The organism is Parvularcula bermudensis HTCC2503, from assembly GCF_000152825.2.
GTDB classification, from domain to species: Bacteria; Pseudomonadota; Alphaproteobacteria; order Caulobacterales; family Parvularculaceae; genus Parvularcula; species Parvularcula bermudensis.
On the sequence record NC_014414.1, the window covers coordinates 2,331,475 to 2,389,145 of the forward strand.

At 60.3% G+C, this 57,671-nt stretch carries 45 protein-coding genes and 2 pseudogenes (1 of these 47 running past the window's edge); 18 read left to right on the forward strand and 29 right to left on the reverse strand.

Annotated features, from left to right (window positions below):
- The 8 genes in view from PB2503_RS10955 to PB2503_RS10990 are tightly spaced (at most 42 nt apart) and all read left to right on the forward strand, a layout consistent with a single transcriptional unit that may run on beyond the window.
- Positions 1-60 carry the end of an allantoate amidohydrolase gene (locus tag PB2503_RS10955; RefSeq protein ID WP_013301322.1) on the forward strand. The gene continues 1,227 nt to the left of window position 1, outside the view, so the window shows 60 of its 1,287 coding nt (coding positions 1,228-1,287); its start codon lies off the left edge, out of view; the stop codon is at positions 58-60.
- On the forward strand, positions 50-1,267 hold the full coding sequence (locus PB2503_RS10960; RefSeq protein WP_041534991.1) for a pyridoxal-phosphate-dependent aminotransferase family protein: 1,218 nt from the start codon (positions 50-52) through the stop codon (positions 1,265-1,267). Before PB2503_RS10955 ends, PB2503_RS10960 begins: the two co-directional genes overlap by 11 nt.
- Position 1,268: 1 nt before the next feature.
- On the forward strand, positions 1,269-2,168 hold the full coding sequence (puuE, locus tag PB2503_RS10965; RefSeq protein ID WP_013301324.1) for an allantoinase PuuE: 900 nt from the start codon (positions 1,269-1,271) through the stop codon (positions 2,166-2,168).
- On the forward strand, positions 2,158-2,694 hold the full coding sequence (uraD, locus tag PB2503_RS10970; protein WP_013301325.1) for a 2-oxo-4-hydroxy-4-carboxy-5-ureidoimidazoline decarboxylase: 537 nt from the start codon (positions 2,158-2,160) through the stop codon (positions 2,692-2,694). Before puuE ends, uraD begins: the two co-directional genes overlap by 11 nt.
- Complete coding sequence (locus PB2503_RS10975) at positions 2,678-4,108, forward strand: FAD/NAD(P)-binding protein (protein ID WP_013301326.1); 1,431 nt, start codon at positions 2,678-2,680, stop codon at positions 4,106-4,108. Before uraD ends, PB2503_RS10975 begins: the two co-directional genes overlap by 17 nt.
- The gene (uraH, locus tag PB2503_RS10980) at positions 4,105-4,437 is read left to right on the forward strand and encodes a hydroxyisourate hydrolase (RefSeq protein WP_013301327.1); all 333 of its coding nucleotides are present in this window, start codon (positions 4,105-4,107) and stop codon (positions 4,435-4,437) included. Before PB2503_RS10975 ends, uraH begins: the two co-directional genes overlap by 4 nt.
- A gap of 3 nt (positions 4,438-4,440) precedes the next feature.
- Positions 4,441-5,424, forward strand: a complete 984-nt coding sequence (locus tag PB2503_RS14730; protein ID WP_013301328.1) for a cupin domain-containing protein — start codon at positions 4,441-4,443, stop codon at positions 5,422-5,424.
- A gap of 42 nt (positions 5,425-5,466) precedes the next feature.
- Positions 5,467-6,621, forward strand: a complete 1,155-nt coding sequence (locus PB2503_RS10990; protein ID WP_013301329.1) for a purine nucleoside permease — start codon at positions 5,467-5,469, stop codon at positions 6,619-6,621.
- A gap of 178 nt (positions 6,622-6,799) precedes the next feature.
- Here the strand turns inward: PB2503_RS10990 and PB2503_RS10995 are convergent, their stop codons facing one another.
- On the reverse strand, positions 6,800-8,098 hold the full coding sequence (locus PB2503_RS10995) for an NCS2 family permease (protein WP_013301330.1): 1,299 nt from the start codon (positions 8,096-8,098) through the stop codon (positions 6,800-6,802).
- Between the two features lie 148 nt (positions 8,099-8,246).
- Here PB2503_RS10995 and xdhA point away from each other — a divergent pair, with 148 nt between their 5' ends.
- The 4 genes from xdhA to guaD are packed head-to-tail and all read left to right on the forward strand — an operon-like array spanning position 8,247 to position 14,446.
- Positions 8,247-9,758 carry a xanthine dehydrogenase small subunit gene (gene xdhA / locus PB2503_RS11000; protein WP_013301331.1) on the forward strand — a complete coding sequence of 504 codons (1,512 nt, stop codon included), beginning with the start codon at positions 8,247-8,249 and terminating at the stop codon, positions 9,756-9,758.
- A complete protein-coding gene (gene xdhB, locus PB2503_RS11005) occupies positions 9,751-12,117 on the forward strand; it encodes a xanthine dehydrogenase molybdopterin binding subunit (protein ID WP_013301332.1) in 2,367 nt (788 codons plus the stop codon). The genes xdhA and xdhB overlap by 8 nt, the downstream gene beginning before the upstream one ends.
- Entirely contained in the window at positions 12,114-13,157 is a 1,044-nt protein-coding gene (xdhC, locus tag PB2503_RS11010) for a xanthine dehydrogenase accessory protein XdhC (protein ID WP_013301333.1), read from the forward strand. Before xdhB ends, xdhC begins: the two co-directional genes overlap by 4 nt.
- Complete coding sequence (gene guaD / locus PB2503_RS11015) at positions 13,154-14,446, forward strand: guanine deaminase (protein ID WP_041534992.1); 1,293 nt, start codon at positions 13,154-13,156, stop codon at positions 14,444-14,446. Before xdhC ends, guaD begins: the two co-directional genes overlap by 4 nt.
- Here the strand turns inward: guaD and PB2503_RS11020 are convergent, their stop codons facing one another.
- The 4 genes from PB2503_RS11020 to PB2503_RS11035 all read right to left on the reverse strand — a co-directional run bounded on the left by PB2503_RS11020 (position 14,447) and on the right by PB2503_RS11035 (position 21,357).
- A complete protein-coding gene (locus PB2503_RS11020; RefSeq protein WP_013301335.1) occupies positions 14,447-16,000 on the reverse strand; it encodes an amidohydrolase family protein in 1,554 nt (517 codons plus the stop codon).
- 22 nt (positions 16,001-16,022) lie between these two features.
- The gene (locus tag PB2503_RS11025) at positions 16,023-17,375 is read right to left on the reverse strand and encodes an 8-oxoguanine deaminase (RefSeq protein ID WP_202944377.1); all 1,353 of its coding nucleotides are present in this window, start codon (positions 17,373-17,375) and stop codon (positions 16,023-16,025) included.
- 8 nt (positions 17,376-17,383) lie between these two features.
- Positions 17,384-18,712 carry a uracil-xanthine permease family protein gene (locus PB2503_RS11030; RefSeq protein ID WP_013301337.1) on the reverse strand — a complete coding sequence of 443 codons (1,329 nt, stop codon included), beginning with the start codon at positions 18,710-18,712 and terminating at the stop codon, positions 17,384-17,386.
- Between the two features lie 236 nt (positions 18,713-18,948).
- Positions 18,949-21,357 carry a TonB-dependent siderophore receptor gene (locus tag PB2503_RS11035; protein ID WP_013301338.1) on the reverse strand — a complete coding sequence of 803 codons (2,409 nt, stop codon included), beginning with the start codon at positions 21,355-21,357 and terminating at the stop codon, positions 18,949-18,951.
- 301 nt (positions 21,358-21,658) lie between these two features.
- Here PB2503_RS11035 and PB2503_RS11040 point away from each other — a divergent pair, with 301 nt between their 5' ends.
- Together PB2503_RS11040 and PB2503_RS11045 are read left to right on the forward strand one after the other, a co-directional pair.
- Entirely contained in the window at positions 21,659-22,600 is a 942-nt protein-coding gene (locus PB2503_RS11040) for a hypothetical protein (RefSeq protein ID WP_013301339.1), read from the forward strand.
- A 32-nt stretch (positions 22,601-22,632) separates the two neighbouring features.
- Entirely contained in the window at positions 22,633-23,673 is a 1,041-nt protein-coding gene (locus PB2503_RS11045) for a bile acid:sodium symporter family protein (RefSeq protein ID WP_083811069.1), read from the forward strand.
- Between the two features lie 9 nt (positions 23,674-23,682).
- On the opposite strand, the gene PB2503_RS11050 is transcribed toward PB2503_RS11045, so the two are convergent.
- Together PB2503_RS11050 and PB2503_RS11055 are read right to left on the reverse strand one after the other, a co-directional pair.
- Positions 23,683-26,898 carry an efflux RND transporter permease subunit gene (locus tag PB2503_RS11050; protein ID WP_013301341.1) on the reverse strand — a complete coding sequence of 1,072 codons (3,216 nt, stop codon included), beginning with the start codon at positions 26,896-26,898 and terminating at the stop codon, positions 23,683-23,685.
- 13 nt (positions 26,899-26,911) lie between these two features.
- Positions 26,912-28,150 (reverse strand): efflux RND transporter periplasmic adaptor subunit, encoded by a 1,239-nt coding sequence (locus PB2503_RS11055; protein WP_013301342.1) that lies wholly within the window; start codon positions 28,148-28,150, stop codon positions 26,912-26,914.
- 64 nt (positions 28,151-28,214) lie between these two features.
- Here PB2503_RS11055 and PB2503_RS11060 point away from each other — a divergent pair, with 64 nt between their 5' ends.
- A complete protein-coding gene (locus PB2503_RS11060; RefSeq protein WP_013301343.1) occupies positions 28,215-28,925 on the forward strand; it encodes a TetR/AcrR family transcriptional regulator in 711 nt (236 codons plus the stop codon).
- A gap of 256 nt (positions 28,926-29,181) precedes the next feature.
- Here the strand turns inward: PB2503_RS11060 and PB2503_RS11065 are convergent, their stop codons facing one another.
- On the reverse strand, positions 29,182-29,730 hold the full coding sequence (locus PB2503_RS11065) for a hypothetical protein (protein ID WP_148235265.1): 549 nt from the start codon (positions 29,728-29,730) through the stop codon (positions 29,182-29,184).
- A 161-nt stretch (positions 29,731-29,891) separates the two neighbouring features.
- Here PB2503_RS11065 and PB2503_RS11070 point away from each other — a divergent pair, with 161 nt between their 5' ends.
- Positions 29,892-30,332: a YeeE/YedE family protein gene (locus PB2503_RS11070; RefSeq protein WP_013301345.1), complete on the forward strand. Its 441-nt coding sequence runs from the start codon at positions 29,892-29,894 to the stop codon at positions 30,330-30,332.
- A complete protein-coding gene (locus PB2503_RS11075) occupies positions 30,329-30,748 on the forward strand; it encodes a DUF6691 family protein (protein WP_041534995.1) in 420 nt (139 codons plus the stop codon). The genes PB2503_RS11070 and PB2503_RS11075 overlap by 4 nt, the downstream gene beginning before the upstream one ends.
- A gap of 44 nt (positions 30,749-30,792) precedes the next feature.
- Here PB2503_RS11075 and PB2503_RS11080 read toward each other — a convergent pair whose 3' ends face one another.
- From PB2503_RS11080 to PB2503_RS14735, 11 genes and pseudogenes are all read right to left on the reverse strand, one after another.
- Positions 30,793-32,151, reverse strand: coding sequence for an efflux transporter outer membrane subunit (locus PB2503_RS11080; protein ID WP_013301346.1), 1,359 nt, complete (start codon positions 32,149-32,151; stop codon positions 30,793-30,795).
- Positions 32,148-35,252: an efflux RND transporter permease subunit gene (locus PB2503_RS11085; RefSeq protein WP_013301347.1), complete on the reverse strand. Its 3,105-nt coding sequence runs from the start codon at positions 35,250-35,252 to the stop codon at positions 32,148-32,150. Before PB2503_RS11085 ends, PB2503_RS11080 begins: the two co-directional genes overlap by 4 nt.
- Positions 35,252-36,406 carry an efflux RND transporter periplasmic adaptor subunit gene (locus PB2503_RS11090; protein WP_148235266.1) on the reverse strand — a complete coding sequence of 385 codons (1,155 nt, stop codon included), beginning with the start codon at positions 36,404-36,406 and terminating at the stop codon, positions 35,252-35,254. The genes PB2503_RS11085 and PB2503_RS11090 overlap by 1 nt, the downstream gene beginning before the upstream one ends.
- Positions 36,407-36,542: 136 nt before the next feature.
- Positions 36,543-37,016 carry a cyclic pyranopterin monophosphate synthase MoaC gene (moaC, locus tag PB2503_RS11095; RefSeq protein WP_013301349.1) on the reverse strand — a complete coding sequence of 158 codons (474 nt, stop codon included), beginning with the start codon at positions 37,014-37,016 and terminating at the stop codon, positions 36,543-36,545.
- Positions 37,013-37,564 carry a molybdenum cofactor biosynthesis protein B gene (gene moaB, locus PB2503_RS11100; RefSeq protein ID WP_013301350.1) on the reverse strand — a complete coding sequence of 184 codons (552 nt, stop codon included), beginning with the start codon at positions 37,562-37,564 and terminating at the stop codon, positions 37,013-37,015. The genes moaC and moaB overlap by 4 nt, the downstream gene beginning before the upstream one ends.
- Positions 37,565-37,716: 152 nt before the next feature.
- A pseudogene (locus PB2503_RS15180) lies at positions 37,717-37,920 on the reverse strand (hypothetical protein); the annotation flags it as partial.
- Positions 37,910-38,707 (reverse strand): sulfite exporter TauE/SafE family protein, encoded by a 798-nt coding sequence (locus tag PB2503_RS11110; RefSeq protein ID WP_013301352.1) that lies wholly within the window; start codon positions 38,705-38,707, stop codon positions 37,910-37,912. The pseudogene PB2503_RS15180 and the gene PB2503_RS11110, both read right to left, overlap by 11 nt.
- Before the next feature lie 308 nt (positions 38,708-39,015).
- Positions 39,016-43,539, reverse strand: coding sequence for an autotransporter domain-containing protein (locus PB2503_RS11115; RefSeq protein ID WP_013301353.1), 4,524 nt, complete (start codon positions 43,537-43,539; stop codon positions 39,016-39,018).
- A 276-nt stretch (positions 43,540-43,815) separates the two neighbouring features.
- The gene (locus tag PB2503_RS11120; RefSeq protein WP_013301354.1) at positions 43,816-44,454 is read right to left on the reverse strand and encodes a YceI family protein; all 639 of its coding nucleotides are present in this window, start codon (positions 44,452-44,454) and stop codon (positions 43,816-43,818) included.
- 143 nt (positions 44,455-44,597) lie between these two features.
- Positions 44,598-45,779: a S8 family serine peptidase gene (locus PB2503_RS11125; protein ID WP_013301355.1), complete on the reverse strand. Its 1,182-nt coding sequence runs from the start codon at positions 45,777-45,779 to the stop codon at positions 44,598-44,600.
- A 46-nt stretch (positions 45,780-45,825) separates the two neighbouring features.
- Positions 45,826-47,019, reverse strand: coding sequence for an alginate export family protein (locus tag PB2503_RS14735; protein WP_049782008.1), 1,194 nt, complete (start codon positions 47,017-47,019; stop codon positions 45,826-45,828).
- Positions 47,020-47,118: 99 nt separating this feature from the next.
- Between PB2503_RS14735 and PB2503_RS14740 the strand changes: the two genes are divergently transcribed.
- Positions 47,119-47,700 carry an anti-sigma factor gene (locus PB2503_RS14740; RefSeq protein ID WP_013301357.1) on the forward strand — a complete coding sequence of 194 codons (582 nt, stop codon included), beginning with the start codon at positions 47,119-47,121 and terminating at the stop codon, positions 47,698-47,700.
- A gap of 7 nt (positions 47,701-47,707) precedes the next feature.
- On the opposite strand, the gene PB2503_RS11140 is transcribed toward PB2503_RS14740, so the two are convergent.
- The 10 genes and pseudogenes from PB2503_RS11140 to PB2503_RS15190 form a co-directional block, all read right to left on the reverse strand.
- Positions 47,708-48,259: an RNA polymerase sigma factor gene (locus PB2503_RS11140; RefSeq protein WP_013301358.1), complete on the reverse strand. Its 552-nt coding sequence runs from the start codon at positions 48,257-48,259 to the stop codon at positions 47,708-47,710.
- Between the two features lie 1,182 nt (positions 48,260-49,441).
- Entirely contained in the window at positions 49,442-49,828 is a 387-nt protein-coding gene (locus PB2503_RS11145) for a hypothetical protein (RefSeq protein ID WP_013301359.1), read from the reverse strand.
- A gap of 48 nt (positions 49,829-49,876) precedes the next feature.
- A complete protein-coding gene (locus tag PB2503_RS11150; RefSeq protein WP_148235268.1) occupies positions 49,877-50,623 on the reverse strand; it encodes a hypothetical protein in 747 nt (248 codons plus the stop codon).
- A gap of 243 nt (positions 50,624-50,866) precedes the next feature.
- On the reverse strand, positions 50,867-51,793 hold the full coding sequence (locus PB2503_RS11155; RefSeq protein WP_013301361.1) for an SUMF1/EgtB/PvdO family nonheme iron enzyme: 927 nt from the start codon (positions 51,791-51,793) through the stop codon (positions 50,867-50,869).
- Between the two features lie 49 nt (positions 51,794-51,842).
- The gene (locus PB2503_RS11160) at positions 51,843-52,352 is read right to left on the reverse strand and encodes a hypothetical protein (protein ID WP_013301362.1); all 510 of its coding nucleotides are present in this window, start codon (positions 52,350-52,352) and stop codon (positions 51,843-51,845) included.
- 46 nt (positions 52,353-52,398) lie between these two features.
- Positions 52,399-53,232, reverse strand: coding sequence for a type 1 glutamine amidotransferase domain-containing protein (locus PB2503_RS11165; protein WP_013301363.1), 834 nt, complete (start codon positions 53,230-53,232; stop codon positions 52,399-52,401).
- Positions 53,233-53,282: 50 nt separating this feature from the next.
- Complete coding sequence (locus tag PB2503_RS11170) at positions 53,283-55,049, reverse strand: arylsulfatase (protein WP_013301364.1); 1,767 nt, start codon at positions 55,047-55,049, stop codon at positions 53,283-53,285.
- A gap of 56 nt (positions 55,050-55,105) precedes the next feature.
- The gene (locus PB2503_RS11175; protein WP_013301365.1) at positions 55,106-56,080 is read right to left on the reverse strand and encodes a hypothetical protein; all 975 of its coding nucleotides are present in this window, start codon (positions 56,078-56,080) and stop codon (positions 55,106-55,108) included.
- Between the two features lie 168 nt (positions 56,081-56,248).
- Entirely contained in the window at positions 56,249-56,362 is a 114-nt protein-coding gene (locus tag PB2503_RS15185; RefSeq protein ID WP_420798248.1) for an AraC family transcriptional regulator, read from the reverse strand.
- 313 nt (positions 56,363-56,675) lie between these two features.
- A pseudogene (locus tag PB2503_RS15190) lies at positions 56,676-57,329 on the reverse strand (AraC family transcriptional regulator ligand-binding domain-containing protein); the annotation flags it as partial.
- Positions 57,330-57,671 lie beyond the last annotated feature (342 nt).

The window sequence follows — 57,671 nt, forward strand, 5'->3', positions numbered from 1 at the left end:
GCAGCGATTACCGCGCTCGGCCAGCTTCTCTCCGATTTGGAGCATCGCCATGCCGCTTAACAGTCGCGATCTCGACCCCCCCCAAAGGCTGCTCATGGGGCCTGGGCCCGCTAATGCCCACCCCCGCGTGCTGCGGGCGATGGCGGCGGACCTGCTCGGCCAGTTCGACCCCGAATTCACCGCCTATATGGAGGAGGTGATGGCCCTTTATCGGCCGATCTTCGGGACGACGAACCGCTGGACGTTTCTGATCGACGGGACGGCCCGCGCCGCCATCGAAGCCTCTCTCGTCTCGCTGACGCGGCCGGGTGACCGAGTCCTGGTCATCAATTTCGGACGCTTCGGTCTCCTCCTCGAAGAAATCCTCACCCGTATCGGGGCCAAGATCTCAAGGCTCGATATTCCGTGGGGGGAGGTTGCCGCGCACGACCAAATCGCCGCCGCCATCGATGAGGCTGCCCCTCAGGTCGTCGCCACGGTCCATGGCGATACCTCCACCACCACCGCCCAACCGCTGGCAGGGCTTGGCGCTCTTTGCCGGGCGGCCGGGGCCTATTCCTATGTCGATGCCACGGCAACCTTGGGCGGCATGCCGTTCTACACGGATGAATGGGAGCTTGATGTCGTCACCTGCGGCCTGCAAAAATGCCTGGGGGGGCCGGCGGGCTCCGCCCCGATCACCATCTCGGACCGCGCCGCCGAGGCGATCTTCGCGCGCCGTCATATCGAGAAGGGCCTGTCCCAGGGCGAAGCGGGGGGACCGGCCCCCCGAATTCAGTCCAACTATTTCGACCTCGCCATGATCATGGATTACTGGTCCGAAAAGCGGCTGAACCACCACACCGAAGCGACCAGCATGCTCTATGCGGCGCGGGAATGTGCCCGTCTCGCCCTTGAAGAAGGGCTGGAGGCGCGCTGGGCCCGTCACCACCGCGCCGGTAAGGCAATGGTCGCGGGACTTCGGGCCATGGGCCTCACCGTCTACGGCCAGGATGCCTATCGTATGGCGAATGTCACCGGGGTCTTTATCCCCGAACACGTCGACGGTGAAGCAGTTCGTCGCCGTATGCGGACGGAATTTGAAATCGAAATCGGCGGCGCCTTTGGGCCGCTGACCGGAAAGATCTGGCGCATCGGCGCCATGGGCGTGAATGCTCGGACCCACAAGGTCCTGATCACCCTTGGCGCCCTTGAAGCCGTCCTTAGGGCCGAAGGCTTGGCCGTGCCGGCGGGCGCCGCCGTGGATGCCGCAAGGAGCACCTTTTGACATGAGCCCGCCTCTCCGCGATCTCCTTGGCTATGGCGCCGTCCCGCCGGACCCCGACTGGCCCGGTAAGGCGCGAATCGCGGTTCAGATCGTTGTGAATTATGAGGAAGGCGCGGAGCGATCTATCCTCAATGGCGACCCTGAATCAGAGGCCTTCCTTTCCGACATGGTCGGGGCGCGCCCCATAAAAGGCGCCCGCTCCATGGCGATGGAAAGTCTTTATGAATACGGCGCCCGGGCAGGGTTTTGGCGGCTTTATCGGCTATTGTCGGGGCAAGGCTGGCCGGTCACGGTCTTTGGCGTCGCCGAGGCGCTGGCCGCCAACCCCGAGGCGGTCGACGCCATGAAAGCCGCCGATTGGGAGATCGCCAGCCATGGGCTGCGCTGGATCGACTATCAGAACATCCCCGAGGAGACAGAGAAGGATCATATTGCCCGCGCCATCGCTCTCCACACAGAGATCACGGGGGAGCGGCCCTTGGGCTTTTATCAAGGACGGACAAGTCCGCACACAGCCCGTCTTGTGGTGGAGGATGGCGGGTTCCTCTATGATGCTGACAGCTATGCAGACGACCTCCCTTATTACGATACCCGTCACGGGCGGCCCCAATTGGTCGTTCCCTATACCCTCGAAGCGAACGATATGAAGTTCGTCGCCCTCAATGGCTTTCCCGACGGTGACAGCTTTGCCCGCTATTTGATCGACAGCTTTGACACTCTTTATGCTGAAGGAGGGCGAATGATGTCGGTGGGCTTGCATGGACGCATTGCCGGCCGTCCGGCCCGCACAGCAGGGCTGAAGCGTTTTCTCGACCATGTCGGCAGTCACGATCATGTATGGCGCGCCCGGCGCATCGATATCGCCCGCCACTGGCTTGAGAGGCATCCCTATGCCGCTTAAGCCCCTCCCCCTTGATCAGATCAATGAGATGGCAGAAGCCGACTATGTCGCCGCCCTCGGCTTTCTCTTCGAGCACAGCCCTTGGGTCGTTGAGCGATCAGCGGCCCACCGCCCCTTTGCCACCACCGAGGCGATGATGTCGGCCTTCGGCACCGTTCTTGAGACAGCCTCCCGCGAGGAGGTACTGGGGCTTCTCAATGCCCACCCAGACCTTGCAGGAAAAGCAGCGCGCGCCGGCAAACTGACGGCCCATTCCACCAAGGAACAGGCCGCCGCTGGCCTTAATTCCCTCACTGAGGATGAGTATGACCGGTTCCATTACTGGAACCGAGCCTATCACGACAAATACGGCATTCCCTTCATCATCTGCGTTCGTAATCACGATCGCGCCGCCATTCTCGCCGCGATGGAAACCAGATCTCAAAGCCATCGTACCGTGGACGAAGAAGTGTCGACCGCTCTCGATGAAGTTCTCGCCATCGTCCGCCACCGCTTGAAGGAGGTCGTCCATGACCCATCTCGCTGAACTCGAATCCCGTGTTCGAACTGACCTCGAAACGCTGGGTATCCCCGGCGCCCCATGGACAAGACGGCGCCCAGGTATTTACGACGTGGTCATTGTCGGCGGTGGGCAAAGCGGCCTTGGCGCGGGTTTCGGTCTTCTGAAAGAACGCGTGACGAATTTTCTTATCGTCGATGAGAATGAGGAGGGTCAAGAAGGTCCGTGGGCCACCTATGCCCGCATGTTGACCTTGCGGACCCCCAAAACGCTGACATCGATCGACCTTGGCATCCCCTCCCTCACCTTTCGCCAATGGTGGATTGCCCAGCATGGCGAGCCGGGGTGGGAGTCCCTCGACAAAATTCCGCGACTTGAGTGGAACGATTATCTACGATGGTTCCGACAGACCCTGGGCCTGCCGGTGGAGAACGGGACCAAACTCCTGTCCCTTTCCGAAGCGGCAAACGGGGTCTTTTCCCTCGTACTCGACCGCCGGGGACGGAAAGAAATCGTGATGACCCGCAAGGTCGTCCTGGCAACGGGCATCCAGGGCGGCGGCGAATGGCACGTCCCGCGGTTCGTGTCCGACGTTCTGCCTCAAGAGCGATATGCTCATACCTGTAAAGCCATCGATTACAGCCAGTTGGCCGGAAAACGGATCGCCATTCTGGGGGCCGGGGCCTCCTCCTTCGATAATGCCAATGCGGCTCTGACCGCTGGGGTGAAGGAGGCCCACGTCTTTGTCCGCCGACCGAGCTTGCCGCAGGTCAATCCCATCCGCTTCATGGAACGTAGCGGCGTTATCCCCCGCTTTGCTACGCTGAGCGATGAGATGAAATACGAGATCATGGCGTCTTTTTTCGACCGAAGTCAGCCGCCGACCAACGACACCTTCAACCGTGCCGCGGCGTGGGAGGGGTTCCATCTGCATCTCGGCGCCCCCTGGCAGGCGCTCGCCGATACCCCCGACGGGGTGGAGATCACGACCCCCCACGGCGTGACCAAGGCCGATTTCCTCGTGCTCTCCACGGGGCTTGTCACCGACCCCGATCTGCGGCCCGAATTGGGGGCCCTCGCCGACAAGATGGCGCGGTGGGGGGACCGGTTTACCCCGCGCGAGGAGATCAGGAACGCCGTCCTCGACGCCCACCCCTATTTGGGCGGCCATTTCGATGTTTACCCCCGTACCGAAGCGGATGCCAAAGCAGTATACGGCCTGTTTCTTTTCAATTACGGCGCGCTTATCAGTCTTGGCCTTTCCGCCGCCGCCGTCTCCGGCCTTGGATATGCGATCCCCCGCCTAGCCCGCGGGATCGCCGACCAGCTCTTCCAGGATGATCAGGGCCCGTGGCTGCAGGACTATCTTGCCTATAGCGAACCGGAATTCGTGGCCCTCGATGAACGTGCTGTGGCCTCCACAAATGCGAAGGCGTCATGAGCGGTTTGTCCACCCATATTCTCGACCTGACCTGCGGCCAACCGGCAGTGGGGGTCGCTGTATCCCTATTCCGCGAAGAGACCCTTCTTGGGGCGGACAAAACCAATGAGGATGGTCGCTGCCGATCACTTCTGGGAGAGCGGGCCCTGACACAGGGGGCCTATCGGTTAATGTTCTCCGTAGGCGACTATTTCAAGGAAAAGGACCCTGACATCGTCCCCTTTTTCGATACCGTTTCCATCGACTTTGTGGTCAGCGATGTCTCTCGGCACCACCACGTCCCCCTCTTGGTGACGCCCCATGCCTATTCGACCTATAGGGGGAGCTGATCAATGGGTCTTGTTTCTGCCTTTTTCTCAGTATTCGCCTTGATTGGGGCCGGTGGCACCGGGATGACGGGCGATGGGCCGCCGCCCCCCCGTGCCCAAGCGCTGATCGACCATTACGACATGGCCCTCATCCCCCATGAGGGCGCATGGTTCGCCCTCAACCACCGTTCGGACCACGAAACGATCAGCGGTGCCGTCAGGGGGACTGAACGCAGGGCGCTTCACAATTCGATCTATGCCCTGATCACAGCACGAGATTTTTCCGCTCTTCACCGTCTTGATACAGACGAATATTGGACCTATCTCGGCGGGGCACCGGCTGAGATGCTGCTTTTGCACCCTGATGGCCGTGTCGAGCGCCCGATCCTCGGCCCCGACCCCCTTATCGGTCATCACCCCCAGATCCTCGTCCCCCGCGGGACGTGGATGGGCGCCCGTCCGGCGGAAACCATGGCTGAGGGGGGCGGTCAGGGATACACCTTCTTCTCGGCGACGCTCGCCCCGGCCTTCGAGCCCGCCGGATATGAGCCGGGGGATCGTGAGGCCCTCAGCGCTGCTTATCCCGAAGCCGCCGAGATGATCATCGCCCTCACCCGCCCCGAGGCAGGCGAAGAGGCGCCCCCCACCTCCCCGACTTCTGTCTATGGTGAGGGGATCAGTCTCGCCCCGGTGATCGGCCGGACAGGGCCCGTCGCCACTGACGCCCTCAGCGTGACTCGCTTCCGGCTAGAAGCGGGCGCAGCTCTTCCCCTCCTGAAGACGGCCGAGGGAACGGAGGCGTTGATCGTCCTTGACGGCACCGGGATTGCGGAGGTCGGGGAGACCCGGCAGTCCATCGCACCTGGCGATATCGTCTTTATGCCCCCAATCCTCCCCCATCGCGTAGAGGCGGTCACCGATCTGCGCTTTCTCGCCGTCACCGCCCCGGCCTACGATCCGTCGGATATCACGATCCTTGAGGCACCGCCCCCTGGCTCGCCCCGTTGAGCTTTTTCTCTCATACCCTGTCACTATAGCTGGAGACTGATCATGACCCATCCCCATTTCACTAAAGCGCGCCTATTATTGGCGCCCGCCCTCCTCAGCCTCATGGCTGCGTGCGGCGATAATGCGCCGGAACCCATTTCCGAACCCGAGGCGGACGCCGCCTCCTCGATGGTTGTCCTTGCCCAGCCGGACATGGACGAGAGCACGCCCCTGCCCGTCAAAGTGGTCATCGTGACCATGTTTGAAATCGGTGAGGATAGCGGCGATCAGGCCGGGGAGTTCCAATTGTGGAACGAGCGCCTGGACCTCGACACGGTTCTGCCCAATCCCGGCGGCCATCATGCCTATCACTATAATCCCGAAACCCAGATTCTCGGCATGGTCACCGGTATCGGGACCGCCAAATCCACCGCGGCGATTATGGGGCTAGGTCACGATGACCGCTTCGATGTCAGCAAGGCCTATTGGCTCGTGGCAGGGATTGCCGGCATCGACCCCGAAGACGCATCGATCGGATCGGCGGCCTGGGCCACCTATCTGGTGGACGGGGATCTTGCCCACGAAATCGATCCACGTGAGATTCCGGAGGATTGGGAAACCGGCTATTTCGCTCGCTATACAACGGGTCCGAACGATCCCAACCGGCCCGAACCGACCGGGGAATTGTTCATCGCCAACACGGCCCTTCGCGATTGGGCCTTTGAGCTGACAAAGGATATCGAGCTTCCAGACGATCCGCAGATCGCAGAAGAACGGGCCAGTTTTACCGAGCATCCCATGGCGCAAAAACCGCCCTTCGTGCTGAAAGGCGCCCAATTGGCCGCCATGACCTTTTGGCACGGCGAAATGATGAATGATTGGGCCAATGATTGGGTCGCGTATTGGACCGATGGCGAGGGCGATTTCGTGACCTCCGCCATGGAGGATACGGGCACCTTCCAGGCGCTGACCTATCTCGACGGCGCCGGCCTTGTGGATAAGGATCGCGGCATGGTTCTCCGGGCGGGGAGCAATTACACCATGCCGCCCCCCGGCGTAACGGCTGTGGATTATCTCCTCCGGGAGAACGAGGAATATAGCGGCCTGAATGCCGCCCTTGAGTCGCTTTATCTGGTCGGCTCGACGGTCATCGACGAATTGATCGAGAACTGGGATGTCTATGGCGACACGGTCCCCGGCAGCGACGCCGCGGAGTGATCGCACGAGCTGCCTTTGCGTCCTTCCGCCCTCGGAAGGATGCAAGGGAGCCTTAGGTAAGGGAAGACCACAATCGTCTCGAATATAATCAAGCGCGCCGTGGCCCCGTTCGCATAAAGCCAAGGCGATGGCTCAATGAGAAAGAGACGCTTTTCCACCAAGAGTGATCGACACGGCGTTAGGCGGCGTCGATCAACGCGAATTTTACAAGAAACAACAGGGCGAGGATAAGGACGCCGGGCGTGGCCTGGGCAATCCGCCCGGTCAGGAGTTTCAGCACCGCATAGGTGATGAACCCAAGCCCGATCCCCGTGGCGATGGAATACGTCAAAGGCATTGCGACCGCCGTGACCACGGCCGGCACGAAACTCGTCACATCGTCCCAATCGACCTCGGTCAGCCCCCTCACCATGACGCACCCGACAAAGACAAGGGCGGGTCCGGTGGCATAACTCTGAACCGCGCCCGCCAGGGGAGCAAAGAATAAGGCCAGCAGGAAGAGTAGCGCGACGGTCAGGGCTGTCAGACCGGTGCGCCCCCCTGCCCTGACGCCCGCTGCACTCTCCACATAGCTGGTGGTGCTGGACGTCCCAAGAAGGGAGCCGATGAGCGTCGCCGTACTGTCAGCGAAGAGCGCCAATCTCAAACGCGGCAACTTGCCATTCTCGTCGAGCAGTCCCGCACGCTGGGCCACGCCGACAAGCGTTCCCGCCGTGTCAAACAGATCGACGAAAAGAAAGGAGATCACGACACTGACCAACGCTAGATTGAACGCCTGTTGAAGATCAAGGGCGAAGAGGGTCGGCGCAATCGACGGCGGCGGCGCCACCACGCCCGGCACAGGAGAGATGCCCAAGATCACCCCGGCAAGCGTCGTCGCACCAATCCCGAGAATAATGCCGCCAGGGACCTTCAAGGCCTCAAGAACGCCGATGATCAAAAAGCCAAAGGCGGCCAGCCAAAGGGTGGGTTCGGCCAGATTGCCCAAGGTCACAAGGGTGACGGGGTGGTCGGCGATCATTCCCACACTGCTCAGCCCTATGATGATTAAAAACAGTCCCAGACCCGCCGTGATCGCCTGTTTCAGCTCAAGGGGGATCGCGTTGATGATCCACTCGCGTATGGGCAGCAGGGTGAGAGCGATAAAGATGACGCCGGAGAAAAAGACCGCGCCGAGGGCGACCTCCCATGGGATCCCCAGGCCGAGGACAACCCCATAGGTGAAAAAGGCATTGAGCCCCATCCCGGGGGCGAGAGCGATCGGATAATTGGCGAGAACGCCCATAATCGCCGTGCCAATCGCGGCGGCCAGACAGGTCGCAACAAAGACGGCGCCGCTGTCCATGCCCGCTTCGGAGAGGATCAACGGATTGACGACGATAATATAGGCCATGGCCAAAAAGGTCGTTACGCCCGCAATGATTTCGCGACTGACCGTCGTCCCCTGTGCCTCAAGACCAAAAAGCCGCTCGATCATTCTGTCCCAACTCCTCAACCGTCTCTCAGGCTTCCCCGGCTGGCCCCAACTGGCCGTCCTGCCAAGGCGATCTACGCACACGCAAGAGGTTTTGGCAAAAACGGCTGCCCTCTGGCCATAAACGAAAGATTTTGCGTAAGATCGGCTTATGGTCGATCAAAGCGACACTTCCGATGACCGGGTGAGATTCGTCCTCAATGGAGAGGTCAGATCGATCGCGCGCCCGGACCCCACCTCCTCCTTGCTCTCTTGGCTGCGTTATGACGCGCGCCTTACCGGAACGAAGGAAGGATGCGCGGAGGGCGATTGCGGCGCCTGTACGGTTGTCGTGGGAGAGCGGCGACGCGGGAAAATACGCTATCGCGCACTCAATGCGTGTACCCTCTTTTTGCCCATGGTCGATGGACGTGAGGTCATCACGGTCGAGGCGCTCTCCACCGGTGAGCGGCTGCACCCCGTTCAGCAAGCCATGGTCACCTGCCACGGCTCGCAATGCGGCTTTTGTACCCCTGGCTTTGTGATGTCCTTATTCGCCCGATATGAGGGGAAGGACGATTGCATGTCTGGGGATCTCAATGACTGCCTGGCGGGGAATCTCTGCCGCTGCACAGGCTATGGCCCCATTCAGCAGGCGGGAGACATGATGACCTCCCTTCCCGCCGAGGGGCTGAAGATCGACGAGGAGGCCGCGCATCGGCGGCTGGATAGTCTCGCGCGGACCTCCCCCCTTGCCTATCGTTACGACGAACCGGCCACCGCCACGACGAAGCATTTCTTCGCCCCCAAAAGTCTCGCGGCCCTGTTATCCCTGAAAGCGACCTATCCGAACGCGACGCTTGTGGCGGGCGCGACAGATGTCGCCCTATGGGTGAACAAGGACTTCCGTGTGTTGATTGAAATTATTTCGGTCAACGACGTTGAGGAATTGCGGTCGGTGACGGAAGACGATACCGTGCTGACGATTGGCGCCGGTGTAAGGTATACCGATGCCTTAGGGCCGCTGGTCGCGCTCTATCCCGCCTTCGGTCGTTTTCTCAGCCGACTTGGGGCGACACAGGTCCGAAATTCGGGCACGATCGGCGGCAATATTGCCAATGGATCTCCTATCGGGGATAGCCCTCCGGCCCTAATTGCCCTTGGGGCCACCTTGGTCCTCGCCTCCTCGTCGGGGGAGCGGCGGCTGCCCCTTGAGGAATTTTTCCTCGATTACGGCAAGCAAGATCTGCGACCGGACGAAATCGTGAAGGCGATTATCGTGCCGAAGCGGTCTCCTGATCAACTTGTCGCCTTTCGCAAAATTTCCAAACGCTTCGACCAAGACATCAGCGCCGTCTGCGGTGCCTTCTCCCTTCACGTCAGTGAGGGGATTATCCGTTCGGCGCGCGTCGCCTTTGGCGGCATGGCCGCGACACCAAGGCGCGCCCATGGCTGTGAAGCCGCCTTGGCGGGCGCTCGATTGAGCATGGAGGGGATAGCTCCGGCGCTGCGTGCTCTCACAAAGGATTTCACCCCCTTGAGCGATCTGCGCGCCACGGCGGCGTATCGACAGGCGGCCGCCCAGGCCCTGTTGGCTGCGATGATGAGGGAGGTCGATGCCTCAACGGCACCGATCGATCTGTACGACATCCCGCCGATCGCGGTGGAGGCCACCAATGCCTGACCATGGCGAGCCCCAACACCCTGAACAGACCAGAGAGATTAGGGGCGGGGTCCGACAATCCGTCGCCCATGAAAGTGCGGTCCGTCATGTCAGCGGGACCGCGAAATATATCGACGACCTCCCAGAGCCGCCCGGCCTTCTCCATCTCGCCTTTGGTGTATCGACGAAAGCCCATGCGACTATCCTCAATTGCGACCTCTCCGCCGTGCGCAACTATCCAGGCGTGGTTGCGGTATTGACCGCCGATATGATCCCTGGCCGGAACGATATCGGCCCTGTGATTAAGGATGATCCGCTATTTGCGGAGAATGAAGTCGTCTTTCATGGCCAGCCGATTTTCGCTGTCGTGGCGGAAAGTTATGACGGCGCGAGGCGAGCGGCCAGCCGCGCCAAGGTGAGCTATGGCGATCTGCCCGCCTATCTCGACATAAAGGCGGCCAGCCAGCACGGCTCCCTCATCGAAGAGACCCAACATATGGGCGCCCCGGTCGAAGAGGTCCGCCGACATATCGCGGAGGCCCCGCATCGGATAAGGGGAGATCTGACGATTGGCGGGCAGGACCACCTCTACCTCGAAGGACAGATCGCCATGGCGATTCCCGGTGAGGATCGCGAATTGCACGTCTTTTCTTCGACCCAGAACCCCACCGAGGCCCAGCATCTGATTGCTCAGGTTCTCGGTCGCGCCGATCACGACATCGTTGTCGAGACCCGCCGCATGGGCGGTGGGTTTGGGGGCAAGGAAACCCACCCTGCCCTCCCCGCGACCGCCGCGGCCCTCGCCGCCAGTCTGACCGGTCGGCCGGTGAAATGTCGTCTGACCCGGGACGAAGACATGATCATGACGGGTAAGCGTCACGATTTTCAAGCAGCCTATGAGGCAGGTATCGATGACGAGGGCCGCATGATCGGCGCCCATGTCGAGCTATCGTCGAGATGTGGTCATTCTACGGATCTGTCCATGGCCGTTAATGACCGCGCCATGTTTCATGTGGACAACACATATTTCCTAGGCCTCGCGGCGATCACCTCCCATCGGTATCGTACCCACACCGTCTCCAACACCGCCTTTCGCGGGTTTGGCGGCCCCCAGGGCATGCTGGCTGGTGAGCGGATGATGGATCAGATCGCTTTTGAGCTGAATGCTGACCCCTTAGATATTCGCCTCGCCAATCTCTACCGGAAAGGCCGCAATCTGACCCCTTACGGCCAGACGGTGGACGACGGTATCGCGCGTGAGCTGATTGAACGTGTTGCTCTTGAGGCAAACTATCGGGAGAGGCGGGCGGCCATTGACGCGTTCAATCGCGAAAGCCCGGTCCTCAAACGCGGGATTGCTCTTACGCCGGTGAAATTCGGGATCTCCTTCACTTCGACCCACCTTAATCAGGCGGGGGCGCTTGTGCATGTCTATCTCGACGGCAGCGTCCAGGTGAACCACGGCGGCACGGAGATGGGTCAGGGCCTCATGACAAAGGTGGCCCAGGTCGTTGCCGAAGAATTTCAGATCGATCTTGAGCGGATACGCGTGACATCGACCCGTACGGACAAAGTCCCCAACACCTCGGCGACCGCCGCCTCCTCCGGTTCAGACCTCAACGGTATGGCCGCAGCCAATGCGGCCCGCGAAATCAAACATCGGCTGACCGCTTTTGCCGCAGACCGATATGGGGTTTCGCCCGAGGAGATTCATTTCCGCAGCGGCAAGGTCTATGTAGGGAATGTCCCCCTTACCTTTACCGAAATTGTGGCCGCGGCCTATCGCGCGCGCATTTCGCTGTCGCAAACCGGATTTTATCGAACGCCGAAAATCCACTATGACCGGGCGACCCATCGTGGACGGCCGTTCTACTATTATGCCTATGGCGCCGCTGTCAGTGAGGTGGCCATTGATGCGACAACGGGGGAAAGCCGCGTCATGAAGGTCGATATTCTTCACGATGTCGGGCGCTCCCTCAATCCGGCGATCGACCGTGGACAGATCGAAGGGGGATTCATCCAGGGGCTCGGTTGGCTGACAAGTGAGGAACTGGTCTATGATTCAGAGGGGCGTCTGCGCACCCACGCGCCGTCGACCTATAAAATCCCCACTGCGCGGGACCGCCCGGCCGCCTTTACCATCGATATTTGGGAGCGGGGAGAGAACAAGGAAGAGACGATCCACCGGTCAAAAGCCGTGGGCGAACCGCCCTTCATGCTCGCGATCTCTGTCTTCTCTGCGCTCACCCATGCTGTCGCAGCGGTGGGCGAGCATCGGGTCTTTCCCGCGCTTCAAGCCCCCGCCACCCCTGAAGCGATCCTTATGGCGATCGAGGATATCCGGCGGCGGATGGAACCGGGGGCGAAAGGGGTCTCGTGAGTGTCGACTGGCGACACGCGGCCATTTCGGCCCTGACGGAAGGGCACCCCGTCGCCCTGATCCGGCAATGCAGTGTACGGGGATCAACCCCCCGTGAAGCCGGCGCCAAAATGGTCGTGACCGAGACCTCAACGGCGGGAACCATAGGGGGCGGCCAGTTGGAATGGCAGGCGACCGATCAGGCCCGGCGCCTCCTCGCCCAACCGGACCTGACCTATCGTCTCCAGGATTACCCTTTAGGGCCGATTCTTCAGCAATGCTGCGGCGGTTTTGCCCGCCTTCTGATCGAACGCCTCGGGCGCGAAGACCTCAACTGGCTATCCGCCGGAGATAACGGATCGTCTGGGGCCTATATCAAAACCGAGTGGGGGCAAAATACGCGATCGACCATCCCCATCTCCCAAGCAGCCTGGCCGGAGCAGGCCCACGACCGGATCGTCCTTGTCGACAAAAGCGACCGCCCCCTCACCGCCAACGATCCCCTATCCCATGTGGCCGCCGTCTACGAACATCTTTCGCCCCCGCCCCGTCCTGTCGTGATTTTCGGTGCAGGCCATGTCGGTCAACGTCTCGCGCATATCATGTGCCAAACGGACCGTCCCGTCGCAGTGATCGACACGCGCGCCGAGAGCCTTTCCGCCCTCGCGGCTTTGCCCCTCAAGACCTATCTGACGGAGATGCCGGCCGCCGAACGATCCCGATTTCCCCTCAACTCAGACTTCGTCGTGCTCACTCACTCCCACGAACTCGACTATATGATCGTTTTGAACATTCTCAGTTCGCCGGCAACAGGCCTGTGCGGATTGATTGGGAGCCGGACGAAAAATCAGCGTTTCCTTAGACGGCTGAGGCAGGATGGGGTGACGGAGCTGCGGTGTTCTGATCTGACCTGCCCCATCGGGGCGGGTGTGCTTAAGGGGAAAACCCCCGCCGCGATTGCGATCGATATCGCAGCGGGCCTCCTCCAGCGGGATGAAGAAGCCATCGATTCGGGCCTCTCTCTCACCGCTCCCACCACCCAACTCATCGCCGCGGAATGACAGCCCCACCACTTGCTCTCCGGTCCTCCCTCGCCTGGCTACGTGCTGATCCAGCTCATCACCCGGACGCCCTTGTCTATCACGAGGATGGCCTGATCTTTCTATCGGGGGGCCGTATTCAGATGGCCGGGCCCTTCGATCAGTTGGTCGGTCAGCTTCCGAGCCAGATCTCTCCCGAAGAGATAAAGGACGCCCTCGTCATCCCTGGCCTCATTGATCTTCACACACATTTTCCTCAAACGGATATGATAGCATCCTACGGGGAGCAACTTCTCGATTGGCTTGCCAACTATACTTTTCCAACAGAGTTGGCTTTTGCGGATGCAGCACATAGCCGAGAGGTTGCAAGAGCCTTCACTGACGAACTTATCCGGCATGGAACGACCACCGCGTTGGTGTTTGGCACCGTCCATGCCGAGGCCGTCGACCACCTATTCTCTGAGGCCGCTGCGATCAATATGCGGATGATCGCCGGAAAGGTGCTGATGGATCGCAACGCCCCAGAGGGATTATTGGATGGCGCTGATTATGGAGAAGCCGCCTGTCGACACTTGATCGAGAAATGGCACGGATATCAGCGCTTGTCATATGCGCTCACCCCTCGCTTCGCGCCGACATCATCTCCCGACCAACTCGCCATGACGGGGCGGCTTCTTGCCGAAACCCCCTCTCTCTATCTCCAGACCCATATGTCGGAAAACCCCTCGGAAATTGCTTGGGTCACCTCCCTTTTTCCCGAATGCGAGGGCTATCTTGATACCTATGACACCTTCAATTTAGTGGGGTCACGATCCGTCTTTGCCCATTGTATCCACCTTACCGACCGGGAACGGACCCGACTGGCCGACGCAGGCAGTTCCATCGCCTTTTGTCCGACATCAAATCTTTTTCTTGGCAGTGGATTGTTCGATTATGAGAAGTGCAAGCAGGCAAACCTTTCCATCGGTTTGGGGACGGATATAGGGGCGGGGACAAGCTTTTCCCTCCTCAGCACGATGGGCGAAGCCTACAAGGTGGGCCAATTGCGCGGTGCCCCTCTCCCCCCCTGTGAGGCGTTTTATATGGCCACACTCGGCGGCGCCAAAGCCCTTTCGCTTGACCACGCCATTGGCACATTGGCGCCGGGGACGGAGGCGGATCTTGTGGTTCTTGATATGAAAGCGACATCGCTCATCGGCCGTCGCATGGCCAATGCGCCGCGTCTCGAAGACCGTCTCTTCGCGCTCGCCATCCTAGGCGATGACCGCGCCATCGCCCGGACCTATATCGACGGTCGGCGTGTGAAATGATCAATAGGCGTCTTCGAACGCGGCAAAGCGCCGTTCGAGGTCGATCTGCAATCGCGCTTTTTCGCTGTCATCGGCGAAGCGTCGGCAAGCCCGGCTGTCAAAGCGTCCGCGACAGGCCGAAATGAGGCGACCTGCCGCAACATCTTCGAACAGGGGCGCCCCCGGCAGGAAAGACGATTGCAAGCTCTGCCGAGAAAGGGTCTTCAGATCCTCATAGGACAGATCGTATCGCTCAGCCGCCAATTGATACTCTGTCGTCAAATCGTTTCGCAGCACGCCTTCGTCATCCGTCGACAGAACGATGGGGACACCAAACTGCCGATAGGTGGTGATCGGGTGTTGGTCCCCCTTAACCCCTAAAATGACCTCATTACTCGTCAGGTTGATCTCAACCGTTACGCCCTGGTCGGCCATTTGTTGCAATAGCGCGGGCGCATCCGTCTCATAGCCGATACCCACGCCGTGCCCAATTCGGCGCGCCCGCGCCACATCGACCGCCTCACGGATATGATAGGTCATATCCTCAAGCTCGGTCAGCCCTGACCACAGCTCACCGGCATGAAGGGTAAACCCCACTTCGGGATATTTCTCTGCAAAATAAGCGAACATCTTCATATGGAGACGATAATCGCGGAGGGCGATGGCAGCATGTTCCGGTGCCAGAATATTGACACCAACACTCAGAGGGTCCTCCGCCGCAATCATAAAGTGCAGCATTATCTGCGAGAAGACCAATTCCGGCGGGAGCGTCCTGACAGCTGCCCCTAATTGGCGATACGCGACGGCACAGCCGGGTGCGGGCGTGTCGGAGTCGCAGCGCAAAATGGCGTCGGCCTCTGCCGCCATCTCGGCAAGAAGGGCGCGCCCGGACGACACCAATTCGGCCATGCCCCCCGCCATCAACGCCTCTTCATAGGCGGCAAAGTCCGCGTCGGTCTCACCATTAAGTGTTTCGGTGACCCCCATCTGGGCAGGGATGGGAATCCCCAAAGACCATATGGGCTCGACATAGACAATATTCTGAAGGGCCGCCGTTTCTCTGATCCAGGCAAGGCTTTCCCCGCGATAAGCCCGAAAGGCGGGATAGAAACGATCGAAGGTCGAAAAGAAATGGTCCGCCCCGGAATTGTCCCCAGGCTTACCCGAAGGGGCGAAATTCCGCACCGAAAACGACTCAATAGCTGCGCTGCGACAATCTTCGTCCGTTATAAGGACACTGACTCGCACATTTGTCCCCGCCGAGCAGGACGACGCGATCTCCTCGACCTGACTACAGGGAACGAACGCAGGGTCCTCCGCGGCGTAACAGAGCTCCGGGTCCTCAGCCCCATCCGCCGTCCATTCGATCAAGCTCTCTGCATATACCGCTCCAGGCAAATGCGTATGCAGATCGCCACCCTTTGGCATTGCTTGAAGAAACGCTCTCCCTTGCGTGAAGTCGCCCCTTATCTCTTCGAAGAAAGCCGCCGTCGCTTCGGTCGGCCGGGTATCCTCCCCGCAGGACACCACGTTACCCGCCGCCAGTAGCGCGAAAACGCTGAGGAGAATGCGCATTGTCAGCCCCATTTCATCGTCGTTAGGCCAGCGTTTTAAGGCGCTCTGCCAGTCGGTTCAATCTTGCCACGAGGTGCCCCTCATCAGCCATGGTCAGGCGCCCCTCCTCGACGATAAGCCGGCCTTCCACCATGACATGGCTCGGTCGACGTGGCGCACAAAGAATGAGCGCAGCGACAGGGTCCCAGGCCCCCGCGGCGGCAAGTTCGCCTTGCGGCCAAAAGGCAAGATCGGCCCGCATCCCCACCGCCAATTGTCCCGTATCGCATCGCCCCAAGGTCTCGGCGCCGCCGCGGGTGGCAAGACGAAGGGCAGCCCGAGCGGAGAGCGCGTCCGCCCCCTCTTTCGCCCGTTGCATGAGCAAAGCCTGACGCGCCTCGCCGATCAGATCGCCTGAATCGTTTGACGCCGACCCGTCAACTCCAAGCCCCACCCGCGCCCCATGGCGCAGATAGCCCACGATCGGCGCGATACCCGACCCAAGCCGGCCATTTGAGCACGGGCAATGGGCAACACCCGTGCGGGTCCGACCGAACAGAAATTGCTCTTCCTCAGTCAACTGAACGCAGTGCGCGTGCCAGACATCCTCTCCTACCCAGCCAAGATCCTCGGCATAGTGACCAGGGCGGCACCCAAATCGGTCGAGGGAGAAGCGAACGTCTTCTACATTCTCAGCAAGATGGGTGTGCAGCATCACGCCTTTGGCCCGGGCCATCTGTGCCGTTTGTCGCATCAATTCCTGGCTCACCGAAAAGGGCGAGCAGGGAGCCAGGGCAATACGGAGCATACTGCCATCTGAGGGATCGTGATAACGCTCGATCAACCGCTCGCAGTCTTTGAGGATTGCCGCCTCGTCCTCGACGAGATCATCCGGGGGCAGCCCCGCCTTAGACTGACCGATACTCATCGACCCGCGGGTTGCGTGAAATCTCACCCCTATTGTCTGGGCCGCGGCGATTGTATCGTCGAGCTGGATACCGTTGGGATAAAGATAGTGGTGATCACTGGTCAGGGTACACCCGGATAGAACCAGTTCAGCAAGCCCAAGACTGACCGCCGCGTCGACATCTTCGGGCGTCAGACGCCGCCACAGGGGATAGAGTGTCTTCAACCACCCAAATAGCGGCACATCGAGCGCCGCCGGCACGGCCTTGGTGATCGACTGAAACAAATGATGGTGGGTGTTCACAAGACCCGGCGTAACCACACAATCACGGGCCGAGAAGAACGTCAGATTGCCTTCCGTCTTTGGGGGGATGGCCCCCGGGGTGCCGAGATCGGTGATCACCCCGTTCTCGATGAGAATATAGCCTCCCTCCCACTCCCGCTGATCATCATCCATGGTGACAATGACTGCCGGGTCTGTGATCAGCACACGGCCTTTCACTCTTTGTCCTCTAATGGCGGAAGCGCGAGTGACATGACAATAGCGAGAAAAGCGGCCGGCAGAACGCCGGAAGCAAGGAGGATTTGGGCGAGGGAGGGCAGATGTTGCAAGGCATCAGGAACCAATTGGAGACCTAAACCGACCGACAGCGAGGTTGCGAAGATCAGCAGGTTTCGTTGCGACCATGTCACCTCACTTAGCATCGACAAGCCTGCTGCGGCCACCATCCCAAACATGATGACCACACTGCCCCCCAACACCTCAATGGGGATGGTCACGATCGCAGCACCGATCTTTGGGACCAGGCCGCAAAGAACGAGGAAAACCGCCCCGAGGGTTACAACATGGCGGCTCATCACCCCGGTCATCGCCACGAGACCGACATTCTGGCTAAAAGAGGAATTAGGCAGCCCCCCGAATAGCGCGGCGATCAAGGTCCCTGCCCCATCGGCAAAGGTGGCGCCCGTCAGCTCCCGATCCGTGGCGCGCCGACCGGCGCCTGATTGGGTGATGGCCGAGACATCGCCGATGGTTTCGATCCCCGAGACGAGGACAATCAGACAGAAGGAGACGATCGCCGCCGCCGAAAACGAGACGCCGAAGGGCAAAGGCTCCGGCAACAAGAACCATGCGGCATCGCTCACGGCGACCGTGTCGATCCGGCCAAAGACCGCAGCCACCGCGTAGCCGGTAAGAATTCCCAATAGGACCGACGCCGTAGAGAGCAATCCCCGGCCAAAGAATTTGAAGCCAAGGGTCGCCATCATAACGACCAGGGCCAACGCCCAGCTCTCCCCTCGGCCAAAAGCCGCCGTCCCTTGGGACGGGACGCCCCCAGCGGAATATTGGATCCCAACGCGGATCAATGACAGCCCGATCATGAGGACGACCAGTCCCGTGACGAGAGGCGGCAAGGCGAAGCGAATCCTCGGCACGAGGGGGGCAAGGAGCAAATGAAAGATCCCCCCGCATAGCGCCCCGCCATAGAGCGCCGACAAGGAGGATACCCCACCTCCACTGACAAGGGGAATCATGATTGGTAGAAAGGCAAAGCTGGTGCCCTGAACAATCGGCAATCGTGCCCCGATCGGTCCAAGACTGATGGTCTGGAGAAGGGTGGCAACCCCCGCAAAGACCATCGACGCCTGAATCATCACAATGAGGGGCGTTTGGTCGGCCGCGCCAAAGCCAATACCCGCCGCCCCCGCCACGATGACGGCCGGGGTCACATTGCTCACAAACATAGCGAGGATGTGCTGCACCCCGAGCAGAATCGACACGCCAAGGGGCGGAAAATAATCTGGATCGCGATACGATCCAGACATTGCAGCTCCCCGATCAATGTCTTCATCGGTGTTTACTGATTTACGGCCCGAGGACTCTCCGCTGTCGGATGATGAGGGGGAGAGAGTGACGTTCCTATTCAAACGACCCTCCCCTTCTTGCGTTACGCTCGTTGAGGACGGCCACGTCCGTCACCTCCCCCTGCCGCCCCGCAGCCCCGCGGTCCGAGAGTGTGAAGGACCGGGGGGCACTCGGGAGATAGGCGATCGGTCTGCCCTCAGAACTTATAGACAACCGATGCCTGGAAGCTCCGCGGCATTTCCGGAAGAACGATGGTGCTGCCGAAGAGCTCCGTAAAGTTCGCGCGGAAATATTCCTCGTCCGTCAGGTTTTTGACCGTCGCCTGGAACAACCAGTTCTCATACTCATAGGACGCGCTGGCATCGACGAGCGTGTAAGCCGGCAATTCGACCGCTTGGGACTGACCCGAGAATACCTCCTCGACATCGACCACGCTGCCGCTCAAGGACAACCCATTATCAAAAGCGTAAGTCGCGGTGAGAGAGTAGATATTTTCCGGGATCCCGGCGCGACGGGCCGCATCTTCATCCGGAATGGTGAGGAGCCCAATCGGCTGCGCCCCATAGAACAGGGACGGATCGCTGACATTCACCAAGTCTTCCGCTCCGAAGAAACTGAACAATGTCCCCTCTTCCAGACCGGTTAGGTTGACGACCTCGGTCTTGGTATAGGCGCCGGTGATCAGAAGATTATCGGTCGCTGCCCAGCGAAACTCCGCCTCAAGACCTTCGGTCTTGACCGATTGGTTCACCGTGATCGACTGAGCGTTAAAATCGACCCGCTCCTGTTCATAGACCGACAGCGCTGTATACAAACGATCGTCGAAGAAGCTGCCCTTGATCCCGAATTCAAGCAGTTCCGAAGCGCTGAACCATGTACCCGCGGCGAGATTGTCGACAGTAATTTCCGCCCCCTGTCCCGCAACGACCGTCGATTGCTCCGAGGCCGTCACATAGGGCACGACTCCGCCGGGCAGATCGTAGGAAAGGCTGGCCGTCCAGGAGACTCCATCGTCTTCGTCGGACGCCGAGGGAAGGTAATCGCTGCCAATAATCGCCGGGTCGAGCCGGGCGGTGTGGTTGAACGATTCCGCATCGATGTAATCGTAGCGGACCCCCAGAATGACATTCAGACCCATTTCGAAATCAAGGTCGAACAGCCCGGCAAGACCGTAATTGATGTAATCGCCTTCGACATAGGTTGAATAATTCTCGTCCCCCTCCGTCGACAAAAGCCTATCGGACTGAGCGGTATAAGGATTGGGGCTCGACAGATCGGCCCGATGGAAAAATTCGTAGTCGAAATCATCTCCGTGGAGAAAATCGGTATATCTGATCGACGGAGAAATCTGGGTCGTGAATACGCCGAGATCGTTCTCAAACGCTTTTTTGACGATGAGTTTCCCTTCCATCACCCAGGAGTCATGGAATTGGGAGAAGCCATAGTCGTTTTCGTTCTCGTTCTCATACCCTTCGAAGAACAATTGGCTGATCAACTCGAACCCATCATCGTTCTCGTAAATCGAGTCAAAATAGAAGGTGAGGGTTTTATTCTCGAGAAAGTCATCCTCACCGGTCAATACATTGCGACGATCGAGGGTCGTCTCCCCAACATCGGTCAAAGCCAGACCGGGGAGGGAGTTCATCAGACACGCATCGGTCATACCTTCGGGGCCGACCCCGAAACTGGCAACATCCGACGGATCACAAACAAAGTTACCGAACGGATTGAACACACCGGCCGCATCGAATTCCCGGCGCCCCAATTCCCCATCGCCGTTTTGATCCACGGCTTGGGCGGTCCCCGTTACATATGTCCCATTGTCCACCAATTCCTGGGTCAGACGGTTCCAGCCCCCGTTCTGCTGGCCGTAAAAATCGTGGTACATAAACCCGAATTCGACCCGCAGATTATCCGACATATATTTGTCGAACGCCCCCTGCAGGATCGTCTGCTCGGTGAACATGTTGCGGTAATAGCTGCCCGAATCCTCGACTTCAGCATAGAGATGATAGCCGAACTCCTCACCGAGAATGTTACCAGGTCCCGTGAGCGCGGCGCTGAGAACACTCTTGTTCCAGCTCCCCCCCGTATAAGTTATTTCCCCCTCAGGAACGGTCATCAACTCGCCCCCCGCAACCCGCGCGGTCTTGGGCACGAAATTCATATACCCGCCGGTTTTGGACGGACCGTAGATGACAGAAGCGGGGCCCCGGACGATATCGATTCGGTCGGACGCCCCGATAGGCGTTGGATAATTGCCCGGATTGTCGAGGCGACGAACCCCCCGGAAATACACTTCGCCGGGAGTCCCGCGAATATCGAGAGCGCCCCCGATCCCAAAGAATGAGTTGGTGAAGGTCCCCGGCGCTTGGGCAACGAGGCCATAAATATCGGTGATGCCGAAGCGCTCGATCTGCTCGGCACTGATAGTCGACGCCGAGCGCGGCGTTTCCACAAGGTCTTTGTCAAAACCAAAAACCGAGCCCACATCCTCCACCGGCAGCGCCCTCAGGCTCCCTTCGACGACGATCGTGTCGGTGAAAACCTCCGGCTCTTCTTCCTGGGCGAAAGCGCCCCCCTGCAGAGCAAATGCAGACCCCATCAGCGCCACGACCAGAGCGCGCGAGCTCACCAAAGATCGGCTGCCTCTTGAGAGGCCCCTCTGCGATCCCGTATCCGGTTGATTGCATGATGTTGCCGTCATCGAGAGCATAAGTCTTCCCCTTGTCGCCCAGTCACTCATTCGAAGTCATCAATGCGAAAACGCACAGCGAGGGAGGACATTTGATGCCCCCCAGCCCCTCGCAAAACCCGCGTCACATTTGTGACACTACTTTTGCAATTGCGAAATTGTAAACAGGATATTTCTCATATCGGTCGATCTGCGCTAGCTTGTGTCACTGATGACACGTTTTCCTCTCAGCTCTCGCGTTCAGCCGTCACGCCGTGCCCGGCGCCCCACCCCTTGGCGCGCGGCGCTGTCCCTTGCTGTCAGCCTGCTGATATCCGCCGGCGGCCCCCCAGCGATCGCGAAGGAAGAGCCGATCCCTTGCGAAATCAATTTCTCCGCTCTCCCCCATCATGTGCCCGCAAATCAGCTTAGCCTGCAGCAAGAAAGAGCCCTTCACGCCCTGGCGACAAACCCGGCCGAGGCCGAAGCGTTCTTGAAATCCGTCTCCCCCGTGGCGGCGGGGATTTTATCCACTGTCGCCCCTGCTCTTTCGGTCGATATCCGACCGGTCTGGGGCGGATATCGTGGGCATACGGGCCCCTCCCTGGCCGCCCACTTCCCGCCGACCGACAAGGCCAACAGACTGGCCGCGGCCCTCGGCTATGTTTTCTTCCAAGATAGCGTCCTTGTGCAGTGTCCGACCGATGACGCCATCGAGACACCGGCCTATTGGATCGAAGAGGGGGAGGAGAGTGACCTTCTCAATCAAACGACATTGAAATCCCTCTACGGTATGATGATTGGTGAAGCCGACGGCGACCTTCATCTCGGCTTCACGTATTATCCCCAAGCGGATCGCTTTTTGGTGCTCGCCCTATCGGACCGCCCAGACTATGAGCGAGGGGTGGTCACGGCTCTAGATCGGCAATTGCGGCAATTCTCAGAGGGCCGCGCCGATATCACTCTCCTAAAAGGGACAAAGTCCGTCCGATTTCTCGCCAATGATTGGCGGGTTGATCCCAAGGGCAAGCACTACGCCGAGACCTATCTTAGTGACGATCTCGTCGCGCGATTATCGGTCTTTCGGGCCCAATATCTCTCAGCTCTCGACGCCCTTGCCGTCCCCCCCGGCCCCGCATCGAGCCCGCTCGCCAAGGACGACGAGATCCCATAAGGGCTTTGGCAAGCGGGATGGAAAGGCACGTTATGGGTAACGAAAGGCGAACGGATGGAGCGTCCGGCTCTCGCTCCATAAGGGAACGGATACGTATCGATCCCTTTGTCGTGGCGATGGCAGCAACGGCCCTGGCCGGGTTCTTGGTGCCGGGCCCTGGCGCGCCTTCATCACCGCTCAGACTACAGATGGTTACGCAAGTCGGCATTGCCCTGATCTTTTTCGTGCACGGCGCGGCCTTTCCTCGCCAAGTCATCGTCGAGAACGCGCGCCGTTGGCCGGTCCATCTTCTGATCCAAGGGACAACCTTCGTTCTCTTCCCCTTGATCGGACTGGTCTTCTATTATTCGCTCGGGCCTTTTTTATCGGACTCGCTGCGCCTTGGCTTCTTTTTCCTCGCGGCCCTCCCCTCAACGATTTCTTCCGCCGTGGCGATGACCGCAGCGGCGCGCGGAAATGTGCCGGTCGCCGTCTTCAACGCGTCCCTCTCCGGCCTTATTGGGCTGGTCGTCACCCCGGCACTGCTCTCAATGATCGGCTCCTCGGGAACCGGCAGCCTCTCCTATCAGCAGGCCCTCATCGACATTGCCCAGGTCCTGCTCCTGCCCTTTGCGGCGGGACAATTATGCCGCCCCCTGATCGCAGATTTTATTACGCGGCATAAGCCGAAGATCACCCGCCTCGACCGGGGGGTCATTTTGCTGATCGTCTATACTGCCTTCGCGTCGTCTACCGCAGCGGGGGTATGGTCGACGGTTTCCCCGGTTCAATTGGCGGGAACGATTGCCCTCGTTATGATGCTTCTGGCGGTCGCGCTGGTTCTCGTGACCCTCGCGGCGCGGGCTATTGGCCTTTCCCGCCACGACGAGGTGTCAGTCGTCTTTTGCGGCTCGACGAAGAGTCTCGCCAACGGGGCCCCGATGGCTCAAGTCTTGTTCGCCGGAAGCGGGGCAATCGGCCTGATCTTGCTGCCGCTCATGCTCTATCATCAATTACAATTGATCGCCTGCGCCCTCTTGGCCCAGCGCTATGCTGGGCAAGCCGCGAGCGAAGAGGCCAATGAAACGGACTAGCCCTTTGGTCTATTCCGCAGGCTGAGCAATTGTCGGCTCTGTCCCTGGCCCTGTGTCGGCCGAAGCCGTCTCCGAGCGACGCCTTGCCCCGGTAAGACGCCGGATCAGAACATAGAACAGCGGCGCAAAGAATATCCCAAAGATCGTTGACGCGAGAACGCCTCCAACTACCGCGCTGCCGATCGCGGTCCGCGCCGCGGCCCCCGCCCCGCTCGAAAGAGCCAGGGGGACCACCCCAAAGCCGAAAGCTAGCGACGTCATCAGGATCGGCCGCAATCTGACCCGCGCCGCTTCGACCGTGGCCTCGACCAGCGCATATCCCCGCGCCTCGAGATCTTTTGCAAATTCCACGACCAAGATCGCATTTTTCGACGCGAGGCCAATCGTCGTCAGCATACCGACCTGAAAGAAAATGTCGTTGGCCAGCCCCCGCGACCATGTCGCAAGGAGCGCCCCCGCAATCCCCAATGGCATCACCAGCAGGACCGAGACGGGGATCGTCCAGCTTTCATAGAGAGCAGCCAGACAAAGAAAGACGATCAGGATCGACAACGCATAGAGAAGGGGCGTCTGGGATCCAGAAGTTTGCTCTTCGAGAGAAAGCCCCGTCCACTCAAAACCGATGCCCGAGGGCAGGTCACCGATCATCCGCGCCATTTCGGCCATGGCTTCACCGGAACTGATGCCCGGCGCCGCCTGGCCCTGGATATTCATGGCGGAAACACCATTGTAGCGCTGAAGCTGTGGTGAGCCGTAGCTCCACTCCATCTCCGTGAAGGCATTGAGGGGGATCATATCCCCGCTTGCATTTCGAACACGGATCTTTTCGATGTCTTCGGGCATCATACGATAGGGGGCCTCGGCCTGCACATAGACCCGCTTGATCCGCCCACGATCCACGAAATCGTTCACATAGAGGCCCCCGAGAGCCGTTGAGAGCGTTGTATTGACCGTGCCCAGGGAGAGCCCGAGAGCTTGGGCCTTTTGGGCATCGACCTTGATATTGAACTGCGGATTATCTTCAAGACCGTTCGGCCGCACACCAACGACTTTCGGGTTCTGCGCCGCCATGCCCAATAATTGGTTCCGCGCGGCCAGCAAGCCGTCATGTCCGACATTCCCGCGATCCTGAAGATAGAGATTAAAGCCACTGGCATTCCCAAGTGAGCTGATGGGGGGCGGCACGATGGTGAAGGCTTGGCCTTCGACAAACTGGGAGAATGCACCGGACGCGCGACCGGCGACATCATTAGCCGCAAGCCCCTCCGACTTCCGCTCTTCCCAATCCTTCAGCCGCACAAAAGCAAGGCCCTGATTTTGGCCCTGGCCGGCGAAGGAAAAGCCAGAGATGGTGAACAACCCCCGGACAGCCTCCTCCTCATCTTCGAGGAAATAGTCGCGGATCGATCCCATGACGGTCTCGGTTCGGTCGAGGGTCGCAAGCGGCGGTAATTGCGCAAGCACGATTGCCGACCCCTGATCTTCGTTCGGCAGGAACGCCGTCGGTATACGGAGGAACAATATAGCGGCGAGAACCAAAAGGCCGCCATAGATCACAAGCCCCACGACCTGGAACCGGGTGACCAGCGCCTTGACCAGTCGCACATAACGCGTCGTCATTGCGGTAAAGCCGCGATTAAAGCCGTCGGCCGCCGCTGCCACTATTCCTCTGCCCTCGGGCGACGCCCCCGCCCCTTCTGCTTTCGTCGTTTCTTTGTGCGGCTTCGCTTTGAGCAATTTCGCGCAAAGCGCGGGGGAAAGAACAATGGCAACGACCACGGAAAGGATCATCGCCGACACGATCGTGATAGAGAATTGCCGGTAAATGATTCCCGCCGATCCAGGGAAGAAGGCCATCGGCACAAATACGGCCGAGAGAACCGTGGCGATCCCGATCAACGCCCCGGTAATCTGAGTCATCGATTTTCGGGTCGCTTCAGGCGCGGACAAGCCATCTTCCTCGATGACCCGCTCGACGTTCTCGACCACCACAATGGCATCATCCACAAGAAGGCCGATAGCCAACACCATGGCAAACATTGTCAGGGTGTTGATCGAAAATCCGAAGGCAAGAAGGATGGCGAATGTCCCCAGCAGGACGACGGGCACGGCGATCATCGGCACGATGGTCGCGCGGAAACTCTGTAAGAAGACCAACATGACGATGAGCACAAGGCCGATGGCCTCATAAAGGGTCTTCTCCACTTCGTGGATGGATTTTTCGACGAACGGCGTTGAGTCAAAGGGATAGATGATCTCCATCCCTTCGGGCAGGTTTAGCTCGATCAGCTCACCAATCCGCGCTTTGACGGCTTCGGCGGTATCAAGGGCGTTTGCCCCCGCCGCCAGATTGACCCCAAATCCCGAGGCAGGTTTTCCGTTCCAAAGGGCGACGAAATTGTAGCTCTCAGCCCCCAGTTCAACCCGCGCCACATCGCGGAGCCGAACGTCGCCGCCCTCCTGGGTAGTCTTCAGAAAGATATTCTTGAATTCCTCAGGCGTCGACAAAAGAGACTGAAGCGTGATGGTGGCGGTGATCTCTTGACCCGCAAGGCTAGGGGCCCCGCCCAGCTCTCCCGAAGAGACTTGGGTATTCTGTTCTCGGATTGCCGCCACAACATCCCCAGGCGTTAAACCGAAGGCGGAGAGTTGATCGGGGTCAAGCCAGATCCGCATGGCATATTGCGCGCCGAACAATTGAAGATTGCCGACCCCATCGATTCGACTAACCGGATCGACCAGATTGGACCGCAACCAATCGGCAATGTCGGTCTGGTCATATTCCCCCGTCGGCGAGGTCGCCCCGACGATCAGCAGAAAACTGCTATTCGATTTCGTGACGGACACGCCTTGGCGCTGGACCACATCGGGGAGAAGGGGGGTCGCCTGGGACAGTTTGTTCTGCACCTGCACCTGAGCGATATCGGGATCCGTTCCCGGCGAGAAGGTGAGCGTGATGGAACTCGTTCCCGACGAACTCGATGTCGATGAGAAATAGGTGAGACCGTCAAGCCCGGTCATTTGCCGTTCGATCACCTGCGTGACCGAATCTTCAACGGCTCTGGCTGAGGCCCCGGGATAATTGGCATTGATCGACACGCTAGGCGAGGCAATGTCGGGATATTGAGCGACCGGCAGGACCCGGAGGGCCATGACGCCAGCCAGCATGATGATGATAGAAATCACCCACGCCAAGACCGGCCGATCGATGAAAAACGTCCCCATAGGGGCCCCTCCCTTAGTGCGCAGCGGCCCCGGTAGAAGCCCCGGCAGCGGCGCGGGTGCCGGAGTTCCTGTCCGCAGGCGGATTTGTCACCCTGACAGGCGCGCCGGGCTGGACGCGCTGAAAGCCGTCGGTGATCAGCCGGTCCCCCGCCTTGACCCCTTCTGAGAGAATCCATTGACCGTCTTGTGCCTGAACGATCGTGACCGGACGCTGTTCAGCCATGCCCTCTTCATTCACGACAAAGACATAGGGCTCCCCTCGAGGGGTACGCAGGACCGCCTGTTGGGGCACGGCCATCACATCTTCAAGAATAGCGGTGGGAAGGGTCGCCCTGACGAACAGGCCCGGCAATAAGAGCCGGTCAGGATTAGGAACGATCGCGCGCAGAATGACGGTACCCGCCTCTTCATCCACACTGACCTCGGAAAATTCCAGGCGTCCTTTCTCGGAGAGCGGCTGGCCCTCCTTCCCGCTCAACGTCACGGGAACGGCCCCCGAGCCCGAGGACTGAGCCTCCGATTGCAACTGACGACGCCACCTCATGACATCCTCTGCCGAAGCGGTCAGATCGACATAGAGGGGATCGAGCTGGGTGATCGTCGCGAGGGCCGCGCTTTGATTGGCCGTGACCAACGCCCCTTGCGTAACGACCGAACGACCGATCGTGCCGTCGATCGGGGCGCGGACCACGGCCCGCTCGAGATCGATACGCGCGCGCTCAAGGGCCGCCTTCGCCATGGAAACATCGGCGCGGCTCTGGGCGACGGCGGCGTCAGCCTCATCCTTTTGTTGGGTACTAATGGCCTCGATTTCGGCAAGCGAGGCAAAGCGCTTGGCATTCTGCTCCGCCACAAGGGCCGTCGCCCGGCTCCGTTCATACGCGGCGGCCGCACTGGCCACTTCTGCCCGGTACTCACTGCTCTCAATGGCGTAGAGGGGGTCCCCAGCCTTAACATTATCCCCCTCCTCAAACAGGCGATCTTCGATCAATCCCGTCACTTGGGGCCTGATTTCTGAGGTTCGGTAAGCGCGGGTCCGCCCCTGCAAGGTGGAAGTCAAGGTCACGGTTTCCGTCGACAGGACCTCAACCGTCACCGGCACCCCCGCCTGGGCGGGTCCTTGCCTTGCCTCACTCTGGGCTTCAGCCGGCTCACCGCATGCCGTGAGCAGGACGCAAGCAAGCGTCAGGATGATCAGAGGAAAGGCGGCGCGCAGCCCCACATGCGTGCTGGACAGGGAGCGATCACTCACCTGAGCACGTTGCCCCCATCGGGAACGCTGTTCCTCCATTGTCGCCTCGGTCCGGTTGACTAGAATGAACATTCAATCTAAAACATACTACGATAAAGTCAATGAGCTTGCGCCGATCATGTTCGCGTGGGCGGGAGAGGGAATGGCCACGGCGGACACCCTGTTCGAATGTCCACGATCCCGACGGGAAGATATTTTAGAGGCAGCTGCGGCGTGCTTTGTCGAAGAAGGGTTTCACGGCGCCAGTATGGCCCGCATCGCCAAGCGCGCCGATGTCAGCCCGGGGCACATCTATCATTATTTCGAAAGCAAGGATGAGCTGATCCATGAGATCATCCGCACCGAAGAGGCGCGGCATCTCTCTTTCTTCGATGATCTTGCCGATTTGGACGCACCCGAATTGCGGGCGTTCCTGATTGGCCGCGTGAAAGAAGGCGTGACGAAAACGACGCGGCTTTTCCACTCCGTTCTCACCCTCGAAACCCTTGCAGAAGCAAGCCGCAACCCGGACGTTTCAGCCATTGTCCATCGCTACGACACGCAGATCCACCGGCGATTTTCCGCGCTGTTGCGCGACACCCTGGGGTTGAAGGATGCCGACCATCGGGTCGAAGTGCTCCGTACCTTATTCTCAGGACTCGCCATTCGGACCGTGCGGAACCCGAACCTCGACGCCACGGCGCTGACCCCGCAAATTGTGCGCGCCGTTGCCGCGATCTTGACACCGGACCCAGAACAAAACGCCGAGAGCCATATCGATCAATCGGAGTCGTGAAACGACACCCGTCCTTTGTATTCTACAATTTCCCTTGTACGGATCGGTTCCCGCTTCGCTTGAAAAGGCTGTGGGTTTTTGATGGTCGCCTTTTCTTCACGCGAACCGGTGCCCACTTCGCTTGAAAAGGCTGCGGGTCTTTACTGGTCGCCTTTTCTTCACGCGAACCGGTTCCCGCTTCGCTTGAAAAGGCTGCGGGTCTTTACTGGTCGCCTTTTCTTCACGCGAACCGGTACCCACTTCGCTTGAAAAGGCTCTAGGGCAGCGCCAAGAGGATTTCGATGGTCTCGGCAAGGCTTTCGTCCCCCTGCCCCTCAATGACGCGATTGACCCGGCCCGCTGCCCCCTCGGGAAAGGGAGAGGTAAGAAACGTGGACGCCCCTTCCCTCCCGCCAAGTCGAAAATAGGCATGCGGCGCGGTCGCTAACGCCCTCCCCTCACGGACCATGACGCGACCAAATGGTTCCCGACCCTCCGTTATCGCCGCGAAGGCGCGCGGGCTCATAGCCTGACGATCAACAAACAGCCATGTGGCACAGACCAGCCGCCCGCTTTTTTCGAGAGCCAAATAGGCCTGTCGCGCGAATTTTCCCGCCGTGACGTGGCTGGCAACCGGTTGAACCTTGAGCCTATCGCCAAAAGCAGCCTCAAGGGTCGACGTCATGGTTGCGCGATGGTCGAGAAGCCGCCTTTCCGCTGGCGACAACTCCTCTGCCGCCACCCAATGATGGGGCAAGCGCGCCAAAACAGCGTCGGCACGCCCAGGGCCCAGACAGGCGGACACGGGAGGGGAAGACAAACTCATAATGATCATATCGGTCGTTCGGCTGGGAAAGTCACCGCTCCAAACCGCCCCGCCCCAAATAGTTGATACTTTCCGTAGGTGAATATCCCGAATTGTCGACTGAGGCCGCGTCCCTTATATGACCTCCATCCCCATCACCACGCCCCGAAAGGATCCCTGCCATGGTTGCTGACCCGACCCCCTTCACGCCAGGAACCGCCCTATTGGGGGGCATCCTTATCGGTGTGTCGTCCACCCTCCTGATGGCGAGCCTGGGAAGGATCGCTGGTATTAGCGGCATTGTCGGGGCAGCCCTTGGTCCCGCCGGCGCGGATCGGCAATGGCGGAGAGCTTTTCTGCTGGGGCTGCTGCTCCCTGGCGCGGTTTTGTCGCTGGCGTCGGCGCGGCCCGCCATCGATTTCACGGCCGGCCCCATGACGCTGCTGATCGCGGGCCTTTTGGTCGGCTTCGGCACACGCCTTGGCTCGGGCTGTACGAGTGGCCATGGGGTCTGCGGGTTGGCCCGGCTGTCGCCGCGTTCCCTCGTGGCTGTTCTCACCTTTATGGCGGCAGGCGCCCTGACGGTCCTCGTCCTCCGCCATCTGATGGGAGGGGCGCAATGAGCCAGCGACTTCTTGCGGCGATTGCCGGGGCCCTCTTCGGCACCGGATTGATCCTCTCCGGCATGACCAATCCGATGAAGGTTGTGAATTTCCTCGATGTCACAGGGATCTGGGACCCAAGCCTTGCCTTGGTGATGGGTGGGGCGCTTGTGACGACCTTCTTTGGGTATCGGCTTGTCCTGCGGCGGGAGAAACCCCTATTCGAGCCGACCTTCCATCTCCCTCAAACACGCGAAATTACCCGCCCCCTGATCATCGGAAGCGTCCTTTTTGGGGTGGGATGGGGCCTCTCCGGTCTGTGCCCGGGACCGGCAATCTCAGTGGCGTCGATGGCCCCCTTGCGCCTTCTCCCCTTCGGCATCGGATTGATTGCGGGGGTTCTCGGCTACCAAGCCTACGCCAAGCGCAGCGGATGAAGGCCCCCCGGCCTTAGCAGGATCAAGGCCCCTTGCCGGTCTCCTCAGATCCCCGTCCCCATCCCTATGTGGAGCTGGACGATCGCGACGGCGAGATCCGCCCGCGCCTCGACCACCGCCTCCCGGCTGCCGATGAGGGTCCGCTGGGCATCGAGAACATCAATGAAGCTCGTCAGTCCTTCGCGATAAAGGGCGTCGAGTTGCCGATAAGCTTCTTCGCTTCGCTGGACGGCAAGGTCCAAATTCTCGAGCCGGGACCGTAAAGCCTCGATACGGGTCAAGGCGGTTTCCACCTCGGTAAGAGCGACAAGGACCGTCTGTTGCCATTCGGCAAGGGAGGCTTCCGCGCGGGCGATCTGCGCCCTGACCTCCGCCCGGCGTCGCCCTGCATCCAGAAGCGGGATGTCGACGATCGCGCTGAGGGTGAAGAGGAGTGGCTCGAAATCCGTGTCAGGATCGCCGCTGATCTGGGCGGGCAAGCGAAGGGACGGATAGAGATCCGCTTGTTCGGCGCCGATCAAGGCAAGATCTGCGATCAATCGTTGCTCGGCTTGAGCGACGTCCGGTCGCTGGCGAAGCAGCATCGCCGGCGCGCCCAGCGTAATCTCACCACGGTAATCGGGAAGAATATCATCCGTAGACTGGCCAAATTGCGCTCTTTCGGGGGGACGCCCGGCCAGGACAGCAAGGGTGAAGGCCGCGGCCTGACGATTCGCCTGAAGAATGCCGCGATCGGCGCGGGTTCGGGCCAGATCCGCCGCCGCCCGGTCGACGTCGAGGGCCGGTGTTAGCCCGGCGTCGAACCGCGCTTGCACCACGTCGAGGGTCCTCGCCTGCAAGTCGAGAGAGGTCTCAAGCAGGGCGAGACGAGCGCCCGACCGTCGCAAATCGATATATTGGAGAGCTGCCGTCCCCGTGGCGAGGCGCTGCGCCTCTCTCACGCCGAAGCCCGCCGCCTCCAGATCCGCAGCCGCCGCCTCAAGACGCCGGCGGTTTCCCCCGGCAAGGTCGACCTCGAAGGCAAGGACGCCCGACAGAAGCGTCGTCGTCTCGCTCTCCCCCTCCCCTGAGATGAGGTCGGCATATTCCGCGCTGCCCTGCGCATCGAGACGGGGGAACAGATCGGACCGCACGGCCCCGCGCAAGGCCGCCGCTTCGGAGAGCGTGGCGAGCGCCGTGGCGATGTCGAGATTTCCTGCGAGGACATCGACCATCAGTGTAGAAAGGGTTTCATCCTCAAACCCCGCCCACCAGACCTCCTCGTCCTGCCCCGCAAGATCAGCAGGAAGCGCTGCGGAATATGTCGCCGGAAGGTCGACCGTCGGCGCCGTGGGATCGGGACCGACGGCACAGGCGGTAAGGCTCAATAATGCGCCGCCAAGGATACAGATACGCCCCTTCATTCCGCCAAGCGCTCCGCCCCCGGCGCATCGGCCAACTCCCGCTCAAGGGCACCACTGGCCGCCAGGCGGGCGCCCCCAAGACTGGAGAGACCGAGATAAAGGATCGGTGTCAGAAAGAGCGTGAAGAGCGCGGCGAGACCGAGGCCGCCGAACACGACCCACCCGATGGCGCTGCGCGCCTCTGCCCCCGCCCCGCCGGAAAGGATGAGGGGGACAGCGCCCAAGGCCGTCGAAATCACAGTCATCATGATCGGCCGAGCCCGTAAGAGAGCTGCCTCACGAACGGCTTCCCGCACCGTACGCCCTTCTCCCCGTAATTGATCGGCAAACTCCACGAGGAGAATCCCGTTCTTTGCCATCAACCCGATCAAAAGGATCAATCCGATTTGGGAGTAGATATTGAGGGAGCCCCCCGTCAGCCACAGAACATAGATCGCCGCGGCCAAGGCAAAGGGAACCGTCAGCATGACAACGATCGGACTGGTCAGACTCTCAAACTGTGCCACGAGCACAAGAAAGACGATAAGCAAGGCGAAAGCGTAGGTGATCATCAAGTCACGGGATGATTCCTGTAAGGTCTCTGCCTCCCCCTGGAGCCGCATCTCGATCCCGTCAGGCAAGGTCTCGGCCGCGAGTCGCTCGATCTCCAAAACCGCGTCCGCGAGGGCCACGCCGGTGGCCACATCGCTTTCCACTTCGATGGCCCGTCGCTGCTCGACCCGGTCGAGTTCGGCGGCCACCCCCTCCTCCACCATGGTCGTCAGGCTCGACATCGGAATAAGAGCCCCCGACTCTGCCCGAACGAACAGGTTCGAGAGATCCGACGGTTTCCGGATGGCTCGGGTTTCGGACTCGAGCAGGATGGGGATCGCCTGATCCTGAACATTGAGATCGACAAGATCCTCCCCCCCGACCATCGTCCGTAGCGTGAGAGAAATTTCGTCCAAGGGGACGCCGAGATCTGACGCGCGCCGCCGGTCAATCTGGACCGATAGCTGCGGTTGCGTCGGCTGGTAGGAAATTTCGGGATTGGACAAGATCTCCGACTGGCTGTCGATCGCATCGGAAAGCGCCCGGGCCGCTTGGTAGATGGCGTCGTAATCCCCCCCCACCAGCGCCACTTCGAGGCCGCTGCGCCGACCGCGCCCGATATCGAGACTACCGCGTCCGAAGACGGAGACCCGCGCCCCCGGGATCGCCGCCATTTGCGGCGACAATTCCCGGATCAGATCTTGTTGAGAAAGATCCCGATCTTCCCACGGCGCGAGATTGGCGTTGACGAGAATTCGGTTAGGATCGAAGCGCCCGACCACCGTGTACAGCGACTCGATGACGCCGCTCTCGCGATAGGGAGCAAGGACGTCCTCAATCGCGTCGGACTGCCGTTCCATATAGGAGAGGCCGACCCCATCGGGCCCCGTGGCGAAGATGACCACCTCGCCTCGATCCTCCGGCGGCACCAATTCACTAGGCAGCGACAGATAGCCGATCGCCGCCAGACCGGCCGCGAGCAGGCTGATGCCGACCACCGCCCGGGGATGCCGCAAACTGACATCGAGGCCCCGCTCATACACTTTCATCAGACGACGGCCGACCCGGACGAGGCGGGTATCGCGCACCTCATCATCGACGAACTTGAATTGAGCCGCCATGGCCGGGGCCAGCGTCAGGGCGACAAAGGAGGAAATGATCACCGCCATCGCCAGCACGAATCCGAATTCGCGAAACAACCGCCCGGCGGTGGAGGGCAAGAACGAAATCGGGACAAAGACGGCGACCAGGACCGCCGTCGTCGCCACCACGGCAAAGAACACCTGCTGCGTCCCAATCGCCGCCGCGGCATGGCGCTTGAGCCCTTGGGATTGTTGTCGTTGAACGTTCTCCAATACGACAATGGCATCGTCGACAATCAACCCGGTGGCCAGCACCAAGGCCAAGAGGGTGAGGAGATTGATCGAGAACCCCATCAGCCAGATTCCCGAAATGGTGCCGATCAACGCGACGGGAATCGCCACGCTGGGGATCAACGTCGCCTTGCCCGACCCCAGAAACAGCCAAATCGTCGTCACGACAATCAGCACAGTGAAAATCAAGCTGGTGACCACCTCCCGGACCGAGGTTCTGATGAACACCGCCTCGTCCGACAGGACCCGGATCGACAGGTCCTCGAACCGTCCATTCAATGCGGCCACCTTTGCGGCAACCGCATCGGAAATCTCGATCGTATTCGATTGTGCCTGGCGCACGATGCCGAGGCCGATGATGGGTGTGCCGTCAAGCCGCAAAAGATTTTCGGCGTCGGCGGGGGCCAGGATCACATCGGCAACGTCGCCGACCCTGATCTGCTGATCGATAATCACCTCTTTGATGAGATCCGGCGTCGCGGCCGTCGCTTCGGCCCTGACGATCAGTTCCTGGTCTTGCGACCGAAAGCTGCCGGCGGGGACATCGAAGGGGGCCTGACGCAACGCGTCTGCCACATCGCTGACGGTGAACCCGAAACGATTGAGCCGCGGCGGATCGATCACGACCCGCATTTGCCGAAGGCGGGTGCCGAATTCTTGAACGGCGGCCACCCCATTCACAGAGAGGATTTCCGGCGCAATATCCGTCTCGATGATGCGGGTGAGTTCGTCCTCGGGAAGGACGTCGCTGATGATCGCCAGATCGATGATCGGGTCGGCATCCTCGTCGGCCTTCGTGACAAAGATATTTTCCGCCCGATCAGGCAATTCTCGTGTCACGCGACTGACCGCCTCGCGGACATCGGCGGAGGCATTATCGAGATCGACCCCGGGGTTGAACTCAATCCGCATCCGCGCGTTGTTCTCTTCGCTCGATGAGCGAATTTCTCGCACACCGGACACTCTGGCCACCGCCCCTTCGAGGACACTCGTCACTTCGGCGTCGATGGTCTCCGGCGCGCCGCCGGGCAAATTGGCGCGCACACTGACAATAGGCCGGTCGACATCGGGCAATTCCCTGATTTCGATGCCGAACATCGCCGCCGCCCCGGCGATCACGATGAGAAGATTGAGAACCGTAATCAGGAGCGGGCGCTTGACCGCCAAAGCGGGAAGGCCTCTTGCGTGATCGGCCATCAGAGAGCCGCTCCGCCGACGGTGGTTTGCCCTGGTACAGGGGGCGGCGCGGCCCTCTCGGGCCGGGCATCGAGGAGGTCGACTAAAGCCCCCTCCCGCATCTTCTGCACGCCTTCGGCCACGATCAAATCACCGGCTTGCAGCGGCGCGCGCACCAAGGCCTGACCGGCAGTACGGGAGACAATCGTCACCGCCATCTGCGTTGCGCGACCGTCTTTCACCGCCCAGACATAGGCCCCGTCCCCGCCCCACACGATCGCCGCTTCCGGAACGCTGGGCAGCGGATCGCCGGGAATGTCAAAACCCACCCGGAAGCTCATGCCGGGTCGCAGCCGATCGGCCTCGTTATTCGCCTCGGCGCGGATTTGGAAAAGCCGCCGTTGCGGATCGATACGGGCGCCGATGCTGCGCACGACCGCTTCGACGTGTTGCTGGCCAGCGGCGAAGGGCTGGAGGGACAGCCGATCCCCAGGCTGTATCATGTTAAAGACCTGCTCTGGAGCCTCGAAATCGATAAACAGGCGGGTGCGCGCATCGAGCTGGGTAATCGCGGTATCGGTGCCGATCCGGGCGCCGGGATCGATCTGGGGAATACCGACATAGCCCGCAAAGGGCGCCCTCACCTGGCGATCGGCCAATGTCTCCTCTGCCAGACGCAATTCGATTTGCGCCGCTTCAACGGCCGTTCGCGCGGCGTCGATCTGGCTCTCGGAAACGGCCCCTTCGACATCGATCCGGCCATAGCGATCCAGTAATTGTTGCGCTTCCTTAAGGGCGACCCGGGCTCTCGCCACATCTAGACGTTCCTCGGCATCTTCAAAGGCAGCGAGGATCGCCCCCGCCTCAACGAAATCACCGGCCTCGAAAAAGACGCCGGTCACCTCGCCGCCGGTCTCGGGAAAGATCGTGGCTTGCTGCTGGGCCCGGGCGGTGCCCACGGCCTCAACCCGCTCGCTCAGCCGCTGCAATTCTACCCGATGGGGAATGACGTTGGTCCCCGCCCCGCCCTCTCGATTGGTGGGGGCCTCCTCACCGCCGCACGCCCCCAGCGCCGCGCCGATGACGAAGACGATGGCCATTCGAAAAATATTGCACCGCACCTTCGCCTCCTTCACCCGGTCATTCCGGGCCGCCCCCTTGGCATAACGTGTCACAAAATTATTATTCTTAGCCAAATAATCGTTATTTGCTGCCCTGGCACTGGCCTTGGCAAACCTTTTTCGGGGGGTCGTTCACAACAGCACAAGGAAACTAAGGCGATGCCGCGCGGCGTCGATATCGCCGCTCCGCTTAATCGCGCTGCCACGTGCCTGAGCGGCCGCCGCTTTTGGCCACAAGCTGGATCGGCCCGATCACCAGATCTTTCTGCTGGGCCTTGAGCATATCGTAGATCGTCAGACAGGCGACAGAGACCGCCGTCAGGGCTTCCATCTCGACCCCTGTACGACCGGTGGTCCGCGCCGTTGCCACCACTTTCAGCCCCGGCGCATCCGGATCCGGCGTGACGACGACATCGACCTTGTCGAGGGGCAGAGGGTGGCAAAGCGGAATCAAGTCCGCGGTCCGCTTCGCGCCGGTAATCCCGGCAAGGCTGGCAATCTGAGCCACATCGCCCTTGGGCGTCGCGCCTGAGACAAGGGCAAGGGTCTGCGGTGACATGCGCACAAGCCCCTCCGCCACGGCTTCGCGCACCGTCGCCTGTTTGCCGGACACATCCACCATGGCGGGGCGTCCATTGCGAAAATGCGTCAGATCCTCATTCATCGTTCGGTCAATCTCGGCATGATTTCATGCAGGTTGCACGGACGGTGCCGACTGTCGAGCTGGGGCGCGATCACCTTGTCCCACCCATCCTTGCACGCACCGGTGGAGCCCGGCAGGCAAAAGACAAAGATCGCCCGGCTGCCATCCGTCGCGGGAACGATCCCTGCGCAGGCCCGACTTTGGAGGGTCGAGAGCCCGACACTGTCATAGCTCACCATGTGAAAGACCACCGCAAAGCCTTCAAGGGTTTTCGAGAATAAGGGGGATATCGCTTCCACCGTCACGTCCCGGCCGGTCAGGCCCGTTCCCCCGGTCGTCAGGACCGCATCGACCCGCCCGCTATCGGCCCAATCCTGCACCTGCCGGGACAGAAGCTCCTGTTCATCGGGGACGATCCGCCGGTCGGCGAGATCGTGCCCTGCTGCCGTAAGACGCGCGACCAGCAGGTCCCCAGAGCGGTCATCCGCCGCCGTCCTGGTGTCGGAGACGGTCATGACAGCGATCCGCAGAGGGACAAAAGGGCGGCTCTCATCGATCCTCGACGTCATTGGCTCTCCCCCCATCGGTCCTTGTCCTGAAAATCCGCCGCCCGGGGCTCGATCCAGCGCTCCCCCTGGTCTCCCCGTTCCCTCTTCCAAAAGGGCGCGGCGGTTTTGAGATAGTCCATCAGATAGTCCGCTCCCTCAGATGATAGATCACCGCCGCGTCGAATAAAGGTTGCCGCAAGATGAGCCAGTTCTTCCCCACTGAGCAGGGCAGACTTGGGGAGGAAATCGGGGCGGGCCGCCAGACAATACTGGCACCGCAAATCGCATCGATCGGTCACTGAAAGCCGTAAATAGGTGATGTCGCGGCCATAACCGTCCGTCAGCGGTGCAATGTTCGCTCTATCGTCAAAGGCCATTATCTCCCCCCGTCCACAAAGTGAGGAAACGCGCTAAAAGCCTTAGGCCTACAAGCATGACCAGCCCCCCCGTCGCCGCCTTGAGTAAGGCGGGGGACAGAACCTTCACCCCGAGATGAGAGCCGATCTGCCCTCCGATCCCCACCGCCAGGAGGAGCGGCCAATAGAGAGTCAGATCGGCGACCTCTTCGCCCTTGAGCTTCGTTGCTTGCCCCGCAAGCCCGGCGAGGGAATTGAGGAGGATGAACAGGGATGTGGTCCCTGCAATCGCACGGCTCTCGCCCCAACGGGACAGATGCAGGATCGGCGCAAGAAAAATCCCGCCGCCAATGCCCACCACGCCGGACAAAAAGCCAACGCCCGCGCCGATCGGCAGCGCGATCACGCGCCCCCATGAAGGAAGCCTGTCTCTCTGCCCCTCTGGATGACCGAAGGACCGACGACCCATTGTTTCCATGGCCATGACGCCCCCAGCGATGAGCAGGCTGACGCCGAGTAGCCCCGTAAAGAGGCGCTCGGACACCACCAGGGTGCCGCCCCATGCCGCCATCGGGACGGAAACACCGCAGATGGGTAGGGCCCGGCGCCAGGGCAGGGTGCCGGCGCGGGCGAACCGCACACATCCCCCGGCGACCACCAGCAGATTGCAGCTCAAGGAGAGAATCGGCAGCACGGTATAGCTGATGCCGCTGAGCGCCAGCAGCGCCGTATAGGTTGACCCGCCCCCAAAGCCGACACTGGCATAGGCCAGCGCCGTTACCGCGAAGGCAAGGGCAAGAAACAGCACGCAATAATCGCCTCTTCGTGTCCCAGTTGGCCCATGTCATCGCTGAAGTTAAGCATATCGCCCAGACCGACAACACCAAGGATCGCCCGGCAACGCGGCCGCCCGTGACGCTGGGGAGCGGGTGGACGTCATCACGCTCTAGTCGCTGACGTCCCCGCCCCCCTTTCCGGGGGACGCGGCGCTGCGGGTCGCACCGCCCTAGTCTGCTCAAAAGTGCTTAAGCCCCCTTCAACAGGAAAGGGCGACGCGAATACGCCGCGCCGCCCACTCACCGGTCACTAACGGGGATTAAGTGCCCGGCGAGATCCTCAAAAGCGTTGAGTGAAGGAAAGGCCCAAGCCAACACTGCTCACCGTGCCGAGCTGAGCCGACGAGTTCACCGACAAGCGGCCGCCGGGCCGGATCTCGGTGGTCAGCCCGCCTTCGAACTCGAACTGGCTCGATACCTCTTCGCCATTTGTTTCAAACGGCCCGTCAAAAGCCGTCGGCTCGGAGAAGCGCGATACAAACGTATGCTGCGTATCGCCGAAGTAATGCACGCCAGCCAAGCGGGCATGGGCGTTGAGCGTATCGGCAACGGCGTAGGACACTGTCGTACCGATCGCGATCTCGCCTCGTGTAAAGGATGCATCCTCAACCGAGAGGGCCGTCGCCTGGCCTTCACCGATCTCGAAGCCATCGATTTCCATCGATGAAACCCCGACGCCCACGAACGGATCAATCGAGAGATTGCCCTGCTTGTAAAGCGCGACCGAAAGCGCCGCTTGAGCATCGACACTACTGACGTCGCTCGATGCAGCCTGCTGGGTCAGCCGATCGCTGATCGGCTCGGCGGTCACCATGGTAAGGTTTTGCTCCCCCGTGGCGACGCCGACGAGGACGTTCAGATTACCGCTGGTGCCCAGCATGGTGACGGGCGCCTCCATCGACGCCGCAAGCTGGAACAGCTCACCATCCACATGGTCCGCAAGCGAGCTGTCTTGCTCGCCGTCGAACGAGGTGTAACCGACCGCAGCGCCAAGACGGACCGGTCCGGCCTGGTATCCAGACACCCCAAAGGCCAGGCGGTCTGCGTCGCCGCTGAAGCCTTGGAATTCGGGATCCTCGTCTTTGTCGAGGGAGAAGCGTTCCGCCGCTCCCCAGAGGTTGTGCTCACCGCTCACGGCGTCACGATTGTTCTGGCGCACGGCCGCCAGCAATGAGTCCTGTGCCGCAAGCACCGTACGCGCACTAATATCGAGCGCCTCGGGGGTGAGCTGCGTGAGGGCGTCGTTCAACACGGCGGCATCATCGATCGCGCCGATCGCCGTGATGAGTGTGAGCAGATCATCGTTCACCTCATCGAGGGTGAGGGTCGTGATGAGAGCGTCACCGGCATTGGCGGCATTTTCAGCAAGGCCGTCAATGTCGGACGCTGCGGCAAGAAAAGTCCTGAGGATCAGGTCCGCATTTGCCTCGTCCAGGATCAGATCGTTCGAGATCAGAAGGCCATTCTCAAAGTCGACATCGACGAATGAGCCGCTGATGACGCCATTCGCATCGATAATGCGAACGTCATTGGCGCCGAAATTCAAGGATCCCGAGATATCGGTCTGTAATTGCCCATCAAGGACAACATCGCCCGCCGAAATGATCTGGTCGAAACCGGTATTGTCGATTTCGACGACAAAGACGCTGTTCGACCCAAAAGTGACATCGCCATCAACCGTGAGTGTCCCCGGTGAATTACCGACATTGAGAAGGCCGTCATTCACGAAATCACCGACGATCAGCGAACCGTCGCGCGCCGTAAAGCTCGTCCCAGCGGCCACCTCGACCAGGGCTGCTTCCAGCGTCCCGTCGAGGACGTTCGCCCCCGCATTGAAGCTCACCTGGGTGAGCCCTTGGTGCACCCCTTCAAGCGTGATGCCCTCGCCATTAAAGGTGAAGACCTCAAACTGCTGCAGGCTATCGTCGACGCCGCCGGAATTCACAAGGGTTCGTGCCGCCCCTGAGAAATTGACCGTGTCGTTACCATCGCCACCAAAAGCGGTGGTGAAGCTCCCGCCTTGGTCGTTGAACACATCGTCGCCGCCGAGGAAGAAAACGCGACCGTCCAGCGTGCCGCCCGCCTCAAGGGTAAGTGCCATGCTGGCATCGACGCTTCGGTCGATGACCGACCCTGCAGGGCCTGTCACGACGGCGCCGTTGCGCACGAATACCTCAGATCCCGCTACAGTCGTGACATCGATCCCCCAACTGGTGCGGCCGTCCACAAGGCCCGCGACATCGACAAATGTCGACCCGGTACCGTCATTGATCGCCGTGATGGCATCGACATTATCAGTATTACCCTCCGCAGCCCCGATGACATCACCGGTGGCCACGATGCTGAGGTCACCATCGGTGCCTTGTCGCGCGAAGATGCCCTCGCCCGCATCGCCGATGGCCGACCCACTCATCGTGATTGAGACATCAGTATTCGCGGGCGCTGGCGCCTCCGCTTCTGGATCAACCACCACCACTTGGCGATTGACATTCTCGACAAAGATGGCCTCGACACCACCCTCAATATCCCCAGAGATATCGAGAGTGACCTGTCCTTCGCCTTCATGGTTGGCGAAGACACCCACAAAGTCACCTCTGACGCTGCCCGTTGTCGTCACCGAGATGTCACCGACCCCGGAATGCTCCGCTTCGATGCCCCGATCGCCGGCGGTCACAATGCCGTGCGCCTCGACGCTGATATTGCCGATTTCGTCATGGTCGGCGTTGATGCCGTGCTGTCCAATCTCAGTACCGCCGGTCACATTGCCGTTCGCGATAATAAGGATGTCGCCATTGTCGTTACCAAAGGCCTGGATTCCTTCATCGCCGCCAATCACGTCGCCATTGGTGATGATGGTTGTGTCACCCGCGCCGTTATTTTTGACGAAGATCGCGTCGCCCAGACCGCTGACAAGGCCATCCGTCACGATACGGACATTCCCGTCATCGAACACCTCCGCGTCTATGCCTCGGCTCTCGGCACTCGTGATATCGCCACTCGTTGTGATGCTCAGATCCCCCTGACCAAATAGATTGGCGCTAATCGCGGTTTGCTCGGCGTCGATGTCCGCGGTCGAAATGGTGAGCGAACCATTGGCAGCAGCGAGAACGCCAATAGTGCCGCTCAGTTCGCCCTGTGCATCGATGAAGGTGTCACCCGTTCCGAAATGGTTAACATCGAGGGCTATACCCTCGGAGGCCACGCGACCGAGGGTTTGAACGGATAGGTCTCCCTCGCCGCTCTGGTCAGCGAGGATACCGACATTCACCGCAAGGATACTCTCTGCACTGATAGAGAGAGAGCCGCTTTCAAAGGACTGAGCCAAAATGCCGACATCACTCGCGGTAATCGGTCCCGTGGCGGTGATGGTGGTATCGCCCTGTCCCTCGTGGGTAGCATCGATCCCGATATCGCCGCTGATCGCGCCATCAGCGGCAATACTGATATCACCTAACCCGGCATGCTCCGCCTCGATGCCTGAACCAATATTACTGCCGTCACTATCGCCGACAAGGTCTCCCTGGGCGGCAATAACAATATCACCGCTGGAGCTGATCGAGTTGATATTAGCCTCAATCGCATTGTCCGCAGCAGAAACAAGACCGGTCGTGGTAATCAGGACCGATCCATCACCGTTATGAGATCCTTCTACACCATCATTGTCGGCTGCAATGACATCAGCATTCGCTGTAAGAACGATGTCCCCCGTGCCATCGTGACTGGTCTCTATTCCATCCTGAGCCGCGTCAACAAGGGCATTGGTGATGACAACAATGTTCCCGGTCCCGTCGTGATCGACCTCGATCCCTTCGTTGCCGCCTTCAAGGAGTGTCCGGACAATATCGTTCGTTGTCACGACCACGTCGCCGACGCCGTTGTGGTCAATATCGAAACCGTCACCGCTCGTTGATGTCACCGCACCATTCGTCGTAATAATGATCGAGCCCGTGCCTTCGTGGTCGACGTCAAAAGCGTCACCCACTGATGTCACCTCGCCATTGACGATGGCGGTAAAATCACCAACGCCGAGAAGCTGTGCACTGATCGCTTCTGCGTTACTGTTGTCGGCGACAACATCTTCCACGATGAGGGAAATATCGGATGTCGCATCGACATTTGTATCGATTTCGATCGCTGCACTCTCGGCATCGATCCCATTCGTGCTTATTGTTCCTGTCGAGACGAAATTGACCGCTCCGCCCCCTTCGCTCGCCGTGATGACGACTGCCGATATGTCGTTATCCTCAGCAAGCGCACGAACGTCGGCAACGGAAGCGTTGATGGCGCCGGCGCCATTCTGCCCTATCACCAGGCCGGCTGTGTCCCCGGAAATTTCCCCTTCACTCACAAAGTCGATGCCGCCTTCGCCGCTATTTGAAAGGACGACGGCAATGTCCTCGCCCAGAATTTGCGATCCAGCGTTCACCAGATCGAACGACTGACCGAGAGGGCCGGAACTATCTAACTGAACAGTGGTCTCGGTACTGAAAAAAATCGCTGGGAGTTCGGCATTGCCTGCTGTGACCGCCACATTGTCGACATCAATGAACAAGGCATCGATGACGGCATCAGAAAGGCAGGTAACATTGTCACCAGGAGCGGCAATTGTGCCGATCGGACCATCGGACACACACTGAGCCGGGAGATTTTGGGCCGCTGCGCCCGGCACAATAACCCCGGGAAGCGCGGAAATGATTGCCGTTGCGGAGGCAGCGAGAAGGAACCGATTAAGAGAAGGCGATCGCAGCCTATCTGCAGGTTGTCTGTTGCCGGATGCGGTGAAGGTGGAAGTAGTGATAGCCATTTTCAGCTCTTGACCTCTAAATATCCGCAGGCCCGAAAGGTCGGAGGCCCTCCCCCGTTTCGGCCTGCTCAAAAGGTCAGTCGCGAGCCCAGGGGGATTGGTTCAAAAAAATTGCGCGGCTGATGCGGCTGTTCATCGGCGGGGAGCCGGGAACGCGATCACCGAGCATGGCAGGCCTAGGCGCGCATGACCGACAGCGCTGGGTGACCAGCGCAGCGCATTAAAAAAGGGGCCGTCGGCCCCTTTTCTGAACAATCATTTGCGCGAAGGAAAACTTTAAGGGGTTCCGAGCACCCCGCGGAAACTCAGCTGCACCTCGTCGCGCACGACACCGCGCAACCCGGTCATGCCAAAATCAGATCGGCTGACCGTCACCTGACCATTAAATCCCACCTCATGATGAGGACATTGGTTCAAGCCATCACAGCCGAGCTTGACCTCCAGCACCGCGGGCCGCGTGACCCCCTTGATTGTGATTGTGCCTTCGACGCGGCCTAGACCTTCGCCCTCGAACCCGGCGAGGGACCCCTGAAACCGCGCTTCGGGATGACGCTCAACATCGAACCAGGCCTCGCTCATCAGCATATGATTATAGCCACGATTGCCGGTCTCCACCGAGGCCAGATTGACGGCTGCGTCGATATCGATCCGGTCATTCCCGGCGTCGACGATCGCCACCGTTCCACCGAAATGCTCGAAGTTTCCGCGGACGTTCGGAAGACCCACAGGCTTTGCGGTAAATTCCACAACGGCCCCTTCGGGGGCGAGAGTGTAGTGCTGCGTTGGAAGCTCTCTCAGGGCCTCCATCGTCAGCGAGCTTGCCGGCGGCGCATTAAGGGTCGCACACGCCGATAACAGCGCGGCCGATATGACGAGGAACTGACGGGAGGGGGTGAACATGGGGATATACTCCATTGTGAAAGCCAATATCCCTCAGTCGCCGTGACTGTCCCTCCGGTTCAAAATTTGTCTTCGCTGATGACGGCAAGCACGGCTCACAGATATGCCGGTTATGGTGGGCCGGCGCGTCCCTCGTCACATTTTGAGGAAGGCCGCTCTCACAAGCCGCAGCTTTCCCTCGCGGATAACAACCCCGCACCATAGACCTCATCGTGACCCTCCTCTCCAAGATCGAGGGCTGTCTCCATCAGCGCGGCTGGAAGAATGGTTTCGGGATGCGCCGCCGATCGCCAGCGCTCATCCGACGCTAATTGGGCGGTGACAAAGGGGACCGCAAACGATGTCCCCGTTCTGACCCTATACCCCCCTTTGAGGGGGATAGCGACGTCGACGCCGGGCGCCGCGATATCGATATGCGCCCCACGAACGGCTTTGCGATAGATCCGAAGATCGGCATCGACGGCGGTCACGGCAACAACCTGCCGAAAGGCGGCGGGATAGCGCGGATCGACTTTCGGTCCGTCATTGCCGGCCGCCGCGACGATCACCATCCCCTGGGCCGCCACGCGCTGAATGCCCCGGTCGAGGATTTTGTTATAGGGCCCCGCAAGACTGATATTAACGATGCGAACGCCTTCATCCGCCAACCAATCAAAGGCTTGCATGAGGTCATCCACGCCCGCCGCCTCAGTTTCGGAATCGGCATGGATGACGACGGCATTATAAAGGTCGACATCGCGCAACCTGCCCTCGCCAACAATCAGGGCCGCGAGGGCCGTGCCATGCGCTGTGGTGGGGGCGTTCGCCTGAGGCGTTTTCGCGCCGAAAGACGCCGCCCTAATCGTCGCGGACCAGTCTTCGGCCATCGTCGTGTCGATTGCCGTGTCGATGATTCCGACTTTGACGAATGCTCGGCAGCCTTCATGGGGCCACCCGATCACCCGCGCGGGAAAGCTCTCCCAGTCATCCGTGGCGGCCTGCAGACGGTAGGCATGATTGACGCCTGCGGAGGCCTCCGGCTCGATGCTTTCGACCTCGCGGATGGCAGCGCCGCCGGACATCCCTTCGGGAATGATCAGGGTCAGCATGTAAAGGTTCAGCCCCGATAACGTCTCCTGCCCCCTTACACGGTAGCCACGGCGCTCAACCTCACGGCTCAGCGTTGTCAGTGCCGTTTGCGTATTGACCAGCACAATCAATTCACGATCGTCGACCACATCATCCGCATGCGCCTCGACGACCGTCTGGGGCGGCAGGTCGAGGGAATAGGTCTCACAGGCTGGGAGGACAGCCAGCGCAAGGAGGCCTGCAGCAACACCACTGATCATTTGCGGTTTCATCGCCTTTGTTCCTTCTCCCCCTTTGTCGGCCACCGGTCGAGAAAGTTCAAAATTGCCTTGCCGCCGTCAGCCACAATCTTCGTTGATCGCTGCCGAAGCCTTTCTCCTCGTACCGGGCAAAGTCGATACCGAAGCCAATGTCGCCGATCTTCGCGTTGAATGAAGCGCTCCATTCCTGCCCATAGGATCGCCCGTCGCGCGCTGCGGCAAAGTCGCTCCAGCTGATAGCCAGCGTGACGCCCCGCGCAGGGCCGATTTGGCCCAATGCCGCTGAGGTCGCCACCAACCATTCCCGCACGCCATCGGGCGGCGTCACGGCAAAGACATCCGTCATCCCCTGGAATTTGTGGTTCGTGCCCAGCGGCGTCTGAAAGGCGGCGGTACCGTCGTAGGAGCCCAGGCTCTCGTACCGATACCGCGCACTGAACGCCCCAACACGGCCACGGAAACCGACCAAGGCATAGGCGGCATCGCCCGCCTGTCCGTCCTGCGTCTGCTCGGCCGCTGCGGCCTCCCAATCAATCCCGACATCATCATGATCGGCTCGGCCAGCCAGTCGCACGCCGGTGGTCAAACTTTCGGTTGCCGGGCCATCGTCGACGGCGAAATCAAGGGCATAGAGGAAGGTCGTCGCTTGTCCAAGGCGTGTCGCCACACTCATATTCACAAGGGTGTTCTCGCCTTCAAGCGGGCCATGGGCAGATGCCGACCCCAAGAAACTGTTCACCTGCCAAACATAACTGATATCGGCGTTCCATCCCGGACGCGGCGACCAGGACAGCCGCGCGGCATCATAGGTCTGCTCATTCTGGCGGAAGCCCACCCTACCGACGAAGCGTTCGTCATCGAGGGCGATGTGCTGACGCCCCAAAGTGAGATCCAGGCCCTCGGCAGCCTTGTACAGAAGCTGAGCCCTGTTGACCTCCAGGGTCTCCCGGTCGGGGATAACCGGCTGGAAGGCCCTCACCTCTGTGCCGTCGGCATAGTCATCGCCCAGAGCGGCCACCCCTTCGGCCTCCACCAAAGCCCATAGCGTGGGGGACAGGGCCGCTTCGATCGAAGCTCTCGCAGCGAGCGTGACAGCAAGGCTTTCCTCTCGGAAGGCCTCATCGTCCACCTGTTCGAGACGCAGGCGGGCATCCCCGTTCAGTCGTGGTGTGAGGGTCTGCGCCATGGCCGGCGTGAAGAGCGCCATAGCTGAGCCGAAGGCGGCAATCGCACGCCCCCTACGCCGCGCCATGGATCTAAGTTTGAACCCTTTGCCCTTAACCGGCGACCGATATAGGACAAAGGTCGATGGCATCACCGAACGCGCATCATCGGCCGGAAGGAGCCTCTTATGTCGGACGATCCCATTACGGAAGAAGAACTTCAGGCCTTTGCGCATGGCCGACTGGCGGGAGACCAGGCAGATACCTTGCGCCAGCGCATCGAACAAGACCCGGAGTTGCGGGCACAAGTGGCGATGATCCGGCAACTTGCCGATGATCCGATGTGCGATCACCCCTTCCCCGGAGAATTTGGCTGGGCGAGGCTGACCCGCGCGATGGACGCTGAGGACAGAAGGTTGCACACCGTCCCGGTGTGGCAAAAGCCCATTCCTCTGTGGCAGGCGGTCGCGGGCGTAGCCGCCGCCTTTGTCCTCTGGCAGGTCGGCAGCACCACTATGGTCGGACCGAGCGAGGGTCGCTATCAAACCGCGAGTGGAGACGCGATGAGCATAGCAACCCTCCGCGTTCGTATCGATGATAAGATGACAATCGGTGAGTTGAACGACCTTCTCCAAGAAATCGATGCGGTCGTGATCGACGGGCCCGGGGCCAGCGGCCTTTACCAGCTGTCCTTTGTCGACGAGGCTTCCCGTCAAGCCGCTCTCCCCACCCTCAAGGCGGCGACGAAGCGGGTACAGATTATTGAGTGATCGCTCCTTAGCCATGCGCCGTTTTACCTGCCAAACAGTGCATAAGGAGCTTCTTGGCATGATGCAGACGGGTCTTGATCGTGCCGAGGGGGCAGGCCTCAATCTCGGCGATTTCATGGAGGGGCAGGTCACGGAAATAGGCGAGCTGTATCGCGGCACGGTGGTTTGGGCGTAACCTCTCAACGCATTCTCGCAGGTGGCGCGCATCCTCCAGGGTCGAGAGCACGGTGTCCGGGCTCGGTGAGCCGTCGGGGATCGTCTCATCAGGCTCCGATAGGACCGTGCGTCCTGTACGCCGAAATCGGTCAATAGCCTTGTTCCGAGCAATGCCGAACATCCAGGTCCGCGCTGAGGACCGTCCCTCAAACGTATCAGCGCGGCGCCAGATCTCCATCATCGTCTCCTGGAGGGCGTCTGCGGCTTCGTGGGCGTCGCGAAGACGGGTCTGGATAAATCGATGGATGTCGGGCCCATGTGTATCGTAAAGTACCCGCATCGCGTCCCGATCGCCCCCACCGATCCGCTTCAGCAACACCGCCGCTTCGTCGGTCTCAGGCATCAGATGTCACTCCACCCCTGAGCGTTTGCTCAGCTCGTCTGGCCCCGTTCCGCGCACTATAAGAGAAGTTCGATCTTTTGCAGCCCCCCAAAAGGGGCATTGAGGCTCGTGATGACGCGTGAGTGTACTCCCTCGGCGCGACGAATGCCGCGGGTCGCACCGCCGCTTCTGCTCCCGTCATCCGGCGCCTCGATGGGCACCCTGCCCACCGCTCAGTCCCCTATTAAGGGCGCCTGGGAATCTTTTCTATCGACCGAATGAAGGACGTAGATGACGATATTCTCATCCGACGATCAGAATACGCGCGCCCCCCTCCTCCCTCTCTTTCGAGACTCCTTCACACCGTCACGTCAGGCCGGGCGGAGGCTGAGAAGGTCCGACAGCCGCTTGAACGCATCGCCCGCCGTGCGGCGCCGGTGCGGGACCGGTTTATCGATCCATCTGACATCTCGGACGTACACCCCCCTCGTACTGGCCAACCGCCGGGATCAGTGTGCTAACATCTACCGAGCTGGTCTAAAATTTGGAGACGGACGAAGAGGCCAGCACGTATAATGTCTATGCGTCGACTGCTGGAACTTTTGGCCCACTTGGCGTGAATTTGCGGTTCCAGACCGAAGCAATCGGGGATGACAGCGAGGTAAGGCAAGCTGCGCATCGGACGGGGTGATAATGGTCGCCGAGGGCCCGGCCCAGCGTACCGAGCCGATCCTGTCGCGCTGTTTCTCTGGTGTTTTGGTACCGCCTCCCCGGTTCGAACGGGGGACCTCTTGATCCACAATCGAAATTCAGGCGTTGCAGTACGCCGTCTACAAACCGTCCGATCCACCTAACCCATTGGTCTCCACTACGGTCGTTGATGGAAAGGATGGAAGGCCTTGGCTATCGGTTTGCTTCCGCTGTGCGCTATATGCGCGCTAAATTTCTGCTCGACCGGCACGCTTCGAAACGAGCACGATCGCGATCGTCCGCTTTGGGGCGATGGCGGTCGGGGCCTCAGGCCAAAAGAGACCGTCTACGATGTGACCCCGCCGCCCATCACGCTTCGATGTAACTGCTGCTCAAGCTACCTAGGGTCCACCACGGCTGCGAGATTCAATGAAAGCGCCTAACTGGTGTAGGGCCCAACTGATGACCGTTCGGACACAGGGAATGGAGCGTCAACTGAAACCCGGACGCAGCTCAATTCCCGATCGCTGGGCCCGTCTTCTGAAATCGCAAAAACGCCAGGATCAGGACGGCAGAACCAGTCACCTCCACGGCGATCATGTTCAGCGGCAGTGATGCGCCGTGGAATTGCCAGGCAAAGATCCGCCCCAGCATCGCGATGGCGATGAGCGAAAGCGCCGGCAACAGCCAAACCCGCTTGCCCGTCAAAAGCGCTACCACCATGCATCCGCCCAAGACGAGGAAGAACGAGGCGAGATCGCCGATCTGCGTACTGAGTCCAGCATCACTCAGCAGCATCATATCGAACTGTGTACTTACGGTCTCCGGCACGATCCACCAGCCAAGTCCCACAAGAAGGAACGAGGCGCCGTACGCGCCGACCAGGATCTTCAAGAGCATCGTTATTGCTGAAAGCCTCCGCCAATCGTTTGACGATCCGGGTCCGCCTTAGAAAGGCGTTTGCAGACCCAAGACAGGACCGGACAGTTTGGCGTCGACATCGGTGGGTCCGAACTCGCGCTCAATCGACAGCTCGCGATAGCCGCCGAGCACAGACCACCTATCGTTGATCCGATATCCGACCCCGCCAAAAGCCTGCCAGGTTAAGTCGGCAGAGTCGCCTATACCAAAGCCGCCAACTTCTCCGAACGCCACGCCGTACAGCTTTGGACCGTAGTTGCGGTGCAACCGGGCGGCGATCACGAGATCCACCCACCCCCCATCGTCTGTATAGGACGCACTTGGGGTGTCGCTGAGGCCAACTAGCCGGGTCTCGATGGCCGCGTCGGTGTACCGGGCACCGCTGCCAAGCTCGAACCGCGTGTTGGGGCCGTCGATGACGGCGTAGGACGTATAGGCGCTCAGCATGGTGACCCGGCTCTCAACTTTCACCAGCGAAAACATACCGCCAAGCGGTGATGCGTCCTCAGTCTCGAGATCCGCGAAGAGGAGGTCTGCGGTGAGGGACCACCGACCGTTTCGGGCGTCGATCGCGCCGAAAAAGGCCATATCGAGCGAGTCCACGATATCGCCGAAGTCGGCGTCAGCTTCGATCTCACCGAGGGGTATTTCGACTGTCGTGGAGGCGCCAGGGAACCAGGCGTAGAACGTGGTCATCACGTCCCAGTCGTTTTGGGAGAAGGCGGGGGTGGGGAAAGCAATAGCAAGTAACAAAAGTACCCGTTTAATCAACATTACGAAAGCCCTCCGTAAAAAGAGTTCAGAGTTGAGATACATAACACGTCAGCTTCTTCACAGTGCAGCGGCGACTGGCTTCAAGATCGATCCGTTTAATGACCACCGAGTTGTCGCACGATCATCGGTGCCCCGACCGTCCCTCACTGACGTTCTCGTTACGCGCTTGAAGTGAGCGCCTTCACTTCCTTTTCCTCAATCGTCTGTTGTTGAGAAAGCTCAGCCCGGGCCAAAGACTATTCATCACTGACCAACCACAAGACCGGCACGGTCGCTATCCAACGGCCTATCTCGAACGATCCGGAATCCGAGATGGGCCGTACTAAAATCGGGCTCAAAAGCCTCTCGAGCCGCAGCGCGATAGCGGCGACAATAGTTTTTGCTACACAGGAATGAGCCGCCTTTGATCGTGAACCGCGGCGTGCCTGCGGCAAAGGGACTATCGGTCCATTCCCAGACATTCCCGATCATATCGTAGGCCCCGATGCGGCCTGGCCGGTAGCAGCCGACGGGCGCCGTGCCGATGAACCCGTCCTCGGCGGAGTTGATGAGGGGGAAGATCCCTGTCCAGACATTGGCACGGGCTTCGCCATTGGGACCACGCATCCCTGAGTCCGGATCATTCGGATCGAAAAGGCCAAGGCTGGCCGCGTATTCCCATTCGACCTCGGTCGGCAGGCGCCCGCCTACCCATTCAGCATAGGCGTGCGCATCGGCCAATGAGATGTGTACCACCGGATGCAGCGCGAGACCATCAAGCGTCGACCCCTCACCGCCTGGTGTTCGCCAACTGGCTTCAGGATCAAGGCGCCACCACGACATCGGGTTCTGGGGTGTTACGGTGGTGCGGAACTGCGCTGAGCCGCCATTTCGCTCCGCGTCCGTGATATAGCCAGTTGCTTCGACGAACCGCGCAAACTGACTGTTTGTAACTTCATGGACCTGCAGCTCAAACGGCGAGACGAAAACCCGCTCCGGCCGTCCCTCTTCCGGATAGACCGGATCAGCCGCTTTGACGAACCCACCGCCCGGCACCTCGATGAAACCTCCGAGTTCGTTCGACGTGAGACAGGAGGGCGGCGACGGCGGCATCACCCGCGGCCAAAAGGTAATAGCCGCAACAGCTAACAAGCCAGCGCCGCCGATCAGGAGGCCGGTGCGTCTGTTCATGGTCGGGAGCCTAAGGTTCTACGTTTCTGCATTTAGGGCAATGAGACAATCATTGGACAGTGTATTTCAATGTGGCGAGCGCAATGCCAAGACTGCCCACCGACACCGCGCCTATCACCGGGTGCCACGCATCGCGGCTGACGACCCAGCCGACACGCGCGCCAAGCGTCACCAGGAGGAGGACGCAGAAGGCTTGCGAGAGGGAGAACGCGACGGTTGCGGGCAGCCATCCCAAACCCACCGCGACGAACAGAGCCGTCGGCACATTTACGACACTGATCATCGATTGACCGCCGGACCAGGCAGCACAGATCGCGGTGACCGTCAGCACCCGCTCCCCGGTTTCGACCGCATGGGACAGGAGAACCGCAAGTCCCCTCGCGAGAGTCATGGCGAGGACGGAACCAAACAGGATGAGGGCCGGCCGAAACGGCGCGTCTGACCGAAACTCCAGTGCCATCAAGACACTGAGGACCATGATCGCGCCGTATATCAGGCCGAAGGATGCCTTCTCGAACGTCTTCCAGGCGAGATGGGGCAAGAAGGTAGGTGCCCTCATTGCTCATCAGTCCCCGCCGGTTCGCCTGTTTCGTCTGTTCAGCATATTATCGATTGCTCTCGGTCGCCATCTTTTCGAGGATCCGATGTGCCGTCTCGTAGCCACTATTTTGATTTTGGCCGGTGATGATGTTGCGATCGATCGAGGTATGGGTCGTGAACGGATCGAACCAGGCGTGCTGACATTCAAAAAGGGCCCCCGCTTTGACAAGCTCTTCCTCCGGGTGCTTCGGCGTGACGGCAATACCGAAGCTATTGATCTGATTGTTGGTCACGCCAGTCACGCGGCGCCCTTTGACAAGAAGCTCCCCGTCGAGCCCCTTCGCTGAGACCAGACCCAGCGCACCGTGACAGACGGAGCCCAGGATCTTGCCCGACGCATTCGCTTTCGTGACCAGCTCAGCCAACACGTCACTCTGCGCGAGATCGTAGGCGGCGCCCCATCCGCCAGCCATGAAGATCACGTCGTAGTCGTCGGGATCGATCTCCGCCACCGGCTTGGAGTTTTTCAGCTTTTTCATCGCCGCAGCGTCCGCCATGAACCGCTTATCCTCCGCACACGCGAGCGGCCACGACCAGGAGGGCGGCTGTATCGGAATTTCTCCGCCCTTGATCGACGCCATATCGACATCCAGTCCCGCGTCGATGAAGGCATAATAGGGCACCGTGAATTCAGACCCAAAGGCGCCGGTCTTGCGGGGCGTCGGATCAAGCTTGTTATGGCTGGTGCAGATGACGAGGGCGCGCCGGCCTTTCAGATCGAAGGGCGGGACCGTGTAGTGCCGGTGCAGCCCCAAGGCCTGAAGGAGGCGAGGAAGAAGGAAGTAGGTCGCCACCGCGAGGATCAGCAGAGACACGAGGATAATGAAAAACAATTGCATTGAATGGCCCTTTCAACAGCGATGCGGCAGTGATCTGATCGACGGAGAGGTCAGGCGCTGCGACCCCGCAGCCACTGACGCCCAAACTTGAGTCCGAAGACCCCAGCTGCGGCGATGACGAGGAGAAAGCCCACCATATGCGGCCAGTATTTGTGGATCACTTTCGAGGTGAGATTGGTGGCCAGCACTTCAATGGCGTACTCGCCCGGCCCCACCTCATAGACACCCACGTCCTCTGCATAGGAACGATATTCCGCCAGCATATCCTCGAAGAGTGCCGGGTTCTCCCCTGACAGATCGATGGTTTCGCCCGGATCCACGGACAGATCGTAAAGGCGCCATTGCGCATCACCCAGCGGCGGAGTGTTGCGGGTGATCTTCCATTTGCCGCGATAGAGGGCCGCATTGCCGCTCACCTCAAACGCGAAACTTTCATCATCCGTATAGGTAATATCTGTCTGGCCTGAGAGCATCGGCAGCACGCTCCGCCCATAGAACTGAGCTGGGTCGTAAGAAACGTCAGCCACGTCGAGTATTGTCGGCACCAGATCCGCCACGTGAACAGGCGCGTGCTCGACGCCAGAAGCGGGAATGCCCGGACCAGCCACGACCATCGGGACGCGCAGGCCGCCCTCGCTGCCATAGAACTTATACAGATCGAAGGGAGCGGAGAGTACGGACGCCCATTCGGGGCCGACCGCTGTCACGCTTTTCCGCTGCCCCAGATTCTCGAAGGAGGTGTCGAAACCCTCCATCCATTGCACAATGCTAAGGCCGACACCCGCGATGCCGTCGAGGCTCGTCTGGCCAGACTCCGCGCCGTTATCAGACAGCACCATGACGATGGTGTTCTCAAGCTGGCCCGTTGCCTCCAGATGGTCGAGGAGGCGGCCAATGTGATAGTCGGCAGCCTCCATCATGCCGGCATTCACCTGCATTTCGCGGGCCGAAACAGCTTTTTCCTCCGCTGACAGATCGTCCCATGCCCGATGGATCTCTGGCACCTCCGCCAACGTGGTGGTCGGCGGCACAAGGCCACGGTCAATCAGGCGGCGCAGGCGTTGCTCCCGCATCTCATCCCACCCGGCCTCAAAGACGCCGTCATAGCGGTCGACATACTCGCGCGGTGCCTGGATCGGCATATGTGCCGCCTGTAGCGAAAGATAGCCGAAGAACGGCCGATCCGGGTCGCCTTGATCGACATACTCGATCATCTTGTCGACCAAGGTCTTTGACGAATAATAGTCGTCCGGGAGCGTCGTCGGCTCTCCGTCCTCGAACCATTCGACCGAGTGGGAACCGGGCAGGTAAGGCTTAGCGTCGTAATTACCGCCGCCGGTGGCATCCATAACGAAGGAGCGCTGAAAGCCGAACTTGCTTGGAAGGTTCGCGCCGATTTCACCGATGCCCCATTTCCCGCTAACATAGGTCTGGTAACCGGCGTCAGACAGTATGGTGCCGATTGTCTCTTGATCGGGCGCCCATCGCATCGAATAGCCGGGGGCTGATCGCATATCCTTCGTCACCGTCTCCACCAGCGTCCCCATGCCGACTTGGTGGTTGTCCATCCCCGTCATCAGCATGGCGCGCGTCGGCCCGCAAAACGGCGACGTATAGTACCGAGACAGAATGATCCCGCGCTCCGCAAGCTCGTCGATCCGGGCCGTGCGCGCATCCGCACCATAGGCGCCAAACCCGCTGAAACCCACATCATCGAACAGCACAAGGAGGATGTTGGGCCGATCATCCTGCGCATAGGCTGGTACCATGCCGAACGCCGAGACCGCCAACGCGGTGATGGTGACCAGTTTCCGCATCTCTCCAGTTCCTCTCATCCTAGGTGAAATATCAGCTTGGGTAATGCGCCCTGATCTCAGAACGCAGCGGGATCAGTACCATCGCGCCAGACGAGAACGTCCGTATTGGGATTGAGGTCCTCGTTCGGGTCCGTCAGGCCACCTGCCGCGAAAGACACCCGCACCGGCGTGCCTCGCGTGTCGAGACAAAGCAGGTGGTTGTTGTCCCCATCGGTGAGGTCGGCAAGGGCGAAGGGCGTGACTTCACGCTCCCCGCCTTCAGGAAGGGCGATGGTCACCTTGTACATCTCCCGTTCGAGGTCGCCGGGTTCCGCGCCGCCGGGCTTGGTCACCCCACCCGCCCAGGTCGCGCGCACGACTTGCTCGGTGTCGATCGGGCACCGGCTGCCGCCGCCCCAGACGAGCGACGTGGCCTTCTGGCCCAGTCCCCATTGAGCGGGCGGGACAATTTCGGCCCAGACAAGGGTGGGCCCGGGTTCGAGCGGGATGGCGTCGACGCTAGCGCCTTTGAAGTTGATGGTGTTGTCGAGGGAGAGGACGTTTCCGACGATTTCCACTATCACCGGAGGGTCTTCCGCACTCCCATATTCGCCTGCCAGCAAGGCGGTCCGCAACTCACCCGGATCATCCGCAGGCGCCAGCGTCAGGCAGGCAACGTGACCAATTTTGCCAGACGCCGTGGTCACGCGGAAATCACCTGGTTCGAGCGTTGTCTGGTCGACTTCATGGGAGAAGATCACCGGCATCCCGTCGGCGCCGCCTGCCCCTTCACACGCGACGCGGTCCGTCCGCCCCGCGGGCAACGCATTGTCCAATCCGAAGAAGGCGGAGAGGAGCTTCGCCTCTCGCCCATCGCTGTGGCGAGTGTTGGAAACGTCCGTTGCCGTCGTGTCTTCCTGAGCATAGGCGTCGAGCGTGCGCTCATACCGGGCGATGCCGGTTGCCATGGTGAGCGTTTCGCAGCCCACGAGGCTCGAGGCCCCAACGATCAATAGCGCGGCCTTCGCCCTAACGCTTGAACAAGTGACCATATCTTCAGCTCCCCAACTGAGACTGGCAGCTATAGCTACCCGCTGCGTTCCCGCGATCGTGCCGTAGTCAAACCTTTAACGATAGCGCAGGGCTCCGTGCGACGCGCTTATATCATTCCCCTAGTAGGCTGCGGAAAACGGATGCAGTAGCTCCAGTGCGGCCAAAAACTATTCATTTTTGACCTCCGTTCTTTGGAGGGCAGCCGCGTCGCGGAACGCGCGAGGGGTCATGCCGGTCCATCTCCTGAAGCTCCGGGAGAAATTCGATGGCGTATCGTACAAGGTCTTGTGCGATCAGACTAATAGGGTGCGAGCTTCTGCCGAGCAGCTCTTGGGCGCGTCGCTGGCGAATCTCATCGACCAAACGCCGAAAGGAGGTCCCAGCCATTTCCAGTTGGCGACGCAGTCCGCGCTCTGAGTATCCCAAGGCAGCCGCCGTCTCGCCCAGAGACCGGGAGAGATTATCGCCCTCTTCCAGAAAGCGCAGCACGCGTTTCGCCGGCGTCTCATCACTTCCGATTGACGTGACCAAGTCTTCGCATAATGCGAGCAGATGGGGGTGATTGATCGGATCGGCACCGGGGAGCGGCTGGCTCAGGAGAGCTTGCGGAAAGAATAGTCTGTCCTCGTTACATTCAAAGGAAATCGGGAAGCCGATATCAATGGCAATCGTCTCCCATCCGTCAGGTTGACGCGCCCTCGTCTCTGCCCTGCACACGACGGAATGGGTACGAAGCATTCTATTGAGTAGGTTCGCCGAACCGATCAGGGCACTGATATTAGCGCCAAAGCCAGCATTCTCGAGAGCCGCGGTTGACCGCAAGCAGATCGCGACCTCATCACGACATTGCGGCGCGTCTTCCTCCGGCAAGGTGAACTCGATTGCCGAAAAAATGAGGGAGAAGAAGCGCTGCATCACCCGCAGGCCTTCGACGAAAGACGGCGCGCTCATGGCCGCGAAGGCCGGAAGACCGATATATTGTGCGTCGAACCGCTGAGCGAGGCGTAAGCTAAGGTGAGGATCGCCGGTCAGCGCCACGGCATTGTGCATCAAGCGGCCAAGCACCTGGTACTCGATGCGAGCCTTCCCGTCGTCAAACGCCTCGGCCGTCAGTCCCGTCCCCGCCAGCAGCGCCTCAGCATGATGTCCGTCCTGTCTCAACGTCCGGAAGACGAAGCCGGGGTAAGTGATGGGACACGACGGCCCGCTCTCCGTGGGCACTGCTCGTTCCATTTCTACACCCTGCATTTGTCGTTGGCGGTGGCACTAGAATACCCGAATTGGTCGCTACGGGAAGCAGCCCTCAGTCGGCATTGCAAGGGGGCAGTCAACTTGACCGGTATGGTGGGTCTGCCCGTTCGCGCTTTGTTAAGGGAACGGACTGGTTGGGCGCGTTGCGAGGCTGAGGCTCATGAATGCTTTTGCCTCGGCCGGCTGGCTTGCGCCGCAAAGAAGCAATCGCTTGGGAAGAAGGTATCTTAGGGGCGGTCGCGCCAGCCCCTTGGCTTCCGTCAGGCTTCAGAGCGCACTCAATGATCAAGAGGTCCAAGCCTGCCGATTCGATGGACCGAGATTGCCAATATTGGCGAT

Coding starts and splice junctions, on each gene's coding strand:
- PB2503_RS10960 (WP_041534991.1), top strand. CDS start 50: ATGCCGCTTAACAGTCGCGATCTCGACCCCCCCCAAAGGCTGCTCATG.
- puuE (WP_013301324.1), top strand. CDS start 1,269: ATGAGCCCGCCTCTCCGCGATCTCCTTGGCTATGGCGCCGTCCCGCCG.
- uraD (WP_013301325.1), top strand. CDS start 2,158: ATGCCGCTTAAGCCCCTCCCCCTTGATCAGATCAATGAGATGGCAGAA.
- PB2503_RS10975 (WP_013301326.1), top strand. CDS start 2,678: ATGACCCATCTCGCTGAACTCGAATCCCGTGTTCGAACTGACCTCGAA.
- uraH (WP_013301327.1), top strand. CDS start 4,105: ATGAGCGGTTTGTCCACCCATATTCTCGACCTGACCTGCGGCCAACCG.
- PB2503_RS14730 (WP_013301328.1), top strand. CDS start 4,441: ATGGGTCTTGTTTCTGCCTTTTTCTCAGTATTCGCCTTGATTGGGGCC.
- PB2503_RS10990 (WP_013301329.1), top strand. CDS start 5,467: ATGACCCATCCCCATTTCACTAAAGCGCGCCTATTATTGGCGCCCGCC.
- PB2503_RS10995 (WP_013301330.1), bottom strand. CDS start 8,098: ATGATCGAGCGGCTTTTTGGTCTTGAGGCACAGGGGACGACGGTCAGT.
- xdhA (WP_013301331.1), top strand. CDS start 8,247: ATGGTCGATCAAAGCGACACTTCCGATGACCGGGTGAGATTCGTCCTC.
- xdhB (WP_013301332.1), top strand. CDS start 9,751: ATGCCTGACCATGGCGAGCCCCAACACCCTGAACAGACCAGAGAGATT.
- guaD (WP_041534992.1), top strand. CDS start 13,154: ATGACAGCCCCACCACTTGCTCTCCGGTCCTCCCTCGCCTGGCTACGT.
- PB2503_RS11020 (WP_013301335.1), bottom strand. CDS start 16,000: ATGCGCATTCTCCTCAGCGTTTTCGCGCTACTGGCGGCGGGTAACGTG.
- PB2503_RS11030 (WP_013301337.1), bottom strand. CDS start 18,712: ATGTCTGGATCGTATCGCGATCCAGATTATTTTCCGCCCCTTGGCGTG.
- PB2503_RS11035 (WP_013301338.1), bottom strand. CDS start 21,357: ATGGGGTCTGCATTTGCTCTGCAGGGGGGCGCTTTCGCCCAGGAAGAA.
- PB2503_RS11040 (WP_013301339.1), top strand. CDS start 21,659: ATGACACGTTTTCCTCTCAGCTCTCGCGTTCAGCCGTCACGCCGTGCC.
- PB2503_RS11045 (WP_083811069.1), top strand. CDS start 22,633: ATGGGTAACGAAAGGCGAACGGATGGAGCGTCCGGCTCTCGCTCCATA.
- PB2503_RS11050 (WP_013301341.1), bottom strand. CDS start 26,898: ATGGGGACGTTTTTCATCGATCGGCCGGTCTTGGCGTGGGTGATTTCT.
- PB2503_RS11060 (WP_013301343.1), top strand. CDS start 28,215: ATGAACATTCAATCTAAAACATACTACGATAAAGTCAATGAGCTTGCG.
- PB2503_RS11065 (WP_148235265.1), bottom strand. CDS start 29,730: ATGAGTTTGTCTTCCCCTCCCGTGTCCGCCTGTCTGGGCCCTGGGCGT.
- PB2503_RS11070 (WP_013301345.1), top strand. CDS start 29,892: ATGGTTGCTGACCCGACCCCCTTCACGCCAGGAACCGCCCTATTGGGG.
- PB2503_RS11075 (WP_041534995.1), top strand. CDS start 30,329: ATGAGCCAGCGACTTCTTGCGGCGATTGCCGGGGCCCTCTTCGGCACC.
- PB2503_RS11080 (WP_013301346.1), bottom strand. CDS start 32,151: ATGAAGGGGCGTATCTGTATCCTTGGCGGCGCATTATTGAGCCTTACC.
- PB2503_RS11085 (WP_013301347.1), bottom strand. CDS start 35,252: ATGGCCGATCACGCAAGAGGCCTTCCCGCTTTGGCGGTCAAGCGCCCG.
- moaC (WP_013301349.1), bottom strand. CDS start 37,016: ATGAATGAGGATCTGACGCATTTTCGCAATGGACGCCCCGCCATGGTG.
- moaB (WP_013301350.1), bottom strand. CDS start 37,564: ATGACGTCGAGGATCGATGAGAGCCGCCCTTTTGTCCCTCTGCGGATC.
- PB2503_RS11115 (WP_013301353.1), bottom strand. CDS start 43,539: ATGGCTATCACTACTTCCACCTTCACCGCATCCGGCAACAGACAACCT.
- PB2503_RS11120 (WP_013301354.1), bottom strand. CDS start 44,454: ATGGAGTATATCCCCATGTTCACCCCCTCCCGTCAGTTCCTCGTCATA.
- PB2503_RS11125 (WP_013301355.1), bottom strand. CDS start 45,779: ATGAAACCGCAAATGATCAGTGGTGTTGCTGCAGGCCTCCTTGCGCTG.
- PB2503_RS14735 (WP_049782008.1), bottom strand. CDS start 47,019: ATGGCGCGGCGTAGGGGGCGTGCGATTGCCGCCTTCGGCTCAGCTATG.
- PB2503_RS14740 (WP_013301357.1), top strand. CDS start 47,119: ATGTCGGACGATCCCATTACGGAAGAAGAACTTCAGGCCTTTGCGCAT.
- PB2503_RS11140 (WP_013301358.1), bottom strand. CDS start 48,259: ATGCCTGAGACCGACGAAGCGGCGGTGTTGCTGAAGCGGATCGGTGGG.
- PB2503_RS11145 (WP_013301359.1), bottom strand. CDS start 49,828: ATGCTCTTGAAGATCCTGGTCGGCGCGTACGGCGCCTCGTTCCTTCTT.
- PB2503_RS11150 (WP_148235268.1), bottom strand. CDS start 50,623: ATGTTGATTAAACGGGTACTTTTGTTACTTGCTATTGCTTTCCCCACC.
- PB2503_RS11155 (WP_013301361.1), bottom strand. CDS start 51,793: ATGAACAGACGCACCGGCCTCCTGATCGGCGGCGCTGGCTTGTTAGCT.
- PB2503_RS11160 (WP_013301362.1), bottom strand. CDS start 52,352: ATGAGGGCACCTACCTTCTTGCCCCATCTCGCCTGGAAGACGTTCGAG.
- PB2503_RS11165 (WP_013301363.1), bottom strand. CDS start 53,232: ATGCAATTGTTTTTCATTATCCTCGTGTCTCTGCTGATCCTCGCGGTG.
- PB2503_RS11170 (WP_013301364.1), bottom strand. CDS start 55,049: ATGCGGAAACTGGTCACCATCACCGCGTTGGCGGTCTCGGCGTTCGGC.
- PB2503_RS11175 (WP_013301365.1), bottom strand. CDS start 56,080: ATGGTCACTTGTTCAAGCGTTAGGGCGAAGGCCGCGCTATTGATCGTT.